The sequence below is a fragment of the Amycolatopsis sp. NPDC054798 genome, assembly GCF_053611505.1.
Genome location: NZ_JBSHAM010000015.1, coordinates 1 through 57,205 on the forward strand (window position 1 = coordinate 1; position 57,205 = coordinate 57,205).

Sequence of the window (57,205 nt, forward strand, 5' to 3'; positions counted from 1 at the left end):
GAAGCCAAAAACACGCGCGGAAAGGCTTGTCAAGGCATCTTTCCCGCCTTGACAAGCCTTTCCGCGCGTAGTCACAATCAGCTTCGGGGTGCCCCCACCGCAACACTCACCAAAAGCAAAACCCCCACCACCAAACAGCCAACCAAAACCAAACTCAATGCTTCTCGTGAATCAGCGACCAAGGCGACGGAAACACCCCCACCGGCACCTTCACCACCGCAGGCCGCCGCGCCGCGATCGCCGCCCCCACCTCCCTCTCCACCGCCGCAGCATCCTCCGCCAACGCGAAGTCCACCCCAAACGCCCGAGCCAGCAACCCAAAATCAGGATTAGTCAACTCCGACCCGATAAACCTTCCCCCGTAACTATCCCGCTGAATCCGCCAAACATTCCCGAACCGGGAATCCTCGAACAACACAGTCACCAACGGAATCCCGTACTTCTTGGCAGTCGCGAACTCCTGCATCGACCACCCGATCCCCCCGTCCCCAGTCACCGCGACCACCGGACGCCCCCCAGCCCCCACCGCCGCACCGAGCGCAGTCGGCATCGCATAACCCAGCGTCCCCTGATACCCCGGCCACACATAAGACCGCGGTGCCCGCACCGGAAACCCATAAGTCGACACATACCCGATCTGCGTCAGTTCATTGACATAAACCCCGTCCTCAGGCAACGCCGCCCGAATCGCGTCAACGAACTCCATCTGCGGACCGACCAGCTTCCGAATCCGCCCCTCGCACTCCTCCCGAAGCCGCCCAAGCTCCTCACCCCACGTCGCCCGCGGAGCAAGCCGCCCGACCAACGCCTCCAGCACAGCCACCGCGTCAGCATTCACCGCGAGATCCGGCCGACGAGGCGGACGAAGATCCGCCGCGTCGATATTGACCAGCGCGAGCCGCGCGTCCCCGATATTCAGCTGCTGCCCGAACGGAGTCAGGAACCGGCTCCCGAACGACACCACCAGATCCGCGGTGGACCGCAATTCCCACAACGCGAACGCAGGCAGCGCATGCGGATCGCGAGCATCGATCGCGCCCCGCCCGTTCTCGCTCATCACCACCGGCGCGTCGAGCAACTCAGCGAGCCGCGCCAAAAGCTTGAAAGCACGCGGATCCCGCATTCCGCCGCCGACGTGGATCACCGGCCGCTCGCTCGCCGCCAGCAGCCGCGCGAGTTCGGTGACCTCCCGCTCCGGCGCTTCCGGCTCCCGCACGCCGAACGGCTCGCCCGGCTTGAGATCCGCGACCGCGTGCAAAAGATCCGGACCGAGTTCGAGCGCGACCGGACGCGGCCGTCCAGTACGCATCTGCCGGAAACCCTCGTGAACGAGATCCGGGATCTCCTCGACCCGCTTGGGCCGCGCGGACCACTTCGTCAGCCCCTGGACCGTGTCCGTCTGCCGCGGGATCTCGTGCAGCGCACCGAGTCCGGAGCCGACGAGCGGGGACGGGATCGTGCCGGCCAGCAGCATCACCTGCGATGAGCAGGCGTACGCCGTTGCCATCCCAGCTCCGGCGTTCAGTACTCCAGGCCCAGGCACGACCATCGCGACCCCCGGCCGTCCGGACGCGCGGTAGTAGCCGTCCGCCATGTAGCTGGTCGCCTGCTCGTGCCGGGGAACGACCAGCTCCAGCTTGTCGCGCTCGCGGTACATGCCGTCGGTGAGCCCGTCCAGCTGGACCCCGGGAATGCCGAAGACCGTGTCGACGCCCTCGCTGATGAGCGCCCTGGCGAGCGCGTCACCGCCTGTCATCTGTGCCATGCGGATCCCTCTCGTCAAATGTCTATAATGAATATAGATCAAATCTCGGGCAGCTGGCAACGGAAGAGGCGAGCATGACTCTCGAAGGACAGGTGCAGGCCTACGCCGACCGGCTCGGGCGGCCGGTCATCGTGTTCGACGTCGACTTCACCGTCATCGCATTCAGCGTCCACGACCAGGACGTCGACCATGCCCGGCTGGCGATCATCTTGTCCCACAAAGGATCTTCGCGGGCCCGTGAGTCCATTCGGGACTACCGGGTCGGCCAGTCGCGGAACCCGGTCCGGATCCCGCCGCTCGACGGCGGGCAGTCGCGGCTCGTCGCGCCGGTCCGGCACGAGGGACGGCTCGTCGGCTACCTCTCCTCGACCATCCCCGAGGACGACGAATCCCCCTACGAGGACGACGACGAGCTGCGCGATCGCCGCGCGCAGATCGGGTTGCTGCTGGCGGCGATGGCGCTGGGCAACCGGGAGGACGAGGACCGCGCGCGACGCCTGCTCGCCGCGCTCCTCGAAGGCAACGACGACCAGCGCGTCCGGGCTGCCGATGAACTGCTCGCCAGCGGCCTGCTGTCCCCCGTTCCGCACTACACGGTGATTTCGATCGCGACCCCGCCCCGGGCCGAGCCCAGTTCGGCGACGCTGCGGCTGGCGCTTGACCGGGCGCTGTCGAGCATCCCCGTCTTTCCCACCCTGAAAGCCGTCGGCGCGGTACTCGGCAGCGAAGCCGTCCTGCTGGTGCCGTACGAAATCGACACCGACCGACTGTCGGCCCTCCTTTCCCAGCCTGCCTTTTCGGGCCTACACGCCGGAGTCGGCGGGGCGCACGCGCCACTGTCCGGCGTCCACCGCTCGCTGCGGGAAGCCCGGATCGCCTTGCGCGGCAGCGACACCGGCTGCGTGGTCCACTGGTCGGAACTGGGATTGGACCGGCTGCTGTTGCAACTCCCACTCGAGGAACTTGATATCTCAGATCTTCCCGATGCCGTACGACGAGTGCTCGACGCGCAGTCCGGGCCGGATCTCGCGCAGACCCTGGAGACCTATCTCGACTGCGGCTGCGACGCACAACGCACGGCACTGACCCTGCACGTCCACCGCAGCACCCTCTACTACCGGCTGGATCGCGTGCGTGCGGTCGCCGAGGTCGATCTGGCCGACGGAAAAGTGCGCCGGGAACTCCACGCCGGACTTCGGATCGCGACGCTCGCCGGACTTCGCTAGCCGCGTCGCGCCCAATTGACTATATTCAATGTGAACTTTTACGGAAGGGTCCCGCATGAACGCACTGCTGACCACCGTCTCGGTCGCCGACGACCGCGGGCGGCCGATCCTGGACGCCGCGACCCGGGAGGTCGTCGGCCACGCCCCGGTGCATACGGTCGACCAGCTCAACGCCGCGATCGCCGCTGCCGCGACGGCTCAGCCGTCGTGGGCCGCGCTGGGGCATACCGAACGTTCGCGGCTTTTGCACGTCATCGCGGACGACATCGACGCGCACGCCGAAGAACTCGGCGAAATCATCACCGCTGAACAAGGCAAGGCCGGTGGCGCCGGCGAGGCACACGGCGCCGCGCACTGGCTCCGGGCCGCGGCGGACACCGTGCTCGAACCGCAGTCGCTGCCGGACGGAGCGGAACTGCACTACGTTCCGCTCGGCGTCGTCGCGTCGATCGGCCCGTGGAACTTCCCGGTGATGATCGCCGTGTGGCACGTCGCACCAGCGCTGCGGATGGGAAACACGGTGGTGCTCAAGCCTTCCGAGAACACTCCGCTGAGCGTGCTCGCGCTCGCGGAGATCTTCCGCCGCCACCTCCCGGCGGACGTGCTGACCGCCGTGTCCGGCGATCGCGAGGTCGGCGCCGCGCTGGCCGCGCATCCGCGGATCGCCAAGATCGTGTTCACCGGCTCGACCGCGACCGGACGCCGGATTGTCGAAAGCTCGGCGGGGAATCTCGCCCGGCTCACCCTGGAGCTGGGCGGCAACGACGCCGCGATCGTGCTGCCCGGCACCGACGTGGACGCTGTCGCCGACAAGCTGTTCTGGGCGGCGTTCATGAACACCGGCCAGGTGTGCGCCGCGCTCAAACGGCTTTACGTGCACGAGTCGATCTACGACGACGTCGTCTCGGCGCTGGCCGAACGCGCCGAGAAAGCGCCGATGGGACCGGGACAGGACAAGGCGAACCGGCTCGGGCCGGTGCAGAATCCCGCACAGTTCGAGATCGTCTCCCGGCTGGTGGAAGAGGCTCGTGCGCACGGCGCCCGCGTCGTCACCGGCGGCATGCCGGCGACGGAACTGGGGCCGCTGTTCTACCGGCCGACGATCATCGCGGACGTCGAGGACGGCGCAGCGGTGGTCGACGAGGAACAGTTCGGTCCGGTGCTGCCGGTGATCCGGTACTCCGACGTGGACGACGCGGTGCGCCGCGCCAACGGCACTGACCAGGGGTTGGGCGCTTCGGTGTGGGGCGCGGACGCTGACGAGGCGGACGCGGTGGCGCGGCGGATGGAGGCGGGCACCGTGTGGATCAACCAGCACGGCGGCGTCGATCCGGCGATTCCGTTCGGCGGGACGAAGTCGTCGGGCTACGGGCTGGAGTTCGGCGTGGAGGGCCTGAAAGCCATGGCTGCCACCAAAGTCATCCGCCGGTGAAACCAGTGAAGGCCTCCCCGGGGGATTTCCCCGGGGAGGCCTTCACTGTGGGCCGGTGGTCAAGCGCCGCGAAGCTTTTCCCACAACCCGGCCGCGGCCGCCCGGTCGGGCGGGGTCCCTCGCCACACCACAGTCTGGTCCTGGCGTACCAACGTGATGGGGCAAAGATATTCATCCGGCAGCGCATCGACTTCAACGGAAGCGAAAGGGATATCTCGGCTTGCCGCTTCAACGGTCAATGCTGAGATATCAACCCCGCGCCCGGCAATCGCCGTGTAGCCGGGGCAAAGACGGTCGTACAGCGAGGACCCGTCCGCCAGCGTGAAGTGCGGGGCACGGCAACCGGGCACCGTGGACGGCGTGTAGCTGCCCATCGTGTAGCCCGGTGCCTCTTCGCCGTCGTAAGCGATGATCGGGGAATCGTGGTAGGCGTAGCCATAATTCAGGCCTGCGGCGGCGAACTGCGGCTCGTTCAACTCCCGTACCGCGGCTCCGAAGGACTCGCGAGCGGCCGCTCCGGCTGGGGTGTCGTCTTCGAGTTCGGCGGGAAGCCCCGGCCGGGCGAGCTTCCGCTGATGGTTCATCGCGAAGTGCGACACTTGCTCGGTGATCGGCCGCCGTTCGGCTTCGTAGGCGTCCAGGATCCCTTCCTCTGCCCAGCCGCCGAGGCGGGCGCCGAGCAGCCAGGTCAGGTTGAGCACGTCTGCGATGCCCGCGTTCATCCCGAATCCGGCGAACGGCACCCACAGATGGGAAGCGTCCCCGGCGAGGAACACCCGCCGGTCCCGGAAGCGGTCGGCGAGCAGGCGTCGCGCGATCCAGTCCTCTTTGGACACGACGTCGTACTCGAAAGCCTCGTCCACGCCGAGAATCGCTCGGATCGCCGCGTCCCGGTCGACAGCTTCTTCCGGCGAGGAAAGGTACGTGTGCACGAGAAAGGTCTCACTGCCGTCGATCGCGTACACGTGTCCGACACGGCGAGAGTTGAACGTGTAGTAACCCCACGCCCGCGGTTCGTCGGCGGTCATCAGCGAGTACAGCTTCGGCGCGCGGATGCACGTGGACTGCACGTGCTGGAGCACCGGATCTCCGCTGAGCTTCGCGCCGATCTGCTTGCGCACCGCCGAACGGCCGCCGTCCGCACCGATGAAGTACCGCGCACGCAGAATCCGTTCACCCGAGCCATCGGACACTACTGCCGAAACGGACGACGCGTCCTGACTCACCGAGTGGAACCGGGTGCGGTTGAGCAGCGTCACGCCGGGCGCGGCAGCGGCGTTCCGGGCGAGGATCGGTTCCAGGAACGTCTGGTTGATCCGGTGCGGCGGCTCCGGCGTCGCCCAGCTCGTGTCGGGGCCGGTGCGCGAGGTGTACCGCTCACCGCTCGCCGGGATCGGAATCCGCGACAGTTCCCGCCCGGTCAGCGAGGTCCGGAACGCGACGTCCTGCGGGTAGTCTCGCGGAAGCCCGGCCGCGCGCACCTCGGCGGCGATCCCAAGCCGGCGAAAGCTTTCCATCGTGCGCGAGGCGACGTGATTGCACTTGACGTTCGGTGGTTCCAGGAACTCTCGTTCCTCGACGACGATCACCGACACCCCGCGGCTGCTCAGGTCGAGCGCGGCGACGAGGCCGACCGGACCGGCCCCGACGACGAGGACGTCTGCGTCCATGGTTTCTCCGTTCAGCACGGCATTCCTTGCGCCACTACGCCAAGGTGCTCAGTCATCAGGCGGCGGGCAGCGGCCTCGTCGCGGTCCTCGATGGCCTGGAGGATGCGGCGGTGCGCATCGACGGCACGGGCCGCCCGTTCGGCGTTCGTGTGCACGGCATACACGCTTTCCCTGGGCCGGTTGAGTGCGCCGACCGACGCGGCGATCGCCGGATTTCCGCTGAGCAGGCCGAGCCGGGCGTGGAATTCCAGCGACAGTGGGTTGTAGCGGCTGGCGTTGTGGACGTGTTTCCCCGATTCCTCGACCAGCGCTCGCAATTGCGCTACCTGGTCGTCCGCTGCGGCACGCGCTGCGAGCGCTGCGGCCGCCGGTTCGACCGCGTGCTGCGCTTCCAGAAGCTGTTCGGTGCGCATGCCGTGCAAATGCAGCTGGATGGAAAGCGAATCCGCGATCCGGCTGATGTCCGCTTCCACCTCTTCCGCCGTGCTGAGTTCGCGGTATTCGCCGGACCAGTACAGCAACGGCTGCCCGGTTCCCCCGCCCGCGGAAACAACTTCGCCGACGAGGATGATGTGGTCGCCGCCGCCGAGCATCGTGTGCACGGTGCAGTCGAACCAGCTGAGCGCACCGGTGACGACTGGAGCACCAGTGGCCTCGGTGTGCGTTTCGACCTCGTCAAATCGCTCCTTGCTCCGGCCGCGGCCTCGACGGGCGAAACAAGCGGAGACCTCCTGCTGGTGACGGCCGAGCACGTTGATCGCGAAGACCCCGCTCGCCCGGATCTCATCGAGAATCGGGCTGTGCGAATTGATCGAGACCGTCACCAAAAGCGGGTTCAGTGAGAGGGATACGAACGAGGTCGCCGTGATTCCGTAAAGGTGGCCGTCTAGCGCCGTGGTCACCACAGTGACACCTGAGGCGAATCTCCCAGCGGCTTGGCGGAAGCTGTCGATTCGTTGCTGGTCGGAAGACAACGGGTTCACCTCCCTTCGTCCGGAGCACCGAGCTGTCGGAAGTCGTAGACGTCCAAAGTGGTCTCGCCGGATCGGAGCCGGTCCAGATAGGACTGTTCCTTCTCCGCGCGGGAACGGGACGCGTTCAGGACGCGGTCGTACTCGTTCGCCGGGAACACGACGATCCCGTCCCGGTCGGCCACGACGAGGTCGCCGCGGCTAACCACCCGGCCGCGCAAGGTGATCGGGCGGCCGACCGTTCCCGGCCAGTGCTTGATCGTGCCGCGGATCGAAATCGCCGTGCTGAACGCCGGGAACCCGAGTGCCGCGAGCTGTTGTGTGTCGCGGACACCACCGTCGATGACCAGACCGTGGATCCCGCGTGCCTGCGCCGCGACCGCCATCACCTCGCCCCAGTACCCGAACGGCGCGCCACCGGCGTCGACCACGAGAACGTCACCGGGGCCAGCGGCCTCGATCCCGTGGTGCAGCGCGAGGTTGTCGCCGATCTGTGCCGACACCGGCACCGCGCGGCCGACCAGCTGCGCGCCGTCCCACGCCGGCCGGAACGCGGGGTCCAGGAAGCAGTCGAGGCCGGAAGCCTCGTACAGCGTGGCGGTGCCGAGCGTCAGCAGTTCCCTGGTGTCTTCGTCCAATGTGGTCATGCTTCCGCCCGCTGCAGATCGTGGTAGCCGTACTTCGCACGGGCTTCGGCGATCGTCGCGCCGCCGAGAGCCGCGGCGAGGATCGCCTCTTCGCGAGCCTGGATCATTTCGGCGACCTCCAGTACGTCGTTCTCGCAGTCGCGCGGGATCGCCACGACCCCGTCCGAGTCGCCCAGCAAGATGTCACCGTGGCGAACTGTCACGCCACCGATGGTCACTGGTCCGCGTTCCTCGGCGACCTCGACCCGGTCCTTGCCGGTGCGCATGAAGCGGCCGCGGCTGTAGATCGGGTAGCCGATGGACAGCGCCCGGTGCGTGTCGCGGCAGACGCCTTCAATGACCGTGCCTGAGATACCACGCTGGTGCGCTACTGCGGTCAGGATGTCGCCCCATACCGTGCAGTCGAGGCGGCCGTCGTTGTCGAGCACGATCACCTGCCCCGGTTCGACCTGATCGATGAAATCGCCGACCGTTCCGGCCGGGACCTGTGCGCTGACGTACCGCACGGTGAACGCGCGGCCGGCCATCCGCTGTCCGTCCGCCAGCGGCGCGAGACCCAGCAGGCTGCCCGGACGTTTGAGCTTGTCGAGGGCGTCGGAGACCGTCGCGGTGCCGAGCACGGCGAACCGGTCGATAAGGGCTTCGGACATCAGCGCTGCTCCGCGGTGACTGTGGGGAATTGGGAATCGTGCATGACCTCTTGCACGTCACGACCGGACCGGACCGCCTCCGCCATCCGGGTTTCGCGCTCGGCGATCCGCTGTGCGAGGCCGATGACGCGTTCGGCGTCTCCGGCGGCGACGAAGACGACCCCGTTGACGTCCGCGAGCACAAAGTCTTGCGACGCCACTGAGATACCAGCGATCTGGATGCGCTCGTCCATCGCGGCCTGCACGATGCGGCCCCGCGCGCTGACCGGCACCGCCGTGCGAGCGAAGACCGGGAGCTTCAGCGCCTCGCTCTCCTGGACGTCGCGGCAAGCTCCGTCCACGATGACGCCCGCCACGCCACGCCGGACCGCGGCTTCGGCGAGCAAGCCGCCCCAGCAGGAGACGTCGGTGCGGCCGTGGTTGTCGATCACCACGACGTCGTCCGGCTCGGTGATCGCGACCAGCGGGGTGGCGATGTGCGTCGCCGGCCCGGCGGTGGCTTTGGGCGCCGCGGTGACCGTGCGCACGCGACCGGCCAGGACCGTGCCTACCGGCCACATCGGCTTCAGCTCGGTGACCGCGCCAGGCAGGCCGAGAGTGTCTAGTGCGTCGGAAACCGCACAGCTGTCGAGTCCGCGCAGTGCGGTGATGATCTCTTCGGGAGACATGCTCACTTCCGTTCCCAGGTGAGGAAGCACATCGCGTTGCCGGTGCCGGCTTCCGTGCGGTAGCACGGCTCGTAGTCCGCGCTCGTCACGGCGAGACCGGCCTCGTCGGCGATCCCGGCCACCGCGATCCAGTTGCGCAATTCCGAAGCACCGGACCGCATCTCCGCGGCCGGGACAGCCGAGAGGTAGCCGGCGTCGTGGTCCCGCAATGCCTGGATGAACTCCTGGTCCAGTTTCTCGTCGATCACGAAATGACTGAGCCCGCCCGAAGCGACGACACCGACGCGCAGGTCGCCGGGGAACGACTGGATCGCCCGGCCGACCGCGCGCCCGAAGTCGTAACACCGCTTCGCGCCCGGCGGGTTCGGTTCCCAGAAGGTGTTGATGAAGATCGGCACCATCGGCAGCGTCGATTCCTGGCCGAGGAATCGCTGGTAGATGAACCCGAAGCCGTGCGGGATCGTGTGGTTCTCGTACCGCCCGGACGGAATCACCTCGGTGGCTCCGGTGTCGAAGTCCTCGGCCTGGGTCGATTGGATGATGTGCTTGCCGAGCGCGCGGTGGGCGGGCCGCATGATCGTGCGGTCCGGGACGTCGCCGGTCGCGGCCTCGGCCAGGCCGGGGGCCATCGCGTCGAGCTGCGCCTGGGTGAACGGCACGTGCGCGACCTCGTCGCCCCAGAACACCGAGAACGGGGCGAGCCATTCGTCGCCGTAGGTTTCCTTGTGGTCGCTGGAAACGATGACGAGGGCGTCGACGTTCTGGGCCTTGATGAAGCCCGCGAGCCGGTCCATCGACCGCTGGCAGCTTTCCCAGCGGCGCGCCATCACCTCGGGAGTGATCTCGTTCGAGAAGTCCTCGCGCAGCTCGCGCAGTTCCTCGTAGCTGTAGGTCTCGCCGCGGAACTTCAACCCCTTGCTGGCGCGGTCCGCCGTGCCCCTGATATCCCAGGCGTGGGGTGGTGGCGCCTTCAGCTGTGGTCCGTGCGAAGTGCCGAACCCGGCGACAATTTCGGTCATGGTCGTCTCCGCTCAGAGCTGGAAGAGCGCGCGGGCGTTGTTTTCGAGGACGTCGGCGTGCTCCTTGTCGCCGAGCCAGGCGATGTCGTCGATGAGCAGGTGGATGTCGTCGAACCAGCGGCCGGTCTCCGGGTCGATCTGCGAGCCGGTGCCCGGTTTCTCCGAGCCGAACAGGACCCGGTCGGTGCCGACGACCTTCATCAGCAGCTCGAGGCTGTCCTGGGTGTAGAGGCAGGAGTCGAAATGCAGCCGGCGCAGTTTGTCCAGATAGGACACTCCAGTGCGCACCACAGAGGGCAGGAACCGGCCTACTTGGTACGGAATCGCGCCCCCGCCGTGCGAGACGATCACCTTGAGCTCCGGGAAATCCTTCAGCACGGCGGAGTTCACGAGGCTCCACACCGCGATGGTTTCTTCCTGGATGAAGTGCAGGCTGTACGGTTCCCGCGCGGGCGGTTTGCACCCGGCCGCGTGCAGCAGCACCGGCACGTCGAGTTCGCACAGCACCTCGTACACCGGATACCAGTACCGGTCGCCGAGAGCGAGCGGGGTTTCCGTGCCCTCGTGCGGATCGGTGTTGAGCATCGCGCCGACGAAGCCGAGTTCGGTCACCGCGCGGCGCAGCTCAGCGGTCCAGTCCCGAGGCGTCAGGTCCGGGCTCTGCGGGAGCCCGGCGACGCCTTTGAACCGGCCGGGGAACAGTTCGGTGGCGCGGTGGATGAGGTTGTTGGTCTCCTCGGTGAACCACTGCACGAGTTTGGCAGGCCGTTCGCTGTGCATCATCTGGAACGGGCGGGGCGAGATCATCTGCAGGCCGATCCCGGCGCCGTCGAGGTGCGCCAGGTGCGAGATGTCGCCGAAGCTCGGGTGCGGGTGGTGATACGCCGCGGCGAGCGCGTCGTCGCTGATGGCGGGCGGTTTGCCGCCGTGCGCGCCACGGTGCGACAGCAGCGAGGCTTTCCAGGCGTAGTAGGCGTCCGGCGCGGACATGTGGCCGTGGACGTCGATGATCACGGCGGGCTCCTTCGCGGTCAGAGATCTCAGACGAGCGGCTTGCTGATGAGTTCGTCGACGCGCGCGTCCGTCGCCGACGTGTCGTAGAAGCGCAACAGCCGGGTGCGGCCGGCACCGGGGTCGCCGCGGTGCAGGTACTCGTAAAGCTCCTGGCGCATGCCGAAGCTCGAACCGGCGAGTTCCCAGCCGAGCCGGAACAGCCGCGCCTTCTCCGCGGCTCCGATGTCGTGGCCGCGCATGTAGAGGTCCAGGAACGGGCGCAGTTCGGGGTTCGCGAGGTCGGCTTCGGTCGGCTGCATGATGAGGCCGGACGCGGCGACCTGGCGCAAGATCTGAACCATCCGCGCTGAGATGTCAGCCGACCAGAAGCCGACGCCGTTGGTATTGCTGGGGGCGAGGTGCCCGCCCGGCGTCACGACGGCGTCGGCCTCGGCGCCCTTGATCGCCAGTTCGAGCGTCTGGACGTAGGAGATGAGTTCGCCCAGCTGTTCCTGGATGCCGCGGAAGGTGTCCACCCCGATGGAATGCGCGAGCTTCTTCGCGACCGAGGTGAAGAACTTCATCCGGGCGAGGAAGCGGATGTGCGTGCTCTGCAGGCTCCAGACGTTGATCCGGCCGAGGCCCTTGAGCGCCCGCAGGGAGTCGCCGAGCAGGAAGATGCGTTCGCGTGGCAGGAAAACGTCGTCGAAGAACAGCATCGCGTCCTGTTCGTCGTACCGGTTGCCGAGCGGGTGTGAGTGGCCGCTCTCCGGCGCGCCGAGCGGTTCGCGCAGCAGGATCTTCAAGCCTGGCGTGTTCATCGGCAGCGCGAACCAGATGACGAAGTCCTCCGCGCCACGCGCGGCAGTAACGCCGTTGAGATATACCAGCACCTCGTGCGAGAACGGGGCGAGCGTGGCGAGTTGCTTGGCCCCGCGCAGGATTACGCCCTCCTCACGCTCCTCCACCACGCGCAGGGCGAGGTCCGGATCGTCGAGCGGGGTGGCGCTGCGGTCGATCTGCGGGTCGCCGAGCGCGTGCGTGAGGACGAGGTCGTGCTCCATCGCGAACCGGCGGTAATCCCGCGCGTTCTGGCCGAAACCTTCGCGGTTCTGTTCGAGTTCGTCGGCATAATCGGCGAGGCCAGCCACCACGTTCGACATGAAGTCGGGCGAACGGCCGAGTTGCCCGAGGCTTTCCCGCATCCACCATTCCGAGGCGGCGAATTTGGCGCGCAATTCCTCCGGGGTCTTCGGGAGCGAAAACGCGTAGCTGACCTCGTTGCCGGTCTCCTCGGACTTGACCAGGGTCGCCGCCCGCCCCTCGGGGGTGGCGAACCGCAGGTCGAGCAGCCGGGCGAACTCGTCGACAGTCGGCTTGAGCGCCGGGTGCTCCGCGACGTTCCCGACGCGCCGGCCGTCGAGCCAGACCTCGCGGCCGTCGTCGAGGCTCTTTTTGTACTGTTCGCCGGTCAGCGCCCCGGTGGCACCGGAAATGTCCATGTACTCCGACTCCTTTGTCTGTGACGGGCCCGCACCGGGCGACGATTCGAAGCTACGGAAACGGGAGCGCCGCGGAATCGGTCCGCTGCGGGAATCTCCGCCGCGGGCGTCCGACACGGTGTAGGAAGGTCCGACGCGGTGTCGGAAACGCTCAGCGCTGGACCGTCGGGACCGTCACCCATTGCCAGTAGGTGAATTCGTCCAGGTTCCAGTGCCCGCCGTGCCGTCCGCCGTTGCCGGACGCGCCGAGCCCGCCCATCGGAATGTGCGCGGCGTCGTAGATGGTCTGGCCGTTGAGGGCGACCATCCCGGCGCGCAAGCGGGCGGCGAAACCGAGGGCGCGCGCGACGTCCCGGCTGTGGATCGCCGCGGACAGGCCGTATTCGGTGGCGTTGGCCAGTTCGAGCGCTTCTTCTTCGGTGGAGAATCGGGTCACCGGAGCGACCGGGCCAAAGATCTCACTCCGGAAAGCTGCGTTGTCAGCGGTGACGCCGTCCAGCACGGTCGGTTGGTAGAACGCCCCGTCGTGCGTGGCCCCGTGCACGACCCGCGCGCCTCCGGCGACCGCTGCCTCGACGATGCCGTGCACTCGCTCGGCCTGCGCGGTCGTGATCAGCGGGCCGAGTGTCGTACCGGGTGCCTTCGGATCGCCGAGCCGCAGTTTCCCGGCCGCTGCTTGGAGCCGTTCGACGTACTCGTCGGCGACGCTTTCGTGCACGAGATGCCGTCCAGTGGCCATGCAGATCTGCCCCTGGTGCCGGAAAGTTCCGCCGGCGCCACCGGCCGCCGCGCGATCGAGATCAGCGTCCGCCAGCACGATGAAGGCGTTGTTGCCGCCGAGTTCGAGTACCACTCGCTTGAGCAGGCCGCCCGCGATCTCGCCGACCCGGCGGCCAGCGGCGGACGATCCGGTGAACGAGATCGCGTTCGTGTGCGGCGAACGCACCACCGCCTCGCCGGTCGCGGCACCGCCGGGGAGCACGTGCAGCACGCCGTCGGGAAGACCGGCGCGCTCGAAGATGTGCGCAAGCACCGCGCCGCCAGAGAAGGCGGTCTTCACGTCGGGCTTGACCAGCACCGCGTTGCCGAGCGCGAGCGCCGGGGCGACCGAGCGCATGGCGAGCATCAGCGGTGCGTTCCAAGGCGCGATCACCCCGACGACACCGACCGGGATCCGCCGGGCCATTCCCAGCGTCGCCGGGTCTTCCACCGGGAGGAGATCGCCCTGCGACATCGTGACCAGCCCGGCCGCCGCGATCAGTTCGTCGATCGCTTTGTCGACCTCGTGCTTCGCCTTGGCGGGGAGCGAACCGCTTTCGCGCACAAGCACGTCCTCGACGTCCGCGCGGACATCGCGCAATACCTCGGCGGCCCGGGTGAGGACGTCGGCCCGCACGCGGTACGACGCGCGGCCCCACTCAGCCTGTACCTGACCCGCGCGTGCTCCGGCCCGTTCGACGTCATGTTGGTCGGCGATGCCGGCGAGGCCCACTTTCCCGCCGTCGCCCGGCGAGACCACCGGCTGCGTGCCTCCCCCTCCGGTACGCCAACCGCCGGAGTAGATATGCCCGTCTGCGTCGCTGAGATCCCACCGGGCCATCGTCGTCGCCTGCCAATCCTGGTGCGGGTGCGGAGATCGCCGCGATGCTAGGCCGGGGCGAGGCACTGCTTCATCGCCTCGGCGACGCAAATCCCGCAGCCGTGACTCGACACCGTGTCGGAATCACTGCCACAACTGGTCGTTCACGCGAACCTCGATCAGCCGCGGACCGTCATCCGGGCCCAACTGCTGGTCCTCGGCGAGAGCGGCCCGCAACCCGGCGGCTCCGTCGACCGTCGTCGCCTTGATGCCGAAGGACATCGCCAACGCTGATATCTCAACGCCGCTGATGTCGGTGAGCGGATACACCCCGCGCTCGGCCGCCGCGCCTCCGCTTTTCCCCAGACCGGCGACCACGGCCTGGTACTTCCCGTTGTTCACCACCAGATATGTCACCGGCAGCTGGTGACGTACCACGGTCCAGAACGCGGGCACCCCGAACTGGACGACGCCGTCGCCGACCACCGCGAGCACCCGCTCGCGCCGCGCCATCGCCACGCCCGCCGCCGCGCCCATGCCCCAGCCGAGCGAGCCGCTCGCGGTGGCGAACAGCGAATCCGGCCGCGTGCGCTGGAGAAAGCGCAGCAACGGCAACGTCGAGGTGACCGCGTCGAGAACCAGCAAACGTTCCCCGCCGACGACGTCCGCGAGAACGCGCATCGCCACCGCCGCACTGAAATCCCCGTCCAGCGGAACCTGGGCCTCCCAGCGGGCTCGCCGGTCCTCGCTGTCTTTCCGCACTCGCGCAAGCCACTCGCTCCGCGACGGTGCGCACTCTGGGCGGATCCCTTCGGCCAGTCCGCGCAGCACCGCCGCAGTGTCGCCGACGACGGCTCCGGCTGGCACATACCGGCGGCCAGGCTCGGCAGCGTCTTCGGAAAGATGCAGCAGAGGGACGCCGGACGGCAGCGCCGCGACCTCGGCCGAGAACTCCAGCGGCGTCGGCATGCCCGCCAGCACCAGCAGGTCGGCTTCCGCCATCAGCGGCGCGCGGGGCTCGAACAATCCGGCGTAGAGCGGATGATCCGTGCGGAAGGACCACCGTTCGAGATCTCGCCGGGACTCTGCGAACACCGGCGCGCCGAGCCGTTCGGCCAGTCGCGTCAGGTCCGCCTCGGCCCGGCGCCGGGCCACGTCCGATCCGGCGACGACCACCGGCCGCCGTGCCGCGTCGAGCAGGGCGCTCGCCTGCCGGACAGCCTCCGCTGCCGGACCTTGCCGCACCCCGCGGCGGACCGGAGGCGCGACGCCCGGTTCCTCCTCGGCGGCCAAATGGTCTTGCGGGATCGTGAGAATCGCGGGCTGCTCCGGAACGACGGTGGTATGCCAGAGCGTCCGGCTGACATCTTCCAGCAGGTCCTCGGCGCGGAGATTCTGCCAGGCATAACCAACGTACGGCGCGGCCGTTTCGAGCAAACGCGGCGAAGTCGTCAGCGCACGGTGCGGGAGGGTCGCAGTTTCCTTGATCCCCGCGAGAATCGCGACGCTGCTGCGCGCGACCTGCGCGGCGTACAGATGTGCCAAGCCATTCGCGACGCCGACGTTCGTGTGCAGATAGGCCACGCCGATCCGGCCGGAGGCACGCGCGTAGCCGTCCGCCATGGACACCGAGATCGCTTCGTGGGTGGTCAGCACGAACTCGGGTCCGCCTCGGCTGGTGGCAAGAGCGTCGAGCACTGGTATCTCACTGGTGCCGGGACAGCAGAAAACGCGTTCGACTCCCCACTGCGCCAAGGTGTCCAGCAACCGCGCGGCAACCGTCATGTCGCCTCCTCACCGCCTCGACGGCCCCGCACGTTACGCAGCGCGCCGCGCCGGGCGCTCCGACGCGGCGACGGAAGAAACCCGGGCAAGGGTGCGACACGGTGTCGGGATCCGGAGTAGGTTGCGATCTTGACCCCGGCGAAAGGCAAGGCAGCACAATGACTTCTGCCCGGCACGACGGAGACACCTGGGACCTGGCGTCCAGCGTCGGCGCGACCGCGACGATGGCCGCGGCGGCGCGGGCGATCGCGACCCGCGAGGACGGGACGCTGTTCTCGGACCCGTTCGCCGAACCGCTCGTGAAGGCAGTCGGCGTCGACCTCCTCGCCCAGCTGGCCTCCGGCGAGACCGCCTCGGGCGACCTGGTCGGGCAGGTCTGGATCGACGCGGCCAAAATCCGCGGCAAGTTCTACGACGAGTTCTTCCTCGGCGCGGCCAGCTCGGGCATCGACCAGGCCGTGATCCTGGCGTCCGGACTGGATTCCCGCGCCTACCGGCTGCCCTGGCCGGACGGGACCGCGGTGTACGAAATCGACCAGCCCCCGGTGGTCGAGTTCAAGACCCGCACCCTGGCCGGACTGGGAGCCGAGCCCACCGCCGACCGGCGAGCGGTCGCCGTCGACCTGCGCGACGACTGGCCCGCCGCCTTGCGCGCCGCCGGTTTCGACCCGGCCCGCCCGACCGCGTGGAGCGCCGAAGGCCTGCTGGGATATCTGCCGCCCGAGGCACAGGACCGGTTGCTGGACACCGTTACCGGGCTCAGCGCGCCGGGAAGCCGGGTCGCCACCGAAAACCGGCCGAACCCGCGCCCCGGGGACGAGGACAAGACGAAGGAACGCCTCGACCGCATCTCCGCACAATGGCGCGGCGAGGGTTTCGACACCGACATGACGAGGCTGCGCTACTTCGGCGAACGCAACGAAGCCGCGCCGTACCTGACCGGGCTCGGCTGGACGGTCGAGGGAAGCACCGTCCGGGAACTGCTCGCCGCCAACGGCCTCCCGCCGCTGAAGGACGACGATCTGCGCATGGGCGACCTTCGGTACATCAGCGGCATTCTGGCCTAGCGAGCCCGTGGCCAAGCCGTCACGCCTGGTCATGGCCGCTTCGTAGCCGGCTTGTGATGGTGGTCACGAGGCATACCGCGGGTTTGCCCCTCGCTCCCCGCGAATCCCGAGCACAGCCCCGGATCCTGAAGGGTTTTCCGGTTCGGTCACCCCGTCGCCGCAGGTCAACGGCAGATAACGGTTTCATGGAGATCCGTGCGTTCCGAGCGAGGATCGGCGGGTGCTCGCGCCCGCCGACCAGGTTCGTTTCGCCTTCGAGCCGCTGTACAGCCTCTACAGCGGCTCGGCTGTCGCAGTCGAAGCGATCGGGCATCCCGCGACCGGCTGGGTGCAGGATCTTCTCGACGCGGCGGGCGACCAGGCCCAGCTGATCGACGCCGATCTCGACCTCGCGGCACGCGCGGCCGCGGCGGTCCCGCAGACCGCTGCCGGGATGTCACTGCATCTCAACCTGAGCGCCAGCACCGCCAGCGCGCCCGCCGAGCGGTTCATCCCGCTGTTGCAAACCCTCGAACGCACCGGCCGCCGTCCCGCCGACGTCGTGCTGGAGGTTACCGCTCCGCTCGCCCTGCCGGATCCGCCGGCCCTGTTGCGGGGCCTGAACCGGCTCCGCGACCTCGGCTTCCGGCTGGCCTTCGACCGGCTCGGCGCGGCGGGCCTGCCGATGAACCTCCTCGCCGAAGCGCCGATCGAAATGATCAAACTGGACCGCGCGACGCTGCGCCGGCTGCCCGCGAACGCGGCGACCGTCGCGCTCGTCGGAGCGCTGGTGCAGTTCGCTGCCCAGACCGATCTGCGGCTGGCCGCCACCGGGATCGAGAACGACGCGGAACTCGACGTCGCGCGGCGCGCCGGAATCCGGCTGATGCAAGGAAATCTGTTCGCCACGGCGGCTCCCGAACGCGTGCTGCCCACTGCCGAACGCGGCGACCAGCCCGGCACCATGGTGGTTTCGCCCGCCGCTGGGCTGCGAATCCCCGAATTCCTGCGGCAGGCCAAAACCCTGCCGGACGACGCGACGTGCGACGACGTGCACGCGATCCTTTCCGCCGAACACGCGCCGAAGGCGATCGTCGGGCTCGACCAGCAGGCTCGTCCACAGTGGACTATCGACCGGATGCGGTTCCTGCTGGCGGTGACCGGCCGCTACGGACACGCCCTGTATTCCGGGAAACCCGCCGCGAAACTGGCCGGCCCGCCGCGGCTGGTCCGGATCGGCACCGGCACCCGCGAACTGCTGGAACTCATCGCCGACGGCGGGGCCGAGCACAGCGGAGACGACCTCGTGGCGATCGACGCGTCCGGCCGCTACCAGGGCGTGGTGCGCCCGAACGAGGTCATGCGCCGGATGGCCGCGGTGAAGGTCGAGGCCGCGGTCGCGCTCAATCCGCTCACCCGGCTGCCCGGCAGCGACGCGATCGCGCAGGACGTCGCCCGACGGGCGGGGGCCGGACGGCCGTTTGTCGTGGCCTGGCTGGACATCGACCAGTTCAAGCGGCTCAACGACACCGCCGGGTTCGCCGCGGGCGACGACCTCATCCGCGCCATCGGCCGGGCCCTCACCGACCACGCCCGACGGCTCGGCGACGTCACCGTCGGCCACGTCGGCGGCGACGATTTCCTGGTCGTCTGCGGCGTCGAGGACATCACGTCCCTCGCCGACGCGGTCCTCAGCCACGACTGGTCCGCGGACGGCATCTCGGTCACGCTCTCCCTGGCAAGCCTGGTCCAGACCGGCGCTTCCGCAGGCTCGTATCGCGAAAGCGCGCGGCTGCTGGCTCCGTTGAAGAAACAAGCCAAGGGAATCCGGGGATCCAGCTGGGTCAACAGCTGGCCAGGAGCCGGACGCGCGCAAGTTCTCCGCGGCAGCAAGGAAACGAACGGCCGAGCGCCGGAACTGCTGCGCCAACGGTAGTCCTCCCCGGCAATTCATCCTTCGTCCTTGGCCAGCAGCCGCCCGAGCCGAGAAATCGCTCCGGTTTCTGGACTGAGCGATCCGATCGGCCCCCGGCCGATCGGATCGGAAGGGAAGAAACCGGATGAAAGCGATTTCTCCGCCGCGACGAAGTCGCGGCAATCAAACACCGAGCCGGGCCCGCGCCTGTTCGGTCTGCGGTGTGAACAGGTTGACGAGGTTGCCGTCCGGGTCGCGGAACAGCAGCGAACGGTTGCCCCACGGCATCGTGGCCGGTTCCTGCACGACGTCCGTGAGCAGCGGCTGGAGCCGGGCGTACTCCCGGTCCACGTCCTCGACCAGGAACTCCAGGATCACGGTCCGGTTCGACTCCGGCACCGCCGCACCCGCGCTGAACAGCGCCATCGTCTCGGCGCTGCCGATCGCGAGTGTCGCGGTCTCGCCGGCGAACTCGGCGAACTGCTGCGCCGGGCGGCTCGCCGCGAGGCCGGTCACCTGCTCGTAGAAGGACGTCAGACGGTCGACGTCACCAGTGATGATTCGGACGGAAGTCAATTGCACAGCCACTTTCCTTTCTGGGTTGCTTGCCTGGTGACCACGCTAGGAGCAATAGTGGACAGGATCCGCCCGGTATTGCGAGAATTCTCCGTATGACCCGGCCGATCGCCCGCGTGCTGGCGCTGCTGGAGATCCTCCAGGGCGGCGGCACCCGGACCGTCGCCGAACTCGCCGGGCGGCTCGACGTGGACGAGCGCACCGTCCGGCGTTACGTCGAGCACCTGCTCGACCTGGACATCCCGGTCCGTTCGGTGCGCGGCCGCTACGGCGGGTACCGGCTCGCCCCTGGCTACCGGATGCCGCCATTGATGCTCACCGACGAGGAGGCACTCGCGGTCTTGCTCGGGCTGGTCGCGGGCCGGCGCGCGGGACTGGTCACCACGTCGGTCGCGGCCGCGGAAAGCGCTGTCGCGAAGGTCCGCCGGGTGCTGCCCGAAGCACTCGGCCGTCGGCTCGACGCATTGCAGGAGGTCGCCGATTTCACCGCGCCAGCACGGGCCTCGCTCACCGCCGAGGCCGAGGTCCTTCTCGCGGTCGCCGAGGCGGCACGCGACCAGCGGCCGATCAAACTCGCCTACACCGCGGCCCACGGCCGAAGCAGCGAACGCGTCGTCGAGCCCTACGGTGTCGTGGCACATTCCGGCCGTTGGTATCTCACCGGCTTCGACTCAAGCGCCGGACAGGTGCGCACGTTCCGCGTCGACCGGATCGAACGCGCCGAACCACAGGCCGGAACCTTCAGCGCCCCAACGGATTTCGACCCCGCGCAGCAGGTGCTCACCGGGATCGCCGAAGCACCGCACCGGCACGACGTAGCGGTGCGGATCCACGCGACCGCGGAGGAGATCCGCGCGGTGTTCCCGCCGTCCATCGCCGTCCTGGAGACGGACGCCGCGTGGGTCCGGGCGCGGATCCGGGCCGAACGGCTCGACTGGATCCCGCCCCGGCTCGCCGCGCTGGACCGGCCGTTCGTCATCGAGCGGCCGGACGCCCTCCGCGACCAGATGCGCGCCCTCGCCGACCGGCTGACCGGTTACGCCGGATCGGACTCGAGCGCGACGTCCAGCAACGCCCCCAGCTCGTTGAGCTGAGCAGCCGAAAGCCGGCTGAACGACTTCTTCACCACGACGTCCGCGAGTTCCTGGCCTGCCGCCCGCAGCTCCGACCCTTTCTCCGTCAGCCGGTGCCGCACCGCCCGGCCCGGGCCGGGCACCCGCTCGATCAGCCCGCGATCGGCCATCCGCGCGGCCAGCGTGCCGAAGGACTGGTCGGTCTGGAAGGTCAGCACGGCGAGGTCGTGCAGCGAAGCCTCCGGGTGATTGTCCAAGTGCCGCAACGTGTCCCACTGCACCAGCGACAGCCCCAGCGGCTGCAGTGCCTGGCTCAGCGCGCGGTGGTGGCGGTGCTGCAGGCGTTTGACGGCCAGTGCGACGTCGGCGTGGCGGTACTTCATGACCGGGCAGCCTACCCCGGGTTCAGACAGGTTGCTTATATCAGCTTCCTTATCTAAGGTTCCTGATATGACTTCCTCCCCGACCCTCCGGTTCGCCTCCGCCGGCCCGGTCGAAATCGCCCTCCGAGACGACGACCGCACCCGGACGTTCCTGCTGCTGCACGGCGGGGGCGGCGTCGCGACGATGTCCGGTTTCGCCGATCTGCTCGCCGAACGCACGCGATCTCGAGTGCTGCTGCCCACCCATCCCGGCTTCAACGGCACGCCGAAAGCCGGCGGGCTCACCGACGTCGTCGCGCTGGCCAAGGCGTACGTCGCGATGCTGGACCACCTCGACGTCTCGAACGTGACAGTGGTCGGCAACTCCTTCGGCGGCTGGCTGGCCGCGGAAATCGCCCTGCTGCACAGCCCGCGAGTCAGCCGCGCGGTGATTGTCGATGGCATCGGCATCGAGGTCGACGGCCATCCGCTGGCCGACGTCCGTGGCAAGACGGTCGCCGAGATTCAGCAGTTCTCGTTCCACGACCCGGCGAAAGCGCCGGTGCCGACGGCGGGCGGCAGCGGTCCGAGCCCGGATGTTCTGGCGCTGGTGGGTTACACCGGTCCGGCGATGACCGACCCGACGTTGGCGGAACGGCTGGGCGGAACGGCGATTCCGGTGCACGTCGCGTGGGGAGAAAGCGATCGCATCGCCGACGCGCAGTATGGCGAGGCTTATGCCGCGGCGATTCCGGGCGCGACGTTTGCCGTGCTGCCTCGCACCGGGCACCTGCCGCAGGTCGAGACTCCGGAGGAATTGCTCGCCGCACTGCTTGCCTTCGACGCCTGACCCCGGCTGGCCCGCGAGGGGCCCATACTCCAACAGACCCGCGAGAAGTCCAGGCTCCAGCCGACCGCGACGGGTCCAGACTCCAGCTGGTCAGCGAGCGGGGCGGGGCTCCAACTGGGACCGCGTGGGGTCCAAACTCCGGGCGACCCCCGACAGGCCCAGACCCCAGCTGACCCGCGAGAGACCCAGGCTCCGGCTAGCCCGCGAGGGGCTGGGCACGGCCAACCCACGACAGGTCCAGGCTCCGACTGGCCACGAGCGGGCCGCCACTCTTGCACGCGGAGAACGCGCACGACCAAGAAACCCGCAGGTCCACGCGCTCCCCCGCACGACAGAAGAGCACCCCGGCAAGATCTCACCTCCGCCCAAGCTTCCACCAGTCCCGGGTTAAGAAATGGCAACCGGTCCTTGCTGATATCTCAACTCAGACCTACTGTGATCCCAGTCGCTCGCTGAACGAAGGAGATCGCAGTGCCTCGCAGTCACGATCCTCGACCGGCCGGCTGGCGGGTCGGCGCCGACATCGGCGGCACGTTCACCGACGTCATCGCTCTGGGCCCGGCCGGGGAAATCGTCCCGATGAAGGTGCCTTCGACGCCGCCCGACTACGGCGCGGGCGTCGTGACGGCGACGACCGCGGTGCTGGCGTCGGCCGGGACGCAGCCGGAGTCAGTGGTCGCGATGCTGCACGGCACCACCGTGGCCACCAACGCGATCCTGTCGATGAGCGGCGTCCGCACCGCGGTGGTCACCACTCGCGGTTTCCGCGACGTGCTGGAAATCGGGCGGCTGCGGCGTCCGTCGCTCTACGACCTGTCCTGGTCGAAGCCGGAACCCTTGGCCCGCCGTAGGAACCGCTACGAACTCGACCAGCGCATCACCGCCGACGGACAGCTCGCCCCCGCGACCGACGCGGACGAAGTCCGTGCACTGGCCGGGCAGTTGCGCGCGGACGGCATCGAAGCGGTGGCGGTGTGCCTGCTCAATTCCTACGTCCGGCCGGACGAGGAGCGCCGGGTCGCCGAGCTGCTGCGCGCCGAACTGCCGGACGTCTATGTCACCGCATCGGTCGACGTTTCCCCGCAGCCGCACGAATTCGAACGCACCAGTACGGCGACAGTCAACGCGTACGTCGGCCCGGCGGTGCACGGTTACCTCACCCGGCTGGAGGCGGGGCTACGCGCGGAAAACGTTCACGCGCCGCTGCTGGTCATGCAGTCTAGCGGCGGATTGCTCGATGCCGCTTCGGTCGCGCAACGGCCGGTGCAGATCATCGAATCCGGTCCGGCGGCCGGGGTCACCGCTGTGCAGAAGCTCGCGCAGCTGATCGGTCTGTCCACAGTGGTCGCTTTCGACATGGGCGGAACGACGGCGAAAGCCTCCCTGATCGAGCACGGCGAACCGTTCGTTTCGGCGGACTACGAGGTCGGCGGCGGGATGAACGTGGCGCGCGGGCTCAGTTCCGGGGCCGGCTACCCGGTGCGGGCCCCGTCGATCGACATCGCCGAGGTCGGTTCCGGCGGCGGCAGCATCATCTCCGTCGACCCCGCGGGCGCGCTCCACGTCGGGCCCGCGAGCGCCGGTTCGCGCCCCGGGCCGGCGTGCTACGGCCAGGGCGGCGAGCTGCCGACTCTCACAGATGCCAACGTCACGCTCGGATATCTCAGCCCGCAGTCGCTGGCAGGCGGGCGCGTCTCGATTCACCCGGACCTCGCCGAGAAAGCACTGTCCACAGTGGCCGGACGGCTTGACGAGGACGTAGCGGGGACCGCGCGCGGCGCGTATCAGGTCGCCGTGTCCAGCATGACCACCGCGGTCAAGGCGGTCACCAGCGAACGGGGCAGGGATCCGCGAGAAGCCACCATGGTCGCGTTCGGCGGCGCGGGCCCGCTCTACGCCGCCGCGCTGGCCCGAGAACTGGGCATCAGCACCGTGCTCGTGCCGGTGCATCCGGGGCTTTTCAGCAGCATCGGCCTGCTCGTCGCCGACACCGAACGCCACGAACTCGCACCGTACCGGCCCGAATTCGCTGATATCTCAGCGCTCGCCGCCGAATTCGCTCGGCTGTCCGAGAAGGTGCGCGAGGAACTCGGCGAAGACGCGGTCGTGGACCGGCTGCTGGACATGCGCTACCGCGGCCAGCGATTCGAGCTGCGGATCCGGGTTCCCGACGGCGACCTCACCGAGGACCTGCTCGCCGAGACCCGCGCGCGGTTCCACGCCGAGCACAAGCGCACCTACGGCCGCGCCGGCACCGACGACCTCGTCGAGCCGGTCAACCTCCGCGTGCGCGGCAAGCTGCCCACTCAAGTGTCCATTTCGGACGTACTGACACTTCCCGAAACCGAAACCGAAACCGCAGCACCCGCCTTCCGCGAATGCCGTTTCGCCAAAACGGTTTCCGCGCCCGTGCTCTCCCGGTCCGCGCTCGGCGCCGAACCGGCCGACGGGCCGATGATCATCGAGGACATGGACGCCACCACGCTCGTCCCTCCCGGTGCGCAGGCGCACCGCGACCGGTTCAACAACATCGTGATCACCTGGAGTGCCGCATGATCCGCGACGCCGTGACGTTCGAGGTCTTCCGCAACGCCGTCACCGGGATCGCCGACGAAATGGCGATCACCATCCTGCGCACCGCGCATTCGCAGCTCGTCGCGTCCAGCATGGACTTCTCCGCCGCGCTGTGCGACGCCCGCGGCCGGGTGATCGCGCAGGCCAACACGCTGCCGGTGCACCTCGGGTCCATTCCGGACGCGATGGAAGCGATCTTCGCCGAGTTCGGCGATTCGGTCCGGCCCGGCGATCTCTACCTGCTCAACGATCCGTCGCTCGGCGGCATGCACCTGCCGGACATCTTCGCGGTTTCCCCGGTGTTCACTGGGGAAACGCTGCTGGGCTTCGCGGTCACCGTCGTCAACCACACCGACGTCGGCGGATGGGCGGCCGGGTCGATGGCAGTCCAGTCGACCAGTATCTTTGCCGAGGGAATTCAGATCCCACCGTCGCGCCTGATCGAAGCGGGCACGACGAACGAAACCTTCCTGCGCGTGCTGCTGCGCAACGTCCGCGAGCCGGAACTGCTGCGCGGCGATCTGGAATCCCAGCTGGCCGCCTGCCACACCGGTGCCGAAGGACTGCGCGCCCTCGCCGCGCGGCACGGCGTCGAACGGCTCGTCGAACTCACCGACGAACTGCTCGACTACTCCGAAACCCTCCTGCGCGCCGCGCTTTCCGAAGCGGTTCCCGGAACCTACGAGTTCACCGACCACATCGACGACGACGGCCTCGGCTCCGGGCCGATCCCGATCCGGGTCAAGGCGACGCTGTCGCGGTCCGGGATCGAACTCGACTTCACCGGTTCGTCGCCGCAGGTCGCCTCCGCGCTCAACGCGACCGCATCGTTCACCCGTTCCGCGGCTTATGCGGCCCTGCAAGGAATTCTCGCCTCTGACATCCCAGCCAACAGCGGCTTCTACCGCCCGTTCAGCTTCGTCATCCCGGAAGCGTCCATCCTGAACGGACGGCGTCCGGCCGCCCGCGGGGCACGCGGGCTGGTCGGGTTCCGGATCATCGACGCAGTGCTCGGCGCGCTTGCCCCGGTGTTCCCGGACCGGGTGCCCGCCGCGGGCGAAGGCGGCCCGGACGGGATCGCGGTCGGCCTCGTCGGGCCGGACGGCGAATCCATGGTGCTGTGGGATCCGCTGGCCGGCGCGTGGGGCGCCCGGCCCGACCGCGACGGCGTCGACGGGATCAGCTCGCTGGGCGCGAACCTGACCAACACGCCGGTCGAAGAACTCGAACGCTCCGGACACCTCCGCATCGACGGCTACGGCTATCTGCCCGACAGCGGCGGCGCGGGCCGCTGGCGCGGCGGGCTCGCGACGTTTCGCGACATGACGCTGCTGGCTCCCGAGGCCAGTGTGCAGATCCGGTCCGACCGGCGGAAGTTCCTGCCGTACGGGCTTTCCGGCGGCGCGCCGGGAACTCCCTCGCTCAACGTCCTCGACCCCGGCGGTCCCGGCGAACGCGTGCTGGAGTCCAAACCGCACTTCACCATGACCGCCGGGCTCCGGCACCGGCACGTGACCGCGGGCGGGGGCGGGCACGGGCATCCGTTCGGCCGGGAGCCGCAGCGGGTGTTCGAAGACGTCCTGGACGGCAAGGTCACCCGCGAGGGGGCCGAACGGGACTACGGCGTCGTCATCGACGACGGGGGGATCGACCAGGCCGCCACCGCCGCCGCGCGCGGCGGGACGCGCTGACGCACCACCACTCCCATTCCCCGACAGATCGGACTTCGCCATGAGTTCCCATGTCGCCGCCGCCCGGAGCGCTGTCGCGCCGCGGACCTGGCGGAAAGCGGGCATCCGGATCATCCCGCTGGTCGGGCTCGCCTACGTGGCCAGCTACATCGACCGCGCCAACATCGGCTACCTCGCCGCCCCGATGTCACGCGACCTGCGGTTGAGCACCGGCCAGATCGGGCTCGCCGCCGGGCTGTTCTTCATCGGCTACATCCTCGTCGAGGTGCCGAGCAATCTGGCGCTGCGGCGGTTCGGCGCGCGGAAGTGGATCGCCCGCATCATGATCACCTGGGGCCTCGTCACCGCGGCCACCGCGGCGGTGAACTCGGCCGCGACGCTGTATCTGGCCCGGCTTCTGCTCGGGTTCGCCGAGGCCGGGCTGGCCGCGGGGATCCTGCTCTACCTGACCCTGTGGTTCCCGCGCCGGCAGCGGTCCTGGGCGTTGTCGGCGTTCTTCCTGATGACGCCGGTGGCCTCGATCGTCGGCTCGCCGCTGGCCGCCGCGCTGCTCGAATGGGGGCAGCAGCTGTTCGGCATCGCGGGCTGGCGGGCGCTGTTCCTGGTCGAGGGCCTGCTGACGGTCGTGGTCAGCGTCCTGATCTTCGTCTTCCTCCCGGACCGTCCGGCCAGCGCGCGCTGGCTCGACGACGGGGAGAAGGCCGCGATCGAGGCGACGCTGGCCGCGGAGGCCGAAGAACACCGGGCCCACGGCGCGATTTCCGGGCTGCGCGAGGCGCTGACCAGCCGCCGGGTCTGGATCATGGCCGTGACGTGGTTCGCCATCGCGTTCGGGCTCTACCCGCTCCAGTTCTTCCTGCCGACGATGCTCCGGTCCATCACGCACAGCATCGGCGGCGCCGGAGACGTCAGCAGCGTCCTGTTGTCCGCGATCCCCTACGCGGTGGCGTTGCTCGCGCTGCTGGGGTGGGCGCGTTTCGCGGCCCGGCGTTCAGCAGTCACCGCCACTGCCATACCAATGGGCCTCGGTATTGTCGGCCTGCTCATGGCGACGTTCACCAGCAGCGGCCCGCTGTTCGTGATCGCGGTCTGCCTGAGCGTCTCCGGGATTCTCACCGCAATGCCGCAGTTCTGGCGGATCCCGGCGATCGGCCTGACCGGCGCGGCGGCCGCGTCCGGCATCGCGCTGATCAACTCGGTCAGCAATCTCAGCGGGTTCATCGGCCCGTACTTCACCGGGGCGGTCGCGTCGGCGACCGGCAGTTTCACCTATGCGCTGCTGGCGATCGCGACCATCATGACGGCGGGACTGGCCGCCTTGCTCACCACGGGACGGCGCATGGAACGACTGGACGGGAACCTCTTATGACCACTGCACTGATCGTCGGCGACCTCCAGCGGGGCATCACGGACGGCTACCCGTTCGCCCGCCAGGTCGTGCCGCCGCTCACGGGCCTGCTGCCGCGGGCCAGGAAAGCCGGCGCGCTAGTCGTCTTCGTGCACTTCGGCCTGCGGGGCAACGGAACCGATCTGCCCGAAGGTCCGCTGTACCGCTCGTTCTTCGACGCCGGAGACACTTTCCACGAAGGTTCGCCGGGCACTGAACTGGCGCTGCCGGTCGCCGAGGAGGACGTCGTGGTCCTGAAGCGCCGGGCAAGCGCCTTCGCCGGCACGGACCTCGACCTCGTGCTCCGCGCGCGGGGCATCCGCCGCCTCGCGATCGCCGGGGTCGTGACCAGCGCGATGGTCACCGCGACGTGCTACGACGCGGCCGACCGCGGCTATCAGGTGACCGTGTTGCGCGACGGATGCGCCGACAGCGACCCGGCTGTCAACGATTTCTTGCTGGACAAGGTCTTCCCCAGCCGTGGGTTCGAGGTCGTGTCCTGCGCGGAATGGAACGGGGGAACCGCGTGAACGCGGCGTTGCTCGACCGGCTCCGCGCCGAACTCGGCGAACGTCAGCCGCGGCGCGATCTCGTGGTCTCCGGCGCACAGGGACCGACGCTGGGCGTGGACGGCGACGTTCTCGTGAACTTCGCCTCGAACGACTATCTCGGTCTGGCCGGAGCACCGGAAGTCCTTGCCGCGGCCCAAGAAGCGATGCACGAGCACGGACTCGGCGTGGCGGCGGGCCGAGTCCTCTGCGGCACCAGGAGTGTCCACAGTGCACTCGAAACCGCCATTGCCGAGCTGGCCGGCACCGAGGACGCCGTGCTGTACGGCTCGTGTTTCGACGCGAACCTCGGCGTCTTCGCCGCGTTGCTCGGACCGGACGACGTGATCTTCAGCGACGCGCTCAACCATGCCAGCCTGATCGACGGCATCCGGCTGTCGCAGGCACAACGGCGGGTCTACGCGCACTCAGATCTCACCGAGCTTGAGCGATATCTCAACGAGAGCGCACCCGCACGGCACCGGTTGATCGTCACCGACGGCGTGTTCAGCATGGACGGCGATCTCGCCGCGCTGCCCCGGCTCGCCGAACTGGCCCGGCGCTACGACGCGGTGCTGCTGGTCGACGATTCGCACGCCACCGGTGTGCTGGAGGGCGGCACGGCCGGGCACTTCGGGCTGGCCGGCGAGGTCGACATCCTGACCGGCACGCTCGGCAAGGCGCTCGGAGGCGCGGCAGGCGGTTTCGTCGCCGGGTCGCGCGCGGTCGCCGAAACCCTGCGCCAGTTCTCGCGGCCGTACATCTTCACGAACGCGATGGCACCCCCGCTGGCGGCGGCCGCGCTGACCGCGATCCAGCTCGCGACCGACCGTCCGGAGTTGCGAAAACGCCTGGCTGCCAACACTTCCTGGCTCCGCGCCGCCTTGCTCGATCTCGGGTACGAGGTGCTGCCCGGCGAACACCCGATCATCCCGGTGATGGTGCGCGGCGGCACGCTCGCCGTGGAGACAGCAGCAGCACTGCGACGCGAAGGCGTTCTTGTCTTCGCTCTCTCGCACCCGGTCGTCCCGGCCGGCGAAGAACGGATCCGGGTGCAGGTCTCGGCCGCGCACACGCCGGAGCACCTAGAACACGCGGCTGCCGCTTTCCGTCGCGTGCGCGGTCTGGTGACGGCCGCATGAGCACCGAAGACAACCTCTGCGCGCCTACCCCTGCCGACAGCCGCGAACTGGCCGGCCGGGTCGCGGTCGTGACCGGCGGCGCGAGCGGCATGGGCCTGGCGACGGTGCGCGCGCTGGCCTGCCGGGGCGCGACCGTCGCCGTGTTCGACTCCGCTGCCCGGGAAGCCGAAGACCTGGCGGCCACGCTTTCGGTTCCGGCGGACCGGATCCGGTCGATCGCGGTGGACGTCACGGACGCCGACCGGGTGGGCCGCGCGTTCGACGCGGTGCTGGCCGAACGGGACCGGCTCGACATCCTGGTCAACGCCGCGGGTATCGCACCACCGACGGCGTTCGAAGACATCACCGAAGCCGAGTGGAATCGCGTGCTCGCGGTCAGCGTGCACGGGACGTTCCTGTGCTGCCAGCGCGCATTGCCCGCGCTCCGCACCGGCGGCTGGGGCCGGATCGTCAATTTCTCTTCCACCGCGGGCAAAACCATCAGCACCGCGGGCGGGGTGCATTACACGACGGCCAAGCACGGCGTCCTCGGCCTCACCCGGCATCTCGCGAAGGTCTGCGGGCCGGACGGAATCACGGTCAACGCCGTCTGCCCCGGCCTGATCGACACGCCGATGGCCCGCGGCCTGCTTCCCGCGGCAGCGCTCGAGGAGGCCACCCGCTCGTTCCCGGTGCCGCGCGCCGGGCTGCCGTGGGAAGTGGCCGAACTCGTCGCGTTTCTCGCGTCCGATCGGGCCGCTTACATCACCGGCGCCGCGATCGACATCAACGGCGGCGACCTCATCGTCTGAGTTTTCCCGCCACAACCCCGGCACGAAGACCTCAGCAGTCCTCTCCGGCCCGAAAACCCTTACAGAAGGCGAGTTCCTCCGTGCGACCCATCATCCGACACCTCATCGGCGGCCGGGAAACCGCCGGGCACTCCACCCGGACGGCACCGGTCTGGAACCCCGCGACCGGCGAGCGCCAAGCGGACGTGCTGCTCGCCGAGACCGCCGACGTCGACGCCGCTGTGCGGGCCGCGCGCGCCGCGCTGCCGGACTGGTCCGACACCTCCGTCATGCGTCGGTCGCGGCTCATGTTCGCGTTCCGCGACCTCGTCGGGAAGCACCTCGACGACCTGGCGCGGGTCGTGTCCGCCGAGCACGGCAAGGTCTTCGAGGACGCGAGAGGCGAACTCGTCCGCGGCCTCGAAGTGATCGACTTCGCCTGCGGGATCCCGCAATTGCTCAAGGGCGAGTATTCCGACCAGGTTTCGGCGGGCGTCGACCTCTTCTCGTTCCGCCAGCCGCTCGGCGTCTGCGCGGGCATCACGCCGTTCAATTTCCCCGCCATGGTCCCGATGTGGATGCATCCGATCGCCATCGCGACCGGCAATACGTTCGTGCTCAAACCGTCCGAACGCGACCCGTCGGCAGCCAATTTCGTCGCCGAGCTCTACGCCGAGGCCGGGCTGCCCGACGGCGTCTTCAACGTCGTGCACGGGGACAAGGTCGCGGTGGACGCGTTGCTGGACCATCCGGACGTCGCCGCGGTGTCGTTCGTCGGGTCGACGCCGATCGCGCGGTACGTTCACGAACGCGCGACCGCGAACGGCAAGCGCGTGCAGGCGCTCGGCGGCGCGAAGAACCACGCCGTCGTGCTGCCGGACGCCGATCTCGAGAACGCCGCCGAACACCTGGTGTCCGCCGGATACGGCTCGGCGGGCCAGCGGTGCATGGCGATTTCCGTCGCCGTCGCGGTCGGCGACGTGGCCGAGCCGCTGGTCGAGCTGATCGCCGAAAAGGCGCGGGCGATCAAGGTCGGGCCGGGGCTGAGCCCTGGGTCCGAGATGGGGCCGGTCGTGTCGCCGGACGCGCTCGAACGCGTCCGGGGCTGCATCGCCGACGGCGTCGCAGCGGGAGCCGAACTCGTGGTCGACGGAAGGGAAATCACGGTCGAAGGCGACGGATTCTTCGTGGGGCCAACGCTTTTCGACGGCGTGACCCCGGACATGGCGGTGTACCGCGAGGAGATCTTCGGCCCGGTGCTCGTGGTCGTGCGGGCCGGTTCGCTGACGGAGGCGATCGATCTGATCAACGCGAACGACTGGGCCAACGGCGCCGCCGTCTTCACCGGCAGCGGCCGGGCGGCGCGGCAGTTCCAGCGTTCGGTGCAGGCCGGGATGATCGGCGTGAACGTGCCGATCCCGGTGCCGATGGCGTTCCACTCGTTCGGCGGCTGGAAGCAGTCGCTGTTCGGCGCGCACCGCATGCACGGTCCCGAAGGCGTCGCCTTCTACACCAAGGCCAAGGCCGTGACGAGCCGCTGGCCGGAGTCGCCCGACGGGGCGAGCCTGCATTTCCCCACCGCGGTCTGACCGCCCGGGGCCCGGGGAGAGCGAGTTCCCCCGGGCCCCGGCGGTCAGCCCAGCGGGAGTTCGATGTTCGCCCGGCTGATCGACGCGCTCTTAGTCAGCACCTTGAGCACGTCGCGGCGCACCCGCTCGCACCGGGCCCGCATCGCGCTGCGCGCCCCGTCCTCGTCCCGGTCGCGCAGGCATTGGAAAATGGCCTGCAGCTCTCCCGGCGGGCTCGCGACGTCCGGGGCGATCTGCAGCACCATCCGCAGCACCCGTTCCAATTCGTCGAGCACGTCGACGAGCGATTTGGCGAGCCGGTCGTTGCCGTTGAAGTGGGCCATGATGCCCTCGAACTCGATGCCGACCGGCAGCCAGTCGTCGAGATCCGTCTTGCCCGCCACGTATGCGGACGCGATTTTCGACAGCGTTTCGAGCCGTCCGAGCGCCTCCGCCGAGACACCGTTCCGCGCGGCGCCGGCGGCCGCTTCAGCGGCCAGCAGCGACCGCAGACCGCACAGATCGTCAGTGTCCTGCAACGTGACCGGGCTGACGACGTAGCCCGCCCGCGGGAGCGCGGTGACCAGCCCGTCGCGCCGCAGCCGCGCCAGCGCTTCGCGCACTGGCGTCTTGCTGATCTGCCACTGCTGGGCAAGCGACGTCTCGGTGAAACTGCTGCCGGGCTTCAGCGTCAGGTCGATGATCTGGCGGCGGATCGCCCGGTAGGCCTGGCCGGTCCGGTCGAGACCGGATTCGTCTTCGCCGACCAGCAGCAACGCGGGGATGTGCGGCGTTCCGGTGAGGACGCCGTGAATGTCGGACACCTTGGCAGAATACCAGTACCGGCGATTGATATGGCAGACACGCATCCTCATGCACCCTTAAGATCTCTACTCTTGCACGCTGATATCTCAGTGTGCGAAGCTCTTCGCATGCCGCGAAGCAGTGCGACCTCCTGGGCTCTTCCCGCTTCCCGAGACCTCCCGGCGCTGGGCGCGATGAGCGCACGCGACCGGGCCCGCCGGACCGGCGGCCGGATGCTCCCGCTCGTGGGCGCTCCGGTCCTGCCGATGCCCGGGCACGTGCGCGAGGCGGTCCTGCGGGCGATGGACGAACCCGACCCGCGCGACAGCCGGGGCCTGCCCGAACTCCGGTCGGCCATCGCCGCCGAACTCGGCCCGGACATCGACCCCGACCGGCGGCTGCTGGTGACGCACGGGGCGATGCACGGTCTTTCCCTCGTGCTGCGCACCGTTCTCGCGCCGGGCGACGAGGTGATCGTGCCGACCCCGGCGTACTTCTTCGACGGCGCTATCCGCGAATCCGGCGCGACGCCGTCGTACGTCCCGTCCCGCGATGACTGGGCTTTCGATATCGACGGCATGGCCGACGCGGTGACCTCGCGCAGCCGTGCCATCCTCCTGTGCAATCCGGTCAATCCCACCGGATACCTCCCTGATGCCGAAACGATCGCCGCGGTGGTCGACTTGGCCGCCCGCCGCGGACTGCTTGTGATCTCAGACGACTCGTGGCAGCACTTTGTGTTCGATGGCGCCGAATACCACCCGATCGAGTCGCTTTCCGGCAATTGGCCGCATCTGATCACCGTCACCAGCCTGAGCAAGTACTACGCGCTCGCGACCTGGCGGCTCGGCTATGTGCTGGCCCAGCCGGAAATCGTCGACGCGATGGAACGCCGCCTGCAGTGGGAAGCGGTGTGCTGCGGCGCGATCCCGCAGCACGCGGCGGCCGCCGCCCTCACCGGGCCGCGCGACTGGCTCGACCGGGAACTCGCGACATATCAGCGAAAACGCGACCTCGTCTGCGACGGCATCGAGGCCAGCGGCCTTCCCGCCCCGGTGCGCCCCGGAGGCGGCGCCTTCCTGCTCGCCGACTGCGGCCGCCTCGGCGACACCCCGGAAGACATCGACCGGGCCTTGCTGCGCAACGGCATCGCGGCGATCCGCGGCGCCGACCTGCACGCGCCGGACACGCACGTCCGGCTCACCTTCGGCGCTGCGGAACCGGTGCTGACGGAGCTGGTCAGCGCGTTGAAACAAGCCTGCCCGCAGCCCTGACCGCACCGGTTTCGCAAGGCTCGGGAAGTCCGCTACTCTCGGTACGGCATCTATCACCGTGTCAGCACGCGGGAGGTACGCGTCGTGGCCGACGCAGTCAACGCACCGCCGGGGGTCAACCCGAACCAGTCGAGCGCCGCCCGCGTTTACGACTATCTTCTGGGCGGAAAAGACAATTACGAGATCGACCGGCAGGTCGCCAAGGAAATCGCGCGGGTGATGCCGGACATCGCGGAGACCGCCCGGGTCAACCGGCATCTGCTGACCCGGATCTGCCGCTTCCTCGCCTACCACGCGGGCATCCGCCAGTACATCGACTGCGGCTCGGGCATGCCGACCTCGGAAAACGTGCACCAGATCGTGCAGCGCGCGGATCCGACGGCCAAGGTCGTCTACGTCGACTACGACCCGGTGGTGGCCAGCCACGGGCGGGCGCTGCTCAACGAAAACGAGTTCACCGAATACATCCAGGCGGATTTCTTCGACCCGCCGAGCATTCTCGACCACCCGACGGTGCACGAGCACCTCGACTGGGACGAGCCGATCGCGGTGCTGTTCCTGCTCGCCCTGCACCACCAGACGGGCGACCGCGAGCTCGCCGGCAAGGTGACGAAGGAATTCATCGACCGCCTCCCGTCCGGTTCGTACGTGGCGATCTCGCATCTGCTCGACGCTCACGACGGCTCCGAGGACGACGAGGTGGTGCAAGGCATCCTCGATTCGATCCACAACGGATCGATGAAGGACGTCTCCTCCCGCACCCGCGCGGAGATCAAGGAACTGTTCCACGGCATGGAGCTGATCCCGAGCGGGCCGAACAAGCCCGCGGAGATCGTGCCGGTGGTCGAATGGTGGCCGGACGGCCCGCTGCTGGGTCCGCCGACCGTCTCCCAGCGGATCGTGGCGTGCGGGGTCGCGCGGAAACCCTGACGGCGCACCAGGTTTACGACTTCGGGCCGGTGGTGCGGGCAGGGCTCAGTGCCCGGCCCGGACCACCGGCCCGAAGTCGTGCTGCGGACAATAACCAGCCCGCTGGACCGAGATACGAGACGCCGCGAGACAGAGCCCGTGCGGGGAACCTTCACGGGCGCTGAGTCCCTCGGGGTTCCCCGCACGGACCTGTCACGACGCGACCGGCACCGGCTCCTCGGCCCGTGCCGCCGCCGGGGAACGCCGCAGCGCGACCATCCCCACCACCGCGAACACCACGACAATCGCCGCGCCGATCCCGGCGACCGTGTGCAGCCCCGAGGTGAACGCGTCCCGTGCGGTGGCCAGCACCTGCTCCCCCATCGTGCCGGGCAGCGTCGCCGACGCCTCCATCGCACCGGCCATGCTCTCGGTCGCCTGGGCGGACGCCGCCGCGGGCACGTGCGCGGGGATCGCGATCTGGTCGCGGTACACCGCCGTCCCGACGCTGCCGAACACCGCGATCCCCATGGCGATCCCGAATTCCGCGCTGGTCTCCGACATCGCCGAAGCCGCGCCCGCCCGTTCCGGCGGAACCGAACCGATCACCATTTCGGTGCACAGCACGCCCTGCGGCCCCATTCCGAAGCTGGCGATCGACATGCCCAGCACCACGAACGGCACGCCGCCCGCCCCGTTGGCGAGGGTGAACAACAGGATTCCGGCCGCCGCGACCAGCATTCCGAAGCCCAGCACGAATTCCGGCCGCATCCGGCGCGCCAGCCGCGGCGCGATCATCGACCCGGCGACCACGGCGAGCGCCTGCGGGACCAGCAGCAGCCCGGCGTCGACGGTGCTCAGTCCGGCGACCATCTGCAGATATTGGCTGACCAGAAGGAAAACACCGCCCATGGTGACCGCGCCGACCAGCATGATCGCTACCGCGGCGCTGAACGCGCGCACCCGGAACAGCTGGAGGTCCAGCAGCGGGTGCTCCAGCCGCCGCTGCCGCCGGACGAACACCACGCCGACCGCGACCCCCGCTGCCAGCACCGCGATTTCGGTCAGGGACAAGCCGTTCTTGGCGATTTCCTTGAGCGCGTAGATGACCGGCAGGATCGCGGCGAGCGACAGGCCGACGCTGGCGAGGTCGAGGCGTCCGGCGGCGTCGTCGCGGTATTCCGGCAGCAGTTTCGGCGCGGTCGCGAGCAGCAGGACCATCACCGGCACGCCCATCAGGAACACCGAACCCCAGCGGAAATGCTCCAGCAGGAACCCGCCGGCGACCGGGCCGACCACCATGCCGCCCATGAAACAGCTCATCCACACCGCGATCGCGGAGCCGCGCTGCTTGGGGTCCGGGAACATGTTGCTGATCAACGCGAGCGTCGAGGGCATGAGCGTCGCCCCGGCGATCCCGAGCACGGCCCGCGCGGCGATCAGCATCTCCGGACTGGTCGAAAACGCCGCCGCGACCGACGCGAGCCCGAACGCGCCGCCGCCGATCATCAGCAGCTTCCGCCTGCCGATCCGGTCGCCGAGGGTGCCCATCGTGACGAGGAACCCGGCGATCATGAAGCCGTAGATGTCGATGATCCACAGCAATTGCGTCGCCGACGGCCGCAGATCCGCGGCGAGGTGCGGAACCGCGAGGTGCAGCACGCTCATGTCCAGCGACAACAGCACGGTCGGCAGGGCCAGCACGGCCAGGCCCAGCCACTCGCGTCGTCCGGCACTCATTTCGGTCTCCCCTGGGGTGTCGATCGGTCGTCTCACTGAAGCGACGATCGGGGTGCGGCCGGATCGACATCCTGGGAAAAACTTCTTCGGACGGATTGGGGCGGAAGCTCAAGAGGCTGGTCAGCCGTGCTCCGGCGGCACATGCGACGCCGAAAAACCCGCGTCGCCTTCGCCGGAGCACTCGGGGTCGTCCCTGGCTTTCCCCGGAATCAGGCCACCGCGTAGTTCCCGAGCGAAGGTTCCAGCAGGTCGAACGCCTCGCTCGCCTCCGCGGCGACCGTCTCCGCGATCTCGTCGTCCGGCCGCCCGGCCAGAGTCAGCTCTTCGATCCGCTGGAACAGGATGTGGTGGACCGCCCCCAGCAACCCGGCCGCCGTGCGGACGGCGATGTCCGACCGGGTGCCGCCGACCGCGTCCGCCAGCGCCTCCGCCAAGGCGCGTTCCCGCTGTTCGTGCAGGCCGCGCAGGCACGCCGACAAGGTCGGGCTCTCGGCGATCATCCGGCTGAATTCCAGCCCCGCGAACCCGATCACCGGGTCCTTGGCCGCGACCGCGGCCTCGAATGCCCGCCGCAGCGCCGCGAGCGCGGACTCCCCTGGTCTCCGAGCCGCCACCGCGTCCGCCAGGGTCGCGACGAACTCGTCCTGATGGTCCAGGACCAGGTCTTCCTTGCGGGCGAAGTAGTTCGTCACCGTCTTCTTCGCGACCCGCGCCGCCGCCGCGACCTGGGCGATCGTCGTCTCCTCGAAGCCCTGTTCCAGGAACAGCCGCGTCGCGTGGTCGGAGATCAGCCGGCGCGTCTCCTGCTTCTTGGCTTCCCGCAGGCCCAGCTCCATGAAAACTTACCTCCGACGTAAATTTACCTTGACACCCATCTAGTGCCTCGGCATACTTTTACTACCGACGTAAAGATAGCCCGAAGGAGACCCTCTTGTCGATCGCTGCTCTCCCGTCGCTCGCGGACCAGGCGGACCACCTGATCGCACTGGGGGTGCCCGAGATCGCGCGGCTTTCCGCCGCTGACCTGCGTGCTTTCGCCGCGGACCACAGCGCTGCGGAAGGCGCGCTGCTGGCGGTCCACCCGGATCGGGCGCCCGCGTCGGCGCTCACGCCGCTGCTTCGCCGTGAAGGAAAACCCGGGTTCGTCGTCACCGACATGCGCGACGTCGACCAGTTCACCCCGCGCGACATCGAGGTGCCCGACGCGCCGCTGTACCTCGTCACCGGACTCGACCGCGGCGACGAGCTGGCGAACTGGAGCCCCGAGGAAGCACTGCCCGCGATCACGAAAGCCGGACGCAGTCCGCTGCTGCTCACCGAGGGGATCCACTGGGTGCTGCACCAGCCGTCGGTGCTCGACCGCAATCATTGCTTCATGACCATCGGCTCCCGGCTGCGCAAGGAAAACGGCAAGTTCGACGCCCGCACGCCGGCGCTGTGGATCAGCAACGGCACCGGCCGCGACGGCAGCGAGCGGCGCAACGCCCCGAAGGTCGGCTGGTGCTGGTGGGGCAACCGGCACACCTGGCTGGGTTTCGGGTCCGCCGCCGCCCGCCGCTGAGCCCTTATCCGAAGGAGAGATCCCATTTTCCCCGATCCGAACGTCCTGCACCCGATGCCCGGCCAGCCGCGGGTGGTGCTGCTGAAACCGCTGGTCACCTCGCCGCTGATCGACGTCGGCGACTTCTCCTACTACGACGACCCGGACGATCCGGCCGCCTTCGAGACGCGCAACGTGCTGTACCACTACGGGCCGGAGAAGCTCGTGATCGGCAAGTACTGCGCGCTCGGCGAGGGCGTGCGGTTCATCATGAACGGCGCGAACCACCGGATGGACGGGCCGTCGACGTTCCCGTTCCCGATCATGGGCGGCGAATGGGCCGAGCATTTCGACGTCATCACCGGCCTGCCCGGACGCGGCGACACAGTGCTGGGCAACGACGTCTGGCTCGGCTATCGGGCGATGGTCATGCCGGGGGTCCGCATCGGGCACGGCGCGATCGTCGCGTCCGGGGCGGTCGTGGTGGACGACGTGCCGGACTACGGCATCGTCGGCGGCAACCCCGCCAAGCTGATCCGCCGCCGCTACCGTGACGAGGACGTCGACCGCCTGCTGGCGATCGCGTGGTGGGACTGGCCGCTGGACCACCTCACCAAGCACGTCCGCACGGTCATGTCCGGCAGCGTCGACGAACTGGCGAGGGCCGCGGCCGAACTCGCGTGACTCGGTAACGTGGCTGGCGTGCCCGTTGAGATACCAGAGGAAGCTCGCCGAAGCACTGCCCTGTTCCTGTCCACAGTGGACCGAGTCGCGCCAGGACTGGTGACCGGCTTTTACCTGGTCGGCTCGGTCTGCTTCGGGGACTTCCACGCCCGCGGCCCCGGACGCGGACGGCTGGGCACGGCCAGCGACATCGATTTCGTCGCGGTCACTGACCGACGCGCCGGGCCGGGTGAGATATCAGCACTGGCACAGGCGCATGCCACCACGGTCGCCCAGTTCCCGCGCCCGCATTTCGACGGGGCCGTGCTGACCTGGGCCGACCTCGCCGCCGGGCCGGAGGACTGCCCGGACGTTCCGTGCGCGCAGGAAAGCCGGTTCACCACGGCGGGCCGGGACGGCGTCAACCCGGTGATGTTCTGCGAACTCGCCAGCCGCGGGATCGCGCTGCGCGGACCCGAAACGTCCGATGTGGACATGTGGGCGGACCGGGACGCCTTGCGCGCGTTCACCGTGGACAACCTGAGCCGTTACTGGCGGCCGTGGTGGGAGAAGAACCGGCGGATCAGTGCGTTGTCGCTCGCGCTCGGAGCGAGCCCGTGGTTCCCGGTGTGGGCCGTGCTCGGGGTGAGCCGGCTGCACCATCTGCTGACCACCGGGGAAATGACGTCCAAATGCGGCGCTGGTCGTTATGCGGCAAGGGAATTCGGCTCGCGCTGGCAGCGCATCGTCGCCGAGAGCCTGAGCCTGCGCACCGGAGGCGCGGAAGGCCGTCGCAGCTATCGGAATCCGCTGGCGCGGCGACGCGACACCCTCGCGTTCGTGGACGCCACGATCGACGACGCGCTCGCTCTGGCCTAGCCGCACGGAACGGGCCCGGCATGGCTGGATGTGCTTGCTTGCGGCCCTGCTCGAGGGCAGCTGGCCGTCGCTCGGCGACTTTATGCATCAGCGGGAGCGGGGCGGTGGTCGAGCAGCATGACGACGGACGCGGAAACCGGGCGCGGTTCGTCGGCGCCGCGCGTTCGCGCACGGTGGGCGGCCGCACCGGACGCCAACTGCCCGGCGGAGATAGCGCCCTCGGCCGAGAGTGCGATCTCGGCCGCGCTCCCGCCGGACAGCGCCGCTCATCTGTCCGAACTAGCACCTTCGGGGAAATTCGGCGATCAAGCGCTCCGGGGTTGACCTTCAAGTCGCTTGAAGCCCGATGATGGGCAGGTGTCCCCTTCCGACCTGCTGACCATCGGGGCGTTCGCCCGCCGCTGTGGCCTGACCGCCAGCGCGCTGCGCTTCTACGCCGATTCCGGACTCGTGCGGCCGATCCGGGTGGACGAGGAATCCGGCTACCGCTATTACTCCCCCGGCCAGGTCTCGGCCGCGCTGCTCGTCCGGCGGTTGCGGGAGATCGGCCTGCCGCTGGAGCGGGTCGGCGCGGTCCTCGCCGCCGAACCGGCGGAAGCGTCCCGGATCATCGACGACCACGTCGCCGGGTTGGTATCTCAGGCGCAGCAGGCGCGGGAGATCGCCGCGACAGCGAAGGCCTCGCTGGGTTCGCCGGAACCGGGGCCGTCGGTCCAGGTCACCGGGCCGGTGTTCACCGCCGCGGTCGAGCAGGTGCTGACCGCGACCACGCACGAACTGCCGGTGCTCAACGGCGTGCACCTGGAAGTCTCGGCCGAGGCGATCGTGCTCACCGCCACCGACCGGTACCGGCTGGCGACCCGCACGCTGGTCCCGGCCGAGCCGGTCGCGTCTGCTTGGACCGCGACCATCGACGCCGACGACCTGCGGCTCGCCCTGCCGTGGACGCGCCGCCAGCATCAGCTGCGGGTGAGCGTCCGGGCCGACGAGATCTGCTTCCTTGGCGACGACGGGATGACCCGGACCTGCCGGACCGTCACCGGCGAGTTCCCCGACTACCGGCTGATGCTGGCCTCGCTGCCAGAAGTCCTTACCCGAGCGGTGATATCTCGCAACGCCCTCGTGGCATGTCTGGAACGCCACTACGCCCCGCAGATCCGGCTGGACCTCTCCGCCGCAGCGGTCACGGCCGGAACCGAAGTTCTCCCCGCCCACGTCACGGGACCGCCGATCTCGCTCTCCTTCGCCATGAGCACGCTGCACCCGGCGATCAGCACCGCCGTCGGCCCGGACGTGATGCTGGACGTCGCGGCCCCGCACCTGCCGGTCGTCGTGCGCTCGGCCGACGAAGGCGACCTGACCACCATTGCCATGCCAGTGAAAGGAACTGCCGGATGACGGACACGATGGCCGAGATCACCGCCGCGGTGACCCAGGGCCGAGCGGGCTCGGCGGACGCCGCCCGGGCGCGTCTGCAGGAATTGTGGGACGAGATCGGTCCGGGCGGCGATCCGTTCTACCGCTGCGTTCTGGCGCACTACCAGGCAGATCTGTTCACTGACCCGGCAGAGGCGCTGGTCTGGGATGTCCGGGCCCTGGACGCCGCGGCGACGGTGACCGACGAGCAGGTGCGAGCCCACGACGCCGGGCTTCGGATCGCGGGCTTCTACCCGTCGCTGCACCTGAACCTGGCTGACAACTTCCGCCGCCTCGGATCATTTTCCGCGGCGGCAGAGCAGATCGAGGCAGCGCGAAAACGCCAGGACGCACTAGGCGACGACGAGTACGGTGCGATGATCCGGCAGGCGATCGACGGGGTCGCGGAAGCGATCGAACGCCGGTCCACCGAACGACGCACGACGGCACCGGGAGTCGAATAATTGGAGCAATGGCTGTCGGCTTGGTGCCGCACCCACCTCGGCGCCGCACCGGTCGAGGTGCTGTTCGAGGCCCGGCAGATCTCGTCAGTGCACGGTCTGCGGCTCGCGGACGGCCGAAAGGTCGTGGTCAAAGCCCGTCCGGACGATGGCCGCGCTGAGGCGTGTGTCTCGGCGCAATCCCAGTTGGCCGAGCGAGGCTTTCCGTGCGCACGACCGCTGACGCCAGTCGTCGCGGTCGGTTCCCTGGCCGTGCACGCCGAGGAATACCGTCCTGGCGGTGAAGTGATTCCCGGAGATTCACCGGAGATCGCCCGGCGTTATGCCGAGGTTTTCGCCCTGCTGATGACCGCTCTCGACGGGATTTCCTCCGCGCCGCCGCTGCCGAACCCGCGCTGGCTGCGCTGGGGTCACTCCGGCCCCGGCTTATGGCCAGCGATCGGCTTCCTGGACGAACGAGACCAGCGCCTGGTGCCCGAGGAGGTAACCAAAACCGCCGATCGGGTCCGCCGCCGGCTGCTCGCGGCCGATCTGCCGAACGTTCTCGGACACGGCGATTTCGAAGCGCAGAACCTTCGCTGGGATACCAGTGAAGGCTGGACGGTACACGACTGGGACAGCCTGGCATGGCAACCCGAAGCGGCGCTGGCCGGAGCCGCGAGCGGGATGTTCCCGAGCACGACGCCGCCGATGCTCGCGCCGATCGAGAGTTCCGCAGCGTTCCTGGAATCCTATCAGGACTTCCGCGGCCGCCGGTTCAGCCTGGCCGAACAGGAAGTCGCGTGGGCGGCGAGCTTGTGGCCGGCCGCGCACAACGCACGCTGGGAAGCACTGCACAGAGATCCGCCGATTTGTGGCGCGGCGATTCGGAAACAGGCGGTTGACCGTCTTCGCCTGGCGAACGCCTGACCGTGGTTGGGGTCCGGGCGGTTGCCGCGCTGGGGGACGCCGCAACCGCCCGGAGGCATTACCGGATGTCGCGAACCAGCGCGCCCACGATCGCGTCTATCCGGCCCGACTGGGCTTTCGAGTAGTCCGCCGTGTCGATGAACACGGTCACCGAACGTTTGCCGTCCTCCGTCACCGCGTTGCGGAAGTCGTGGCCGCTGGCCATGCCGCCGCTGTGCCCCCAGGTCGGGAAGTTCGGGGTCAGTTCGTACCGCTGGAGACCAAGGCCGTATCCCTCGCCGCCGTCGTCGAGGACGGTCTTTTTCATTTCCGTCAACTGGGCGGGAGGCAGGAGTTTTCCGCCCAGCAACGAAGTCCAGAATTTCGTCGTGTCCGCGCCGGTGGAGATCAACTCGCCGGAGGCGTCTGCCTCGGAGACGTTCCATTCCGTGGTGTCGGCACCGTCGGTGTAGGACCGCAGGTCCGGCGCGTCGATCGTCGTTTCGTCGCCGGGCCAGTAAGTTTCGCGCAGGCAGAGCGGTGTGATGATCCGCTCGGCGAGTTCGGTGCCGATGCTGCGGCCGGTCACCTTGGCGACCACCATTCCGGCCAGGTTGTAATTCGTGTTGGAGTACGCGAACCCGGACGGCGCGCGGTCCGGCGGGGCAAGGGCAAGGGCCTGTTCGACGGTCTGGATCGGGTCGAAGTGTTCCCAGCGGTGCGCCTGGTCGTCTTCCCAGAACGGCGAATCCAGGTAGTCCGGCAGGCCGCTCGTCTGCTGGAGCAGCTGCCGGACGGTGATCTTGCGGCCGTCGTAGCGGGCGGTGCGGATCAGGCCGGGCAGGTAGTGGTCGACCGTTTCGTCCAGGCTGATTTTGCCCTCGGCGACCAACTGCAGGACGACGACCGCGGTCCACGTTTTCGTGTCGCTGCCGATTCTCGAATGTTCGTCGCCGGTGATCGCCCGGCCGGTCGCGACGTCGGCTTTTCCGACGCCGCCTTTCCACAGGCCGCAATCCGGGCTCTGCACGGTCAGGACGATTCCCGGGAGACCGACCTTTTTCAGCCCGTCGAGCGCGGTTTGGACGGGTTTGGCGGAACACACGGCCGCGGAGGCCGTGGTCATGGGCACGACCGCCAAAGCCGCGGCCACTGCCACCGCCGCGGCAGCGCTGATCCAAGCTCGCATGTCGTCTCCTTCTGCTCGAATCCTCAGACTGCGAAGAGGGTTTGCGAAGCAACGGTGTGCCGGCGCAGCGCGATCGGATCGACAGCGACGCCGCCGCCCGGACCGTCCGGAACGGACAGGCAACCGTCTTCGAGTTCGAACGGAGCGGTGAGATCGCTGGCGTAGTACCGGTTCGACGCTGAGATGTCATTGGGCAGCACGAAACCGGGCAACGCGGCGAGGGCGAGGTTCTGCGCGCGGCCGATCCCGGTTTCGAGCATTCCGCCGCACCACACCGGGATTCCCTGCGCGGCGCACACTTCGTGGATCCGCCGCGCTTCGAAATATCCGCCGACCCGGCTGGGTTTGACGTTGACGATCCGGCACGCGCCCAGCCGGATCGCGAACGCGGCGTCGCGCGCGGAGCAGATCGACTCGTCCAGGCAGATCGGCGTGCGCAGGAGTTTCGCGAGTTCGGCGTGCCCGCCGAGGTCGCCCGCGGCGAACGGCTGTTCGAGCTGGACCAGCCCGAACTCGTCCAGCCTGCACAGGTGGCCGGCGTCGGCGAGGGAGTAGGCGGTGTTCGCGTCGGCCTGCAGCACCAGGCCGGGGCCGAATTCGGCGCGGACCGCGCGCACTGGTTCGAGGTCCCAGCCGGGTTCGATCTTCAGTTTGATCCGGACGTAGCCCTCGGCCAGATACCCGGCGACAGCGTCGAGCAATTCCGGGATGGTGTCGGTGATTCCGACGGAAACCCCGGCCGGGATCCGCTCGCGCACGCCGCCGAGATACGTCGACAACGGCATCGCGTAGGCGCGGCATTCGGCGTCGAGGATCGCGGTTTCGAGCAGAGCTTTCGCCAGCGGGTTCCCCTTGACCGGAGCCATCGCCTCCCCGACCCGGGCCGCGGTCAACTGCGGCAAGGCGGTGACGCGCGGAACGAGATGGTCGTGCAGGATCCGTTCGGCACCGGCGGCGAACTCCGGGCTGTACACCGGTTCCGGGTCGCCGCCGAACTCCGCCCAGCCGTCGCTGACGTCGGTCACCACGTGCAGCAGAAGGGTGTCGCGTTCGGTGTCCACCGAGCAGGAAGTCCGGAATGGACGGACGAGCGGGAGACTGACCTCGATCAGGTCGATCCGTTCGATTTTCACACCTGCTCCCCCTCGGTCAGGCGGTACCACCCGGACCGGCTGAACCCGGTCGCCGCGCAGCCCTCGGAAAACAGCGGGGCCATCGCGTCCCGGATCGCGTACCGCCACTCCGCGCCCAGCCGCGCGTCCAAGCGGCGGAGCCCCACGATGTCGGCCGGAACCCGGCACCAATACCCGGAACTGTCGCGGGCGAGGAACGGCTCGCCGTCGGGGGCGCGGCGCGGGTCGACCTCCGCGGCCGCCAGGTCCGGACCGGTCAGCTGGACTGGCTTCGGTTCCCGCAGCGGCCACACCGCGGTGAACCGGTCGGTTTCGTCCGCGCCGTTGACGCCGTCCTCGATCTGGCCGTAGAAGTCCACTGTGTACTCGGTCCCGCGCGCGCCGAGCTTCGCCAGGTTGAAATGCGCGTTGCGGCTCACCAACGGATCGAAGGTCCAGACCATTGTTTCCGCGCCCTGGTCGAGCGCCCAGACCCGCTGAGCCTGCTTCAGCGCGAAGCCCACTCCGCGATCGCTCGCGCGCGCGGCGGCGATCAGCGAATAGACCGCACGGGTCACGGGCGGGCAGAAGATCAGCGCCGAGGCCGCCAGGATCCCGTTGTCATCAGCCGCGTAATGCACCGCGCCGCCCGCGTGGACAACGGCACGCAGGGCGTCGGCGCCGAACGGCGCCTGGGATTCCGGCGTCTGCCAGACCCGGGCGAGGAACCGCGACACCGCTTCGAGCGTCCGGACGTCGTCGGCCAGCCGGATCCGGACTCCGGCCCGGTTCGCCGCGCGCAGGGCGGTCGAGACGGCCGGGTCCGGGGCCGGAGGGAGTACGGTCGCGGGTGCGCCTGGTGGAACGTGCATGCAGACAGCCTCGCGGCCGGGCCGTCCGGGTGCGTGCAGTGCCGGTCCAGAGATTCCGCGGATGTTTTGTGCGTCTGGCTAAAGAGGTGAAGATGCTCGATCCGGAGGCGCCCGATCTGGGGCAGGTCCTCGACGCGCTCGGTGCTTCGCTGCTGCGGCCGGTCACCCCGCTGCCGGACCGGCCGGTGCCGGTGTCCGGCGTGCTCATCCACGAGCGGCGCACCGCGGTGCCGCCGGGGCAGGACACGATCCTGCTCGCGGTCGGAGCGGATCCGGCCGAGGCGAAAGATCTCGTCAACGCGGCCGTGGGATATGCGGCGCTGGTGGTGAAAAGCTTCGGCGAACCGCTCTCCGAACTGTCCGGCGCGGCGAGGGAAGCCGGGGTGGTGCTGCTCGCCGCCGACGAGGCCGTGCCCTGGCACCACCTGGAAGCGATGATCTCCTCGGCGCTCGCGCCCGCCGTGCGCACGCCCGGCGCACCGGCGGCGGGCGATCTGTTCGCGCTGGCCAACGCCATCGCCGGGATGGTCGGCGGCGCGACCACGATCGAGGACCCCCACCGGCGGATCCTGGCGTACTCGACGCTGCCCGGCCAGCCCATCGACGACGGCCGCCGCCAGGGCATCCTCGGACTGCAGGTGCCCGAGGTGCCGGTTTTCTACGACGACCAGTACCGCGAACTCGCGCGGGTGCGGCGGACCTGCCGGTTCCCCTCGCTGCCGGACGGGCTGCCGCGGCTCGGCGTCGCGGTGCGGGCGGGCAGCGAGATGCTCGGGTCGATCTGGGTGGTCGACGCCGACGACAGCCTCGACGAGGCCGCCGAGCAAGCGCTGTTCAACGCCGCCGAGATCGCCGCGCTGCACCTGCTCGCCGCGCGCACCGCGGTCGACGTGGTCCGTCGTCGGCGCGCTGACCTGCTACAACGGCTGCTGGCCGACCCGAGCAGCGTCACCGCCGTCGCCCCGCAGCTCGGATTGGACCCCGACGCGCCGGCGGCAGTGGCCGCGTTCACCGTCTCCGATCCGGAAGACGTCCTGGCCGCGCACGCGGCGACGCGGCTGGCCGATCTGGTGAGCCTGCACTGCGAGGCGCACTACGGCAGGCACGGCTGCGCCCTGATCGACGGGACGGTCTACGCGCTGCTCCCCCAGGGTCCCGCGCACCGCGAACTGGTCGCCGACATCGCCCGGCGAGCACACGGCGCGCTGCGGATGCCGGTGCAGGCCGGGCTCGGGTCGACCGTCCCCGGGCTCCGCTCGATCGCTTCCTCCCGGGCCGACGCGGACCTGGTCCTGCGGACGCTGGCCGAACGACGCGCCGCGCCGGAACCGTGCCAGGTGGCGGCCATCGAGGAGGTCTGGGCGGGGGCGACGTTGTCGGTGCTGGCGCAGCTGCTGGCCGGAGACGCCGCGCTGCCGAAGCGCTTGGGCCCGGCCGTGCGGGCGCACGACGTCGAGCACGGGACCACTTACGCGCCGACGATCCTGGCTTACCTCGGCACGAACGGCGACATCGCGGCGGCGTCGGCGCGGCTGTCGGTGCATCCGAACACGATCCGGTACCGGCTTTCCCGGGCGGAGGAGATCTTCGGGTTCGATCTGGCGGATCCGGACGAGCGGCTCGTGCTGTGGCTGCGGTTGCGGCTGGGAGACCAGCTCGGCTGGTAGGCCCGGCGGCGGCGAGGTCCGGGCGCCGGCCGGGATAACGTGAGCCGTGCCCTTCGCCGATCTCGACTTCTCCCCGTTCACCGACCCGGTCGACCCGGCTTCGGCGCGGGCCTACGCGGTGGCGAACGGCGAACGGCCGGAGGCGGACCTCGCGGCCGGCGGGTGCGTGGTCACTGGTATCTCAGTGCTCTTCTTCGGGTTTTTCTCGGTCTTCTTCGGCATGATGTCCGGCGGGTTCCTCACCGTCGGCGGACTGCTTCCGGCCGGGCTCGGGGTCGCGGTCGTCGTCGTTTTCCTCGCCGGTTCGGGCAGAGGCGGCAGGCAACTGCGCGAGAAGAGCTACCGGATCATGCGCTTCGCCACCGTGAACGGCATGAGCTGCCGCAAGAAGATCACCGACCCGGAGGGAGCCGGGACGATCTTCGGACACGGCATGCTGCGGATCGCGTCCGATGTGGTCACCGCGAAAGCCCCGCGCGAGATCGAGATCGGCCAGTACAGCTACACCGCCGGCTACCGAAGCAGCGAGACTCGCCGGTGGAGTTACGCGACCACCCCGCTCGACGTCACCCTGCCGCACCTGATCCTCCACACCCGTGCGACCAAGGGCCGGCCGAGCCTGCCCGGCGCCGACACCGCACCGGGCAATCCCGAGCTGCACGGACCGGGCGCGGAAGCGTTCCGGGTGTTCGGGCCGATCGGGCGCGCGAAAGAGATCCAGGCACTGCTGGACCGCACCGTGTTCGCCCCGGACCTGCTGTCTCGGCTGGTCGAACGACCTCTCGACGTCGAACTCGTCGGCGGGCGGCTCTACCTCTACTCCGCCACGCCGCTCTCCACCACCGACCCGGACACCTGGCGCTGGATCCTTCCGCTGGTGACCGACCTCGCCGAACGGCTCGAAGCCTGACCGTGGCCTGACCCGCCGCGCTTTGCGGTGCTCACGACGACCGGCCCCTCCGTACCGCCCGCCCCGCCAGCGCCCCGGTCGGCTTGCCGTCCTGCAGCGCGGGCTGGCCGTTCACCAGCACGTGCCGCATCCCGTCGGCATACCGGTGCGGATCCAGGTACGTCGCGTTGTCCTGCACCGCCGCCGGTTCGAACACCGTCACGTCGGCGAACGCGCCCGGCCGCAGCACGCCGCGATCGACCAGGCGCAGGTTCGAAGCGGGCAGGCTCGTCATCCGCCGCACCGCTTCTTCCAGCGACAGCACGCCTTCCCGCACCCAGGGGCCGAGCACGCGGGCGAAGGCGCCGTACGTCCGGGGATGGGTGGACGTATCCGTGAACGGCGCCTCCGCCGGGATCGCCTCGGAGTCGGTGCACACCGAAACCCACGGCTGTTTCAGTGCGCACCGCAGGTCCGCCTCCGAGGCGGTGAACAGGGCGACCATCAGATTCGGTTCTGCCGCGACGAGGTCCAGCAAGGTGTCGAGCGGATCGCGGCCGCGGCTTGCCTCGGCGAGCGTCTGCCCCGACATCGCGCTGCCCAGCAGCAGGATTCCTTCCGCACCACCGGATCCGAGGTACAGGTTCTCCCAGTCCCGCCGCGGTTCGAGGATCGCCGCCTTGATCTCCGCCCGGATCGAAGGATCGGCGATCCGCGCGGCCAGCTCGCCGCCGTCGTGGAAGCGCGGCGGGATGAAGGCCGACAGGAAGGTCGAGCCGGCGTCGTACGGGTAGATGTCCGCGGTGACGGCGAGTCCGTCCGCGCGCGCCTGCTGTATCCGTTCGAGCGCAGTGGACATCAACGGCCAGTTCTCTTGTCCGGACGCCTTCAGGTGATATATCTCTGCCCGCGCGGAGGACTCCCGGGCGATCCGGATCAGCTCGTCGACCGAATCGATCAGCCGGTCCGACTCTCCGCGGATGTGCGAGATGTACAGCGCGTCGTGCTTGGCCAGCACGCGGGCGTACGCGATCAGCTCCTCGGTGGGCGCGTAGCTGCCCGGTGCGTAGATCAACGCCGACCCCACCCCGAGCGCGCCGGCCGCCAGTTCCTCGTCCAGCAGCGCGCACGCGGCGGCTAGCTCGTCGTCGGTGAGCGGACGGTCTTCGTTGCCCGCGAAGGGCATTCGGAGGTTTTCCGCGCCGACGAAGCTGCCGATGTTGAGCCCGGAGCCATCCAGGTCGGCGAGGAAATCGCCGAGCCGGGGCCAGCTGGTCCGCATGCCGAACAGCGACGGCTCGGCAGCGACGAGGCCGGTCATCCGGCCGGCGACCGGGCCCATCGAACGGCCTTCGCCGAAGATCTCAGTGGTGATGCCCTGATATATGTCCGACAGGCCGCGCGGATCCATCTGGAGGGTTTCGTAGGCGTGGCTGAGCACGTTGACGAATCCCGGCGCCACCACGCACCCCTCGGCGTCCAGGACCGGGACACCGGCGTCCCGGACATCGCCGATCGCCTCGATCCGGTCCCCGGCGATCGCTACGTCCGCGCGGCGGGCAGCGGTGCCGGTGCCGTCGAGCACTGAGCCACCTCGGATGACGAAATCGGCGGGCATCATGGTCCTTTCCTTGAACACACGGGGAAAAATCAGACGTGCAGACATGCGGTTTCGTGGCCTCCGACCGCGACCAGCGGCGGATCAATGCGTTCGCAGTCGTCGGTGCCGACCGGGCAGCGCGCACGGAATCGGCAGCCCGGCGGAAGGTCGACCGGGTTCGGCGTCTCGCCGGTCAGCAGCTGCGGTTTCGCATGGTGTTCCCGGTCGCGCCGCGGGACCGCGGACAGCAACGCCTTCGTGTAAGGATGCCGCGGATGGCGCACGATCTCCCGCGCCGGTCCCTGTTCGACGATCCGGCCCAGGTACATCACCACGATCCGGTCGGCGAAATGCGCGGCCGTGGACAGATCGTGGGTGATCATCAGGATCGCGGTGTCCTGATCCTTGCGCAGAGTGTCCAAAAGGGACAGCACACCGGCGCGCACCGACACGTCCAACATGGACACTGGTTCGTCGGCGAGCAGGACGTCCGGGTCCAGCACGAGTGCGGCCGCGATGGCGACGCGCTGGCGTTGCCCGCCGGACAGTTCGTGCGGATAGCGGTCCAGGAACGCTTGTGCCGGCGAGAGACCGCTGCGTTCCAGCGCGTCCCCGGCGAGCGCGAGCCGCTCCGCTTTCGAACCGCCGATGCCGTGGATCAGCATCGGCTCGGCGAGGATGTCCCGCACGCGGCACAGCGGGTCGAGCGATTCGTACGGGTCCTGGTAGATCATCTGGACCCGCCGCCGGACCGGCCGCAACCGGCGTTCCGGCAGCCCGGTGATCGCGTTGCCCTCCAGCCGGACGGTGCCGCCGGTCGGGGCGACCAATCCGCAGATCGCTTTGGCCGTCGTGGATTTCCCGCAGCCGGACTCGCCGACGACGGCGACCATCTCGCCGCGTTCGAGCCGGAAGCTGATGCCGTCCACGGCATGCACGACACTGCGCGGCCGCCGGGCCAGCGCACCAGCGACGCCGCGGCGCATCGGGTAATGAATCGAGAGGTCGTCGACCTCCAGCAGCGCCTCGGTCATGCCGTCACCACGCTCTCGGCACGGAAACACGCCGCCTGATGCCCGGGACCCGCGGTAGTCAGGAGCGGGGATTCGGCAGCACAACGCTCCATCGGGACATCGCACCGCGGGCGGAACGGGCAGCCGGCGATCTCGGCGTCCAGCCTCGGCGGGGCACCGGGAATCGAGACCACCGGTTCGTCGCCGTAGAGATCCGGCGTGGCGGAGAACAACAGCCGGGTGTAGGGATGCCGCGACTCCCAGCTCAACTGGTCCGCCGGTCCCTCCTCTACCATCCTTCCGGCGTACATTACCGCGGCACGATGACAGAATTGAGATACCAACGGCAGGTCGTGGGTGACCAGGACCAGCGCCATGCCGAGTTCGTCGGTCAGCCGGGTCAGCAGTTCCAGGATCTGCGCCTGCACCATCACGTCCAGCGCGGTGGTCGGTTCGTCGGCGAGAAGCACCTTCGGTTCGCAGGCCAGCGCCATCGCGATCGACAGCCGCTGCCGCATCCCGCCGGAGAACTCGTGCGGGTACCGATCAGCCGCCGCGGCGGGGATGCCGACCAGTTCCAGCAGTTCCCGTGCCCGCTCGCGCGCCTTCGCCCGGCGCGCGAGGCCGTGGCAGAGCATCGGTTCGGCGATCTGCCAGCCGACCGTCTTGACCGGGTTGAGCGCGTTCATCGCGCCCTGGAACACCATCGCGATGTCCCGCCACCGGTGCCCGCGCACGGATTCCTCGCCGCCGGCCAGGATCTCTGTTCCGGAAAGGGAAACCTGGCCCGAGACGGTGGCGGTCGGCGGCAGCAAGCCCAGCAGCGCCAGGATCGTCGTCGACTTCCCGCAGCCGGATTCGCCGACCAGCCCGTACCGTTCGCTCGGGGCCAGCGTGAAACTCACCCCGTTCACCGGATGCACCCGGCCGCCGCCGGGCAGGTCGAACCACACGTGCAGATCGGTGCATTCCAAGACGTTCATCGGGCGTCCGCTCCTCTTCCGGCCAGAACCCGCACCCGCCACCGGCGGCCGGACAAATGGGAAACTTTGAGCCGAGGGTTCAGCGCGTCCTCGATGGCCCGGCCGAGCAGGAAACAGCCGATGCTCACCGCGGCGATCACGAATCCGTCCGGCACGATCGCCCACCAGGCCCCGGAACTGATCGCGGTGCGGGCGAAAGCGTGCTCCAGGATCGTCCCCCAGGTGGTGACGCTCGGGTCCTCCAAACCGAGAAACGCCAGCGCGGTCTCCAAGTAGATCGCGACCGACACGGTCAGCACGGTGTTGGCGATCAGCAACGGACCCGCTTGCGGAAGGATGTGCCGCACGATCACTCGCGTGTTGCTCGCGCCGAGACCGCGCGCCCGTTTGACGTAAGCCCGTTCGCGCAGCGACATCACTTCCGCCCGCACGATCCGCGCGGTCGTCGTCCATTCCAGCAGGCCGATCACCAGGATCACGTGGAACAGGCTCGGTCCCCACACCGCGGCGATCACCATGGCCAGCACCAGATCCGGCAGCACCAGCAGCACGTCGGTGATCCGCATCAGCACCGCGTCGACCCATCCGCCGAAATAGCCGGACAGAATCCCGACCGTGCCGCCGAGCAGCATCGCGACGAGCGTCGCGGCGAACCCGACGACGAGCGACGTCTGTCCGCCGCGCATCAGCAACGAGAGCATGTCCACGCCGCCGTCGTCACAGCCGAGCCAATGATGCGCGGACGGCGGTTCGAACACCGCGCAGGAGCGTTCGGTGATGCTGTAGGGCGCGAGGTAACGAGAAACGACGGCCAGCACGACGAAGAACACGAGAATGGCGAGACCGGCAGCCGCGGTTTTGTGCTCTCGCAGCACTTTTCGGAAGATCCCGGTGCGGTGCAGTTCAGCCGGGGCGACAGTGGTCATGCGCTGACCCTCCGATCGAGGCGGAAGTAAACCAGGTCGGCGAGGAAGTTCAGCAGGATCACCGACACCGTCAGCAGCAGGAAACCGCCTTGCACCATCGGATAATCGCGCTGGCTGAGCGCGGTGTAGGCGGCCATGCCGATGCCTGGCCAGCTGAAGATCACCTCGATCAGCACCGCGCCGCCGACGACGTAGCCGAGGTCGAGCGCGACCATGGTGACCATCGGCAGCATCGCGTTCCGCACCGCGTGCTGCCAGACCACCCGCCGGTCCGAAAGCCCTTTGGCCCGCGCGGTGAGCACGTAGTCCTCGCCGAGGGTTTCCAGCATCGAGGACCGCACCACCAGCGTGTAGCCGCCGTACGCGGTGAGGATGAGCGTGATCGTCGGCAGCACCAGGTGACTCGCGACGTCGCCGAGGTGCGGCCAGAACGGCGGGCTGTCGAACACGAACAGGTCCGACATGCCCCCGGCCGGAAGTATCCCAGCGAACAGGATCAGCAATACCAGCCCGAGCCATTGGGACGGGAACGAGTACACCAGCGTCGCCAGCCCGGTGTTGAGGTGGTCCAGCGCGGAATCGCGCCGCCACGCCGCGACCACCCCGGAGAGAATGCCGAGCACGATCGCGCCGAGCGTGCCGACGCCGGCCAGCAGCACGGTGTTCTTGAGATCCTCGACCAGCAGATGGGTCACCGGCTGCTGATAGGTGAACGACACCCCGAGGTCGCCGTGCAGCAGGTTCTTGAGGTAGATCAGGTATTGGTCCCATTTGGACTTGTCGAGTCCGAAGCGGACCATCAGCGCGTGCTGCAGTTCCGGGGTCGCGTGCGGGACCCGGGACAGGTTGGTCACGGCGTCGCCGGGCAAGACCCGGAAGAGGAAGAAGTTCGCGGTGACGGTGAGAAAGATGGTCACCACAGTGAAAACGCCGCGCCGGAGCAGGTAGTCGAGACCGCGCATCGGGTCAGCCCGCCTTTCGCACGGACAGCAGCGGCAGCTTCGACTCCGACGAGAACGAGGACCCGCCCACCGGCGTCAGGCCGGTCCAGGACGGCGAATGCGCCTCGATCGAATCCGGGTAGTCGAGCACGAGCAGCGGACGCTCTCGCGCGGCCAGCTGCTGCATCCGGTTCACGACGGCGTGCCGGTCCGCGGGGTTCATCGCCTCGCCCTGCTCGCCGTAGAGCTCGTCCCATTCCTTGCTGCAGTAGCCGGTGTCGTTGAGGATGCCCTGGCTGGCGCAGGCGAGGTAGTTGAGCGTGTCGTCCGGGTCGCTGGTGCCGCCGCTCCAGCCCCACATGGTCATCGCGAAGTCCTGCGATTTGTTCGCCATGGCGGCTTCGTTGGCGGCCGCGTTGTCCAGCAGCCGCGGTTCGAGCCGGACGCCGAGCCGGGCGAAATCGCCGCGGACGATCTGGAACGAGCGCAGCCCGGTGCCGCCGTAGGTGTCCGCGGGCAGGATGATCGGGTAGTCCATCGGATGGCCGTCGGCGATCCGCACGCCGTCCGGGCCGCGCCGGTAGCCTGCCTGGTCGAGCAGCCGGTTGGCCAGGTCGAGGTCGAACGACGGCGGTTTGATCGAGCTGTCCGCCCAGTCCGCGGTGCCGGGCGCGATCACCGAGCCGCCCGGCTTGCCGTGGCCGAGCAGCGAGGTCTTCACGATCTCGGCGCGGTTGACGGCGTGGTCGAGCGCTTCGCGCAGCAGCGGGTTGGTCAATTCCCGGTGCGCTGCTTGCTGATTCGGGTTCGCGTTGACGGTGATGCTGTCGAAGCGCATGCCCGGCGAGGAAAGCACCTGAAACCCGGATGATTCGAGATTGCCCACCGAGGTGGCCGGGACGCTCTGCACCGCGTCGAGCTGGCGGCTTTTCAGCGCGGTGATCATCGCGTCGTCGGTGCTGAAGAACTGGATGCCGAACCCGGCGATGTGCGGTTTGGGGCCGTAGTACGCCGGATTCCGCTTGAACAGCGCGACCTGTTTCGGCTGGTGTTTGACCAGGACGAACGGGCCGCCGGACACGATGGGCGCGGTGTTCGGGAACGTGGTGAGCGCTTCGCCGTTGCCTTCGGCGTGCTTCTGCCAAATGTGCCGAGGCAGGATCGGGACGCTCATCAGTCTGCTTAGGACATTCGAGACCGGGCTGGAATAGTGCAGCACCACAGTGTTCGCGTCGGGCGCGGTCGCGCTGTCGAGGTTGACCACGTAGTTGGCGAGGCCTGCTGTCGGACCGTCCTGGAATTTCGCGATGGTGCCGAGGGTCCACGCGACATCGGCAGCGGTGAGCGGCTCGCCGTCGGACCATTTCGCTCCGGGATGCGTGTGGAAGGTCCAGGTCTGGCCGTCCTCGGAAGTGCTCCAGTCAGTGGCGAATTCGGGGACGTACTTGTCGTCCGGACCGAGCTGGACCAGAGTCGGGTAGATCTGCTCGAACACCGAGAACGCCATGCTGACCACGGAAACGAACGGGTTCAGCGAATCGATCGGCTGGTTGGCTCCGAAGCGGAAGACGCCGCCGTCAGCGGTTTCGCTCTCAGCCTGGCCGCACGCGGTGACGCCGCCGGCGGCCAGCACCACGGCCAGCAGCGCCGCCGCCGCGCGGCGGAAACGGTTTCTCATCAAAGGCCGCCTAGGGCGTGAAGGTGCGGTAGAGCGGGCATCCGCAGTAATCGGCGCGGACTGCGACCCCGTTCAGGACAACGTCGAACTTCAGCCGTTCCGGCAGCCGCTCGTCCTGTCCGACGCGGAAAGAGCCGTCCGGCAGCGGGACGAGTTCGTCCGGCGGCCCTCCGGCGATCGACACCCACAGCCGGTTGTCGTGGGCGTAGACGTGCAAATTGGACAGCCATGGGTTGTGGCAGCGGTAATGCCCGACGACCTCGGCCCAGTGCGCGGGCGGTTCGTCCGGGGTCGGCGGCGCGGGACGTTTCCGTTCCGGCAGGGCGAATTCCGGCACCGGATCGCCGTCGCGCGCGGCTCGGGCCGCGGCGACGAGATGGACGGCGGTCTCCTGCCACGGACCCGCGCCGTTGGCCAGCACGACCGCCCCGAGCCCGGCGTCGACATCGCACGCGATCGCCGCGTAATAGCCGATCATGCCACCGGTGTGCCAGACGTGCGGGCGGCCGCCGAACTCGCCGATGAGCATGCCGAGGCCGTACGCGCAGTCCTCCTCCTCGATCCGGATCTCGGGGGTGCAGAGGTCGCGCGCCTCCGGTCCGCCGTCCATCAGCCAGCGCAGCCACGCGGTCATGTCGCGCGCAGTCGAGACGACGCTTCCGTCCGCGGTGGCGGTCTCGATCCAGGTCGCCGGGACCAGGCCGTCCTCGCGAACCGGGGCGCGGTCGTCGTAGCGCGGTTCATATCCCACAGCACTGCGGGCTCGTATCTCATGGGTGATCGCTGGCGCGGCAGACGTCATCCCCAGCTCGGTGAGGAAGTCTCCGAGAAGTTCCTGATACGGCCGTTGAGATATCTGTTCCAGCACCAGTCCGAGCGCTTTGTAGCCGGAGTTCGAATAGTGGAACCAGGTTCCCGGCGGGGTCGTGGCTTCGGTGTCGCGCAGCGCCCAGACCTCGAAGGCGGAGTCGCCGGAGACGTCGGTGCCCGCGATGATCCCGGCGGTGTGCGACATCAGGTGGCGCAGGGTGATCGGCGCGTGCGCGGACCGGACCGAGAACCACGGCAGGTACTCGGTCACCGGGCGGTCCAGGTCGGCCAGCCCGGCGTCGCGCGCCCGCAGCAGCAGCGCGGCGGTCATGCCTTTGGAGATCGAGCCGATCTGGAACAGCGTGTCCTCGTCCGCCGGCCGGGCGGCGGCCAGATCGGCGTGCCCGAACGCGCCGGACGCGAGGATCCCGTCGCGGCCGGTGACCGCCATCGAGAGCCCGGCGGCGAACGACTTCTCGTGCAACGCGGTGCGACAGGCCTGGTGAAGCGCCTCGTCCACGGCCTGGGGCAGGGGCGGCGTCATGTGCTGGAAACCTCCGGGACCTCGGTGTCCCGACCACGGCGGGTCGATGGGCGCCAGTATCGATCCCGCCGGAGCGCGCCAGCCTTGGACGAGCGCCCAGAGATTCGGCCCGGGCCTTGTGGCGGCGGCCAAAGCAGTGCCCGGACCGCCAGGACGAGGCGGCGGTCCGGGCATCCGGCCGGTTCAACGGGGCAGCGTCCGCTTCTGCGCGGCACTGTTATCGCAGGTGCAGAGCTGGACGCGGGTGCGGTGGGCGGCACCGGAACCGTCGGAATCGATCGCACCGACGCACAGGCTCGGCGACACTCCGGTACCGCGGACGGAACCAGGCGAGCAGCGAAGCCATGTTTTCGCCAGAAAATCCCGGCCGCGGAAAACCCGGGAAGCCGGTCAGAATTCGGCGCGGAACACCCGCAGGAAGTTCGCCGTCCAGCGGAATCGGCTCGCCAGCCGGAAAGACCGGCGCAGCCGGGGATCAGGGATCTGGTCGTAGGCCTTCAGCACCGCGGCGTACCCGCGCGGGCGGAGGCGGGGATCCCAGCGCGGGATGACCGACTCGTCCCGGATCGCCGTCCAGTAGGCCGGGTAGGGATACCAGCGCGGCGGCAGCACTTTCTTCAGCACCTGCGTGGCCCGGGCAGTCGAGGCGGACACTCCGTCGAAGATCAGCGCGCCGGCGGGGAAGCGTCCGGTGAGCCGCCGCAGCAGCTGGGATACCTCAGCCTCCCTCAGGTACATCAGCAGTCCCTCGGCGAGGATCAGCGTCGGCCGATCGGCCGGAATCTCTTCCAGCCACCCGGAATCGGTCACCGACGCGGCGATCATCCGGTAACCGTCGCCGTCGGAGTACAGCTTCCGGCGGAGCGCGATGACGTCCGGCAGGTCGACGTCGAACCACCGCACACCGGACGGCGGAGCGAGCCGGAACGCGCGGCTGTCCATCCCGCAGGCGAGTTGCAGCACGGTCGCCTCCGGGTGCTCGCGCAGAAAATCCGCGG

Annotated in this window: 50 protein-coding genes (1 of these 50 cut by a window edge); 23 read left to right on the top strand and 27 right to left on the bottom strand. The window is 69.0% G+C overall.

Annotated elements, in window-relative coordinates; genetic code table 11:
* Nucleotides 1-154 precede the first annotated feature (154 nt).
* Nucleotides 155-1,765 carry a thiamine pyrophosphate-binding protein gene (locus ACWGIC_RS12340; RefSeq protein WP_452075971.1) on the bottom strand — a complete coding sequence of 537 codons (1,611 nt, stop codon included), beginning with the start codon at nt 1,763-1,765 and terminating at the stop codon, nt 155-157.
* Nucleotides 1,766-1,839: 74 nt separating this feature from the next.
* On the opposite strand from ACWGIC_RS12340, the gene ACWGIC_RS12345 reads away from it, so the two are divergent.
* Nucleotides 1,840-2,991 carry a PucR family transcriptional regulator gene (locus tag ACWGIC_RS12345; protein WP_452075972.1) on the top strand — a complete coding sequence of 384 codons (1,152 nt, stop codon included), beginning with the start codon at nt 1,840-1,842 and terminating at the stop codon, nt 2,989-2,991.
* A 55-nt stretch (nt 2,992-3,046) separates the two neighbouring features.
* Nucleotides 3,047-4,423, top strand: coding sequence for an aldehyde dehydrogenase family protein (locus ACWGIC_RS12350; RefSeq protein ID WP_452075973.1), 1,377 nt, complete (start codon nt 3,047-3,049; stop codon nt 4,421-4,423).
* Between the two features lie 59 nt (nt 4,424-4,482).
* Here ACWGIC_RS12350 and ACWGIC_RS12355 read toward each other — a convergent pair whose 3' ends face one another.
* The 10 genes from ACWGIC_RS12355 to ACWGIC_RS12400 all read right to left on the bottom strand — a co-directional run bounded on the left by ACWGIC_RS12355 (nt 4,483) and on the right by ACWGIC_RS12400 (nt 15,907).
* A complete protein-coding gene (locus ACWGIC_RS12355) occupies nt 4,483-6,093 on the bottom strand; it encodes an FAD-dependent monooxygenase (RefSeq protein WP_452075974.1) in 1,611 nt (536 codons plus the stop codon).
* An 11-nt stretch (nt 6,094-6,104) separates the two neighbouring features.
* The gene (locus ACWGIC_RS12360; protein WP_452075975.1) at nt 6,105-7,076 is read right to left on the bottom strand and encodes a flavin reductase; all 972 of its coding nucleotides are present in this window, start codon (nt 7,074-7,076) and stop codon (nt 6,105-6,107) included.
* On the bottom strand, nt 7,073-7,711 hold the full coding sequence (locus ACWGIC_RS12365; protein WP_452075976.1) for a 4-carboxy-4-hydroxy-2-oxoadipate aldolase/oxaloacetate decarboxylase: 639 nt from the start codon (nt 7,709-7,711) through the stop codon (nt 7,073-7,075). Before ACWGIC_RS12365 ends, ACWGIC_RS12360 begins: the two co-directional genes overlap by 4 nt.
* Complete coding sequence (locus ACWGIC_RS12370; RefSeq protein ID WP_452075977.1) at nt 7,708-8,361, bottom strand: RraA family protein; 654 nt, start codon at nt 8,359-8,361, stop codon at nt 7,708-7,710. The genes ACWGIC_RS12365 and ACWGIC_RS12370 overlap by 4 nt, the downstream gene beginning before the upstream one ends.
* On the bottom strand, nt 8,361-9,029 hold the full coding sequence (locus tag ACWGIC_RS12375; RefSeq protein ID WP_452075978.1) for an RraA family protein: 669 nt from the start codon (nt 9,027-9,029) through the stop codon (nt 8,361-8,363). The genes ACWGIC_RS12370 and ACWGIC_RS12375 overlap by 1 nt, the downstream gene beginning before the upstream one ends.
* A gap of 2 nt (nt 9,030-9,031) precedes the next feature.
* The gene (locus ACWGIC_RS12380; protein WP_452075979.1) at nt 9,032-10,048 is read right to left on the bottom strand and encodes a DODA-type extradiol aromatic ring-opening family dioxygenase; all 1,017 of its coding nucleotides are present in this window, start codon (nt 10,046-10,048) and stop codon (nt 9,032-9,034) included.
* A 12-nt stretch (nt 10,049-10,060) separates the two neighbouring features.
* Nucleotides 10,061-11,062 (bottom strand): amidohydrolase family protein, encoded by a 1,002-nt coding sequence (locus ACWGIC_RS12385; RefSeq protein WP_452075980.1) that lies wholly within the window; start codon nt 11,060-11,062, stop codon nt 10,061-10,063.
* A gap of 26 nt (nt 11,063-11,088) precedes the next feature.
* Nucleotides 11,089-12,543: a 4-hydroxyphenylacetate 3-hydroxylase family protein gene (locus tag ACWGIC_RS12390; RefSeq protein WP_452075981.1), complete on the bottom strand. Its 1,455-nt coding sequence runs from the start codon at nt 12,541-12,543 to the stop codon at nt 11,089-11,091.
* Nucleotides 12,544-12,694: 151 nt separating this feature from the next.
* Nucleotides 12,695-14,143 (bottom strand): aldehyde dehydrogenase family protein, encoded by a 1,449-nt coding sequence (locus tag ACWGIC_RS12395; RefSeq protein WP_452075982.1) that lies wholly within the window; start codon nt 14,141-14,143, stop codon nt 12,695-12,697.
* Nucleotides 14,144-14,266: 123 nt separating this feature from the next.
* Nucleotides 14,267-15,907: a thiamine pyrophosphate-binding protein gene (locus tag ACWGIC_RS12400; protein WP_452075983.1), complete on the bottom strand. Its 1,641-nt coding sequence runs from the start codon at nt 15,905-15,907 to the stop codon at nt 14,267-14,269.
* Between the two features lie 158 nt (nt 15,908-16,065).
* On the opposite strand from ACWGIC_RS12400, the gene ACWGIC_RS12405 reads away from it, so the two are divergent.
* The gene (locus ACWGIC_RS12405; RefSeq protein WP_452075984.1) at nt 16,066-16,974 is read left to right on the top strand and encodes an SAM-dependent methyltransferase; all 909 of its coding nucleotides are present in this window, start codon (nt 16,066-16,068) and stop codon (nt 16,972-16,974) included.
* Between the two features lie 220 nt (nt 16,975-17,194).
* Complete coding sequence (locus ACWGIC_RS12410) at nt 17,195-18,889, top strand: bifunctional diguanylate cyclase/phosphodiesterase (protein ID WP_452075985.1); 1,695 nt, start codon at nt 17,195-17,197, stop codon at nt 18,887-18,889.
* Between the two features lie 162 nt (nt 18,890-19,051).
* Here the strand turns inward: ACWGIC_RS12410 and ACWGIC_RS12415 are convergent, their stop codons facing one another.
* Nucleotides 19,052-19,450 carry a VOC family protein gene (locus ACWGIC_RS12415; protein WP_452075986.1) on the bottom strand — a complete coding sequence of 133 codons (399 nt, stop codon included), beginning with the start codon at nt 19,448-19,450 and terminating at the stop codon, nt 19,052-19,054.
* An 89-nt stretch (nt 19,451-19,539) separates the two neighbouring features.
* Between ACWGIC_RS12415 and ACWGIC_RS12420 the strand changes: the two genes are divergently transcribed.
* Nucleotides 19,540-20,538 (top strand): helix-turn-helix transcriptional regulator, encoded by a 999-nt coding sequence (locus ACWGIC_RS12420; RefSeq protein WP_452075987.1) that lies wholly within the window; start codon nt 19,540-19,542, stop codon nt 20,536-20,538.
* Here the strand turns inward: ACWGIC_RS12420 and ACWGIC_RS12425 are convergent.
* Nucleotides 20,481-20,900, bottom strand: coding sequence for a MarR family winged helix-turn-helix transcriptional regulator (locus ACWGIC_RS12425; protein WP_452075988.1), 420 nt, complete (start codon nt 20,898-20,900; stop codon nt 20,481-20,483). The genes ACWGIC_RS12420 and ACWGIC_RS12425 overlap by 58 nt on opposite strands.
* Before the next feature lie 67 nt (nt 20,901-20,967).
* On the opposite strand from ACWGIC_RS12425, the gene ACWGIC_RS12430 reads away from it, so the two are divergent.
* From ACWGIC_RS12430 to ACWGIC_RS12465, 8 genes are all read left to right on the top strand, one after another.
* On the top strand, nt 20,968-21,729 hold the full coding sequence (locus ACWGIC_RS12430) for an alpha/beta fold hydrolase (protein WP_452075989.1): 762 nt from the start codon (nt 20,968-20,970) through the stop codon (nt 21,727-21,729).
* 471 nt (nt 21,730-22,200) lie between these two features.
* Nucleotides 22,201-24,285 (top strand): hydantoinase/oxoprolinase family protein, encoded by a 2,085-nt coding sequence (locus ACWGIC_RS12435; protein ID WP_452075990.1) that lies wholly within the window; start codon nt 22,201-22,203, stop codon nt 24,283-24,285.
* A complete protein-coding gene (locus tag ACWGIC_RS12440; RefSeq protein WP_452075991.1) occupies nt 24,282-25,994 on the top strand; it encodes a hydantoinase B/oxoprolinase family protein in 1,713 nt (570 codons plus the stop codon). The genes ACWGIC_RS12435 and ACWGIC_RS12440 overlap by 4 nt, the downstream gene beginning before the upstream one ends.
* 40 nt (nt 25,995-26,034) lie before the next feature.
* Entirely contained in the window at nt 26,035-27,363 is a 1,329-nt protein-coding gene (locus ACWGIC_RS12445; protein ID WP_452075992.1) for an MFS transporter, read from the top strand.
* Nucleotides 27,360-27,911, top strand: coding sequence for a cysteine hydrolase family protein (locus tag ACWGIC_RS12450; protein ID WP_452075993.1), 552 nt, complete (start codon nt 27,360-27,362; stop codon nt 27,909-27,911). Before ACWGIC_RS12445 ends, ACWGIC_RS12450 begins: the two co-directional genes overlap by 4 nt.
* Nucleotides 27,890-29,071: an aminotransferase class I/II-fold pyridoxal phosphate-dependent enzyme gene (locus ACWGIC_RS12455; protein WP_452075994.1), complete on the top strand. Its 1,182-nt coding sequence runs from the start codon at nt 27,890-27,892 to the stop codon at nt 29,069-29,071. Before ACWGIC_RS12450 ends, ACWGIC_RS12455 begins: the two co-directional genes overlap by 22 nt.
* Complete coding sequence (locus ACWGIC_RS12460; protein WP_452075995.1) at nt 29,068-29,862, top strand: SDR family oxidoreductase; 795 nt, start codon at nt 29,068-29,070, stop codon at nt 29,860-29,862. The genes ACWGIC_RS12455 and ACWGIC_RS12460 overlap by 4 nt, the downstream gene beginning before the upstream one ends.
* Nucleotides 29,863-29,942: 80 nt before the next feature.
* A complete protein-coding gene (locus ACWGIC_RS12465; protein ID WP_452075996.1) occupies nt 29,943-31,430 on the top strand; it encodes a CoA-acylating methylmalonate-semialdehyde dehydrogenase in 1,488 nt (495 codons plus the stop codon).
* 44 nt (nt 31,431-31,474) lie between these two features.
* On the opposite strand, the gene ACWGIC_RS12470 is transcribed toward ACWGIC_RS12465, so the two are convergent.
* Complete coding sequence (locus ACWGIC_RS12470) at nt 31,475-32,233, bottom strand: GntR family transcriptional regulator (protein ID WP_452075997.1); 759 nt, start codon at nt 32,231-32,233, stop codon at nt 31,475-31,477.
* 108 nt (nt 32,234-32,341) lie between these two features.
* Here ACWGIC_RS12470 and ACWGIC_RS12475 point away from each other — a divergent pair, with 108 nt between their 5' ends.
* A complete protein-coding gene (locus tag ACWGIC_RS12475; protein ID WP_452075998.1) occupies nt 32,342-33,487 on the top strand; it encodes a pyridoxal phosphate-dependent aminotransferase in 1,146 nt (381 codons plus the stop codon).
* 84 nt (nt 33,488-33,571) lie between these two features.
* Nucleotides 33,572-34,417 carry an SAM-dependent methyltransferase gene (locus ACWGIC_RS12480; RefSeq protein ID WP_452075999.1) on the top strand — a complete coding sequence of 282 codons (846 nt, stop codon included), beginning with the start codon at nt 33,572-33,574 and terminating at the stop codon, nt 34,415-34,417.
* Nucleotides 34,418-34,609: 192 nt separating this feature from the next.
* On the opposite strand, the gene ACWGIC_RS12485 is transcribed toward ACWGIC_RS12480, so the two are convergent.
* Nucleotides 34,610-36,136 carry an MFS transporter gene (locus tag ACWGIC_RS12485; RefSeq protein WP_452076000.1) on the bottom strand — a complete coding sequence of 509 codons (1,527 nt, stop codon included), beginning with the start codon at nt 36,134-36,136 and terminating at the stop codon, nt 34,610-34,612.
* A 209-nt stretch (nt 36,137-36,345) separates the two neighbouring features.
* Nucleotides 36,346-36,972: a TetR/AcrR family transcriptional regulator gene (locus ACWGIC_RS12490; RefSeq protein ID WP_452076001.1), complete on the bottom strand. Its 627-nt coding sequence runs from the start codon at nt 36,970-36,972 to the stop codon at nt 36,346-36,348.
* A 95-nt stretch (nt 36,973-37,067) separates the two neighbouring features.
* Here ACWGIC_RS12490 and ACWGIC_RS12495 point away from each other — a divergent pair, with 95 nt between their 5' ends.
* From ACWGIC_RS12495 to ACWGIC_RS12520, 6 genes are all read left to right on the top strand, one after another.
* On the top strand, nt 37,068-37,697 hold the full coding sequence (locus tag ACWGIC_RS12495; protein WP_452076002.1) for a DUF5701 family protein: 630 nt from the start codon (nt 37,068-37,070) through the stop codon (nt 37,695-37,697).
* A gap of 54 nt (nt 37,698-37,751) precedes the next feature.
* Nucleotides 37,752-38,360, top strand: coding sequence for a CatB-related O-acetyltransferase (locus ACWGIC_RS12500; protein WP_452076003.1), 609 nt, complete (start codon nt 37,752-37,754; stop codon nt 38,358-38,360).
* Nucleotides 38,361-38,378: 18 nt separating this feature from the next.
* Nucleotides 38,379-39,218, top strand: a complete 840-nt coding sequence (locus ACWGIC_RS12505; RefSeq protein ID WP_452076004.1) for a hypothetical protein — start codon at nt 38,379-38,381, stop codon at nt 39,216-39,218.
* Between the two features lie 357 nt (nt 39,219-39,575).
* A complete protein-coding gene (locus ACWGIC_RS12510) occupies nt 39,576-40,616 on the top strand; it encodes a DNA polymerase III subunit beta family protein (RefSeq protein WP_452076005.1) in 1,041 nt (346 codons plus the stop codon).
* On the top strand, nt 40,613-41,098 hold the full coding sequence (locus tag ACWGIC_RS12515; protein WP_452076006.1) for a hypothetical protein: 486 nt from the start codon (nt 40,613-40,615) through the stop codon (nt 41,096-41,098). The genes ACWGIC_RS12510 and ACWGIC_RS12515 overlap by 4 nt, the downstream gene beginning before the upstream one ends.
* Nucleotides 41,099-42,004: a phosphotransferase gene (locus ACWGIC_RS12520; RefSeq protein WP_452076007.1), complete on the top strand. Its 906-nt coding sequence runs from the start codon at nt 41,099-41,101 to the stop codon at nt 42,002-42,004.
* A gap of 58 nt (nt 42,005-42,062) precedes the next feature.
* Here ACWGIC_RS12520 and ACWGIC_RS12525 read toward each other — a convergent pair whose 3' ends face one another.
* The 3 genes from ACWGIC_RS12525 to ACWGIC_RS12535 are packed head-to-tail and all read right to left on the bottom strand — an operon-like array spanning nt 42,063 to nt 45,156.
* Nucleotides 42,063-43,172, bottom strand: coding sequence for a serine hydrolase domain-containing protein (locus tag ACWGIC_RS12525; protein WP_452076008.1), 1,110 nt, complete (start codon nt 43,170-43,172; stop codon nt 42,063-42,065).
* A 23-nt stretch (nt 43,173-43,195) separates the two neighbouring features.
* A complete protein-coding gene (gene menC, locus ACWGIC_RS12530) occupies nt 43,196-44,305 on the bottom strand; it encodes an o-succinylbenzoate synthase (RefSeq protein ID WP_452076009.1) in 1,110 nt (369 codons plus the stop codon).
* Nucleotides 44,302-45,156 carry a hypothetical protein gene (locus ACWGIC_RS12535; protein WP_452076010.1) on the bottom strand — a complete coding sequence of 285 codons (855 nt, stop codon included), beginning with the start codon at nt 45,154-45,156 and terminating at the stop codon, nt 44,302-44,304. The genes menC and ACWGIC_RS12535 overlap by 4 nt, the downstream gene beginning before the upstream one ends.
* Nucleotides 45,157-45,248: 92 nt before the next feature.
* Here ACWGIC_RS12535 and ACWGIC_RS12540 point away from each other — a divergent pair, with 92 nt between their 5' ends.
* Together ACWGIC_RS12540 and ACWGIC_RS12545 are read left to right on the top strand one after the other, a co-directional pair.
* Nucleotides 45,249-46,823 carry a PucR family transcriptional regulator gene (locus tag ACWGIC_RS12540; RefSeq protein WP_452076011.1) on the top strand — a complete coding sequence of 525 codons (1,575 nt, stop codon included), beginning with the start codon at nt 45,249-45,251 and terminating at the stop codon, nt 46,821-46,823.
* A 46-nt stretch (nt 46,824-46,869) separates the two neighbouring features.
* Nucleotides 46,870-47,733, top strand: coding sequence for a hypothetical protein (locus ACWGIC_RS12545; RefSeq protein ID WP_452076012.1), 864 nt, complete (start codon nt 46,870-46,872; stop codon nt 47,731-47,733).
* Nucleotides 47,734-47,764: 31 nt separating this feature from the next.
* Here the strand turns inward: ACWGIC_RS12545 and ACWGIC_RS12550 are convergent, their stop codons facing one another.
* The 8 genes from ACWGIC_RS12550 to ACWGIC_RS12585 all read right to left on the bottom strand — a co-directional run.
* Nucleotides 47,765-49,333 (bottom strand): N-acyl-D-amino-acid deacylase family protein, encoded by a 1,569-nt coding sequence (locus ACWGIC_RS12550; protein ID WP_452076013.1) that lies wholly within the window; start codon nt 49,331-49,333, stop codon nt 47,765-47,767.
* Nucleotides 49,334-49,362: 29 nt separating this feature from the next.
* On the bottom strand, nt 49,363-50,346 hold the full coding sequence (locus ACWGIC_RS12555; protein WP_452076014.1) for an ABC transporter ATP-binding protein: 984 nt from the start codon (nt 50,344-50,346) through the stop codon (nt 49,363-49,365).
* A complete protein-coding gene (locus ACWGIC_RS12560; protein WP_452076015.1) occupies nt 50,343-51,308 on the bottom strand; it encodes an ABC transporter ATP-binding protein in 966 nt (321 codons plus the stop codon). The genes ACWGIC_RS12555 and ACWGIC_RS12560 overlap by 4 nt, the downstream gene beginning before the upstream one ends.
* Complete coding sequence (locus tag ACWGIC_RS12565) at nt 51,305-52,234, bottom strand: ABC transporter permease (RefSeq protein ID WP_452076016.1); 930 nt, start codon at nt 52,232-52,234, stop codon at nt 51,305-51,307. Before ACWGIC_RS12565 ends, ACWGIC_RS12560 begins: the two co-directional genes overlap by 4 nt.
* A complete protein-coding gene (locus ACWGIC_RS12570; protein ID WP_452076017.1) occupies nt 52,231-53,196 on the bottom strand; it encodes an ABC transporter permease in 966 nt (321 codons plus the stop codon). The genes ACWGIC_RS12565 and ACWGIC_RS12570 overlap by 4 nt, the downstream gene beginning before the upstream one ends.
* Nucleotides 53,197-53,200: 4 nt before the next feature.
* Entirely contained in the window at nt 53,201-54,853 is a 1,653-nt protein-coding gene (locus ACWGIC_RS12575; RefSeq protein ID WP_452076018.1) for an ABC transporter substrate-binding protein, read from the bottom strand.
* A 10-nt stretch (nt 54,854-54,863) separates the two neighbouring features.
* The gene (locus ACWGIC_RS12580) at nt 54,864-56,207 is read right to left on the bottom strand and encodes a serine hydrolase domain-containing protein (RefSeq protein WP_452076019.1); all 1,344 of its coding nucleotides are present in this window, start codon (nt 56,205-56,207) and stop codon (nt 54,864-54,866) included.
* A gap of 390 nt (nt 56,208-56,597) precedes the next feature.
* Nucleotides 56,598-57,205: the 3' portion of a class I SAM-dependent methyltransferase gene (locus tag ACWGIC_RS12585; RefSeq protein ID WP_452076020.1), read on the bottom strand. The gene runs 223 nt beyond the window's last position; only the last 608 of its 831 coding nucleotides appear in the window; its start codon lies beyond the right edge, outside the window; it ends in the stop codon at nt 56,598-56,600.

Bases quoted from the DNA above. Each gene is read 5' to 3' on its own strand.
- ACWGIC_RS12340 (WP_452075971.1), bottom strand. From the start codon at position 1,765: ATGGCACAGATGACAGGCGGTGACGCGCTCGCCAGGGCGCTCATCAGC.
- ACWGIC_RS12345 (WP_452075972.1), top strand. From the start codon at position 1,840: ATGACTCTCGAAGGACAGGTGCAGGCCTACGCCGACCGGCTCGGGCGG.
- ACWGIC_RS12350 (WP_452075973.1), top strand. From the start codon at position 3,047: ATGAACGCACTGCTGACCACCGTCTCGGTCGCCGACGACCGCGGGCGG.
- ACWGIC_RS12355 (WP_452075974.1), bottom strand. From the start codon at position 6,093: ATGGACGCAGACGTCCTCGTCGTCGGGGCCGGTCCGGTCGGCCTCGTC.
- ACWGIC_RS12365 (WP_452075976.1), bottom strand. From the start codon at position 7,711: ATGACCACATTGGACGAAGACACCAGGGAACTGCTGACGCTCGGCACC.
- ACWGIC_RS12370 (WP_452075977.1), bottom strand. From the start codon at position 8,361: ATGTCCGAAGCCCTTATCGACCGGTTCGCCGTGCTCGGCACCGCGACG.
- ACWGIC_RS12375 (WP_452075978.1), bottom strand. From the start codon at position 9,029: ATGTCTCCCGAAGAGATCATCACCGCACTGCGCGGACTCGACAGCTGT.
- ACWGIC_RS12380 (WP_452075979.1), bottom strand. From the start codon at position 10,048: ATGACCGAAATTGTCGCCGGGTTCGGCACTTCGCACGGACCACAGCTG.
- ACWGIC_RS12390 (WP_452075981.1), bottom strand. From the start codon at position 12,543: ATGGACATTTCCGGTGCCACCGGGGCGCTGACCGGCGAACAGTACAAA.
- ACWGIC_RS12395 (WP_452075982.1), bottom strand. From the start codon at position 14,143: ATGGCCCGGTGGGATCTCAGCGACGCAGACGGGCATATCTACTCCGGC.
- ACWGIC_RS12400 (WP_452075983.1), bottom strand. From the start codon at position 15,907: ATGACGGTTGCCGCGCGGTTGCTGGACACCTTGGCGCAGTGGGGAGTC.
- ACWGIC_RS12405 (WP_452075984.1), top strand. From the start codon at position 16,066: ATGACTTCTGCCCGGCACGACGGAGACACCTGGGACCTGGCGTCCAGC.
- ACWGIC_RS12420 (WP_452075987.1), top strand. From the start codon at position 19,540: ATGACCCGGCCGATCGCCCGCGTGCTGGCGCTGCTGGAGATCCTCCAG.
- ACWGIC_RS12425 (WP_452075988.1), bottom strand. From the start codon at position 20,900: ATGAAGTACCGCCACGCCGACGTCGCACTGGCCGTCAAACGCCTGCAG.
- ACWGIC_RS12430 (WP_452075989.1), top strand. From the start codon at position 20,968: ATGACTTCCTCCCCGACCCTCCGGTTCGCCTCCGCCGGCCCGGTCGAA.
- ACWGIC_RS12440 (WP_452075991.1), top strand. From the start codon at position 24,282: ATGATCCGCGACGCCGTGACGTTCGAGGTCTTCCGCAACGCCGTCACC.
- ACWGIC_RS12445 (WP_452075992.1), top strand. From the start codon at position 26,035: ATGAGTTCCCATGTCGCCGCCGCCCGGAGCGCTGTCGCGCCGCGGACC.
- ACWGIC_RS12450 (WP_452075993.1), top strand. From the start codon at position 27,360: ATGACCACTGCACTGATCGTCGGCGACCTCCAGCGGGGCATCACGGAC.
- ACWGIC_RS12455 (WP_452075994.1), top strand. From the start codon at position 27,890: ATGGAACGGGGGAACCGCGTGAACGCGGCGTTGCTCGACCGGCTCCGC.
- ACWGIC_RS12460 (WP_452075995.1), top strand. From the start codon at position 29,068: ATGAGCACCGAAGACAACCTCTGCGCGCCTACCCCTGCCGACAGCCGC.
- ACWGIC_RS12475 (WP_452075998.1), top strand. From the start codon at position 32,342: ATGCCGCGAAGCAGTGCGACCTCCTGGGCTCTTCCCGCTTCCCGAGAC.
- ACWGIC_RS12485 (WP_452076000.1), bottom strand. From the start codon at position 36,136: ATGAGTGCCGGACGACGCGAGTGGCTGGGCCTGGCCGTGCTGGCCCTG.
- ACWGIC_RS12490 (WP_452076001.1), bottom strand. From the start codon at position 36,972: ATGGAGCTGGGCCTGCGGGAAGCCAAGAAGCAGGAGACGCGCCGGCTG.
- ACWGIC_RS12500 (WP_452076003.1), top strand. From the start codon at position 37,752: ATGCCCGGCCAGCCGCGGGTGGTGCTGCTGAAACCGCTGGTCACCTCG.
- ACWGIC_RS12515 (WP_452076006.1), top strand. From the start codon at position 40,613: ATGACGGACACGATGGCCGAGATCACCGCCGCGGTGACCCAGGGCCGA.
- ACWGIC_RS12525 (WP_452076008.1), bottom strand. From the start codon at position 43,172: ATGCGAGCTTGGATCAGCGCTGCCGCGGCGGTGGCAGTGGCCGCGGCT.
- ACWGIC_RS12535 (WP_452076010.1), bottom strand. From the start codon at position 45,156: ATGCACGTTCCACCAGGCGCACCCGCGACCGTACTCCCTCCGGCCCCG.
- ACWGIC_RS12540 (WP_452076011.1), top strand. From the start codon at position 45,249: ATGCTCGATCCGGAGGCGCCCGATCTGGGGCAGGTCCTCGACGCGCTC.
- ACWGIC_RS12550 (WP_452076013.1), bottom strand. From the start codon at position 49,333: ATGATGCCCGCCGATTTCGTCATCCGAGGTGGCTCAGTGCTCGACGGC.
- ACWGIC_RS12555 (WP_452076014.1), bottom strand. From the start codon at position 50,346: ATGACCGAGGCGCTGCTGGAGGTCGACGACCTCTCGATTCATTACCCG.
- ACWGIC_RS12560 (WP_452076015.1), bottom strand. From the start codon at position 51,308: ATGAACGTCTTGGAATGCACCGATCTGCACGTGTGGTTCGACCTGCCC.
- ACWGIC_RS12565 (WP_452076016.1), bottom strand. From the start codon at position 52,234: ATGACCACTGTCGCCCCGGCTGAACTGCACCGCACCGGGATCTTCCGA.
- ACWGIC_RS12570 (WP_452076017.1), bottom strand. From the start codon at position 53,196: ATGCGCGGTCTCGACTACCTGCTCCGGCGCGGCGTTTTCACTGTGGTG.
- ACWGIC_RS12575 (WP_452076018.1), bottom strand. From the start codon at position 54,853: ATGAGAAACCGTTTCCGCCGCGCGGCGGCGGCGCTGCTGGCCGTGGTG.
- ACWGIC_RS12580 (WP_452076019.1), bottom strand. From the start codon at position 56,207: ATGACGCCGCCCCTGCCCCAGGCCGTGGACGAGGCGCTTCACCAGGCC.